This window comes from Microcoleus sp. Pol7_A1 (assembly GCF_036701085.1).
Classification (GTDB): domain Bacteria; phylum Cyanobacteriota; class Cyanobacteriia; order Cyanobacteriales; family Microcoleaceae; genus Microcoleus; species Microcoleus asticus.
Map to the genome: position 1 here is coordinate 57,672 of NZ_JAUBQD010000009.1, position 57,671 is coordinate 115,342.

The following is a 57,671-nucleotide window of genomic DNA, read 5'->3' on the forward strand; positions in this document are numbered from 1 at the left end:
ACGGGATTTATGAAGTAACTAAGGCTAGCGTTGAAGTCTATCACCTGATCGAAGATAGGTATCAATTAGTTGCTGCAAACGATCGCGGTCATTATCCCATTGAACCGTTAGGAGTGGAATTGGGAATTTGGCAAGGAAGGTATCAAAATGTTGAGTTATCTTGGCTGCCCTGGTGGGATAGTGAAGGGAATCTGTTGTTATCGGGAGCAGAAAGAGCCGATCGCGAACAAGAAAGAGCTCAACAAGCAGAAGACCAATTAGAGCAATTGCGCGCTCAGTTGCGCTCGGCTGGAATTGAACCGGAATTGTGAATTGTCTGCAAGTGCGATCGCCCCCATCTGAGCGCGATCGCACGTAAAAACTTAACAATGGCGATCGGGAACATCGATCGCTCCTATTGAAGCTAAAATCAAACAACAACTCAACATAAATCTATGGGACTCTTTGACAAGATTCGCGGCGAATTTGTCGATATCATCGAATGGTTGGACAATACCAGCGATACCATTGTCTATCGATTCGAGCGCCACCAAAACGAAATTAAACAAGGTGCTAAACTAACTGTACGACCCGGACAAATAGCAGTCTTTGTCAGCGAAGGCCAAGTTGCCGATGTCTTCGATCCGGGAATGTACGAACTGTACACACGCAACTTACCCGTTCTCAGCACCTTAAAAGGTTGGCCCTACGGTTTCAACTCTCCCTTTAAAGCAGAAGTCTACTTTTTTAACACCAAAATATTTACCAACCTGAGATGGGGAACCTCTAACCCTGTAATTATCCGCGATCCAGAACTCGGTCCAGTGCGAATGCGGGCTTTTGGCACATACAACATTAAAGTTTCTCATCCAGAACAACTCTTAAAACAACTAATCAGCACTGACGGACTATTTCAAGTAGATGAAATCAGCGATCAACTCCGCAATACAATAGTCAGTGCCTTTGCCAATTGGGTTGGCAATTCCCGCGTTCCCCTGCTAGACTTTGCAGCCAACTACACCCACATGGGCGAACAGGTACGAGTTGCCATAGAGCAAAGTATCCAGCAGTTTGGGTTAGAGTTAACTCAGCTATTAATTGAAAATATCTCGATGCCGCCTGAAGTTGAAGCAGCACTCGACAAACGAGCCTCAATCGGACTTCTGGGAAATATGCAGCAATATACCCAATATCAAGCTGCTAACGCCATAGAAGCATCAGCAAATAACCCTAGCGGCGGCAATCAAGCATTAGAATTGGGCATGGGAATGGCACTAGGTCAGCAAATGACAAATATGATGCAGTCACCAGCATCGCAAACACCGCCGCCACCTCCCCCGCCAACACAAACTCAGTGGTATATTGCCCAGAACGGTCAACAATCAGGCCCTTTTGAATTGCATCAACTTCTGCAAAATGGTTTGACACATCAGGTAATGGTGTGGCGTGCGGGTTTTGACGGCTGGAAGTTAGCATCGCAAGTGCCGGAATTAGCATCTTTGTTGGCGACAGTACCGCCGCCTCCCCCGCCAGCGGCAGCCTAAAATTTTGCATATTTAGTTAATTGGTAATTGGTAATTGGGATGCTTTCCCGATTACCAATTACCAATTACATCACCAATAAACTATTATGAATACTTCGGAACCTGCTGTTAAGCGTTTTCCCTGTCCTAGCTGCGGGGCTTATTTAGAGTTCAACCCCCAAACAGGAAAGCTCAAGTGTGCTTACTGCGGCTGGGAAGATGCAATTCCCCAAACTGCTGAAGAGGTAAAGGAGAACTCTTACGAACAATATCTCCAAGTCGACGAAACAACGCTGACAACTTTATCAACAACCGCCCTTGAAGTAAAATGCAATGATTGCGGAGCAAGTGTTACTTTTGAACCGCCGAAAGTAGCGGGCCAATGCCCATTTTGTGCTTCTCCAATTGTGACGCAACCTGAAAAAGCTAGCCCGAGTGTGCATCCAGAGGGAATTGTCCCTTTTGAAGTTACTGATAAACAGGCCAGAGAAAGCATTCAGAAGTGGCTAAGCAACCGCTGGTTTGCTCCTTCTGCTTTGAAATCCCTAGCCCAACAGGAGAAAATTCAAGGGGTTTATTTGCCGTTTTGGACTTACGACACTTATACGGTTAGTTACTATCAAGGTTCTCGCGGAGAACACTACTACGTAACTGAAACTTATACGGAAACAAACTCGCAGGGGGAAACAGAAACTAAAACTCGCGAAGTGCAACATACCAGGTGGTGGTCTGCTTCTGGCAGAGTCGATCGCTCTTTTGACGATATTCTGATTCCGGCCACAACTTCAGTCGATCGCCGCCGTCTGGATGCGTTAGAACCTTGGCATCTCAAAGAGTCGCTGCGCGCTTACAATTCATCTTATTTAGCTGGGTTTGAAGCGCAGCGATCGCAAGTTTCTCTCACTCAAGGATTTGAATCTGCTAAAAATGTCATGGCCGGTACTATTCACTTTGATGTTTGCAGGAATATTGGTGGCGACGAGCAGCGGGTTCACAGCATTTCCACTGATTACAATGCTATCACTTTTAAACATATTTTGTTACCTGTGTGGTTGTGTGCCTATCGCTATCAAAACCAGCGATATCAAGTAATGGTTAATGCACGCACCGCTGAAGTTCAAGGCGAACGTCCCTACAGTGTTTGGAAGATTACTGCTGCTGTTGTTAGCGGTGTCGTGCTTGCGGGTGTTATGTACCTATTGTTTACTGGTAATTGGAGATATATCCGTGTTCCCGGTCTGCCTCAACCGAAACCCCAACCAACTTCCCTACCCGTACCGCACCAAAGTTTACCGCCAGTTCCTATTCCCTCTACCGCACCTGTACCGAGCCAAAAATTACCACCAGCGCCTGTTCCCTCTTCACTGTAGTAATTCTGGATGAAGCCGTCACCGAAGGCTGCGGAGGCATCGTCGGTGTAGTAGTCGCGATGTCGCGATCGATGTCAGTAAAATTAACTCAATTATTATTTCGTCCGAATCAATAAATTTAAGGTAAATCTACCTTAAGGAGTACACAACAGTGTTTTTACGTATCTTTTTTAATACACCTAAATTAAAGAGAACTTGTTATATTTAATTTAGGCGTTGCTTTAACGATTGATTGTGAGTAAACTCGATTTAATTCTACTGAAATTTTAATAAAAACAAATACTGTTTTCATAAAAAATAGATAAAATACGAACTATCGAAATTAAACAAAATTTCAATAACGGCACTCTATAGCATATCAGACATACTGACAAATCGAAAGTTTGTAAATAGATTGTCTCAAAAAATCACAAAAAATATTGAATTAGTACAACAAACGAACTTTTAATAACAGAATTAGAGAATTAATTGTATGAATCAAAATCAAATTAAATGGTTGGCCGCTGCTCTAATGCTAATAGACCACATCGGATTGATGCTTGAAGCAGAACCCATGCGCATCATCGGCCGCCTCAGTTTTCCGTTGTTTAGTTGGGTGTTTGCTCAAAACTGGAAACGACCGGGGGACAAAAATCCTCTAATTACTCGACTGATATTATTTGGGGTACTTTCTCAAGTACCTCATATGTTACTTTTTGGCAATTTACAGTTAAACATCATGTTTAGCTTTGCCGCAGCAGCACTAACTTTGAGCTACATCCGACGCTTCGATCGCAAAATTGCAGTTTTAAGCACAGGTCTAGTAACTGCTCAAATTTTAGGAGTGAGTTACGGCTGGTATGCAGTGGCTTGCCCGCTATTGATGATTAGGTGGAAAGGAGGAGGCGATCGCCTTTGGTGGTTCGGCTGGACTATAGCAAATATCGGATATGCAATTAGTTGCAAAAGCTGGATTCAAATTTTCGCTATATTGACACCGCTAGTTCTGGCATTCTACGATACCTCTAAAGACCAAAAACCAACGGCTCTAGAAAAAAGATTTTTCTATTATTTTTACCCACTACACCTTGGGGGGCTAGCGGCACTGCGAACAATTGTCTAAATAAGACTGGGGATTCTAATTAGTTCATTGTTGATTTTTTATTTAAACGAAGTACAACCGTGTCTCTGAGCGATCGCGCTCTTCTGGAGGCGATCGCTTTCTAAACTGTATTGCCAACATTCAACTCACCAAGGCGCTTCAAAATACTCAGCACGCTGTACAAATCGTTTCCCGGATTGAAAAGGTAAAACTTTCGAGAAAAAGCATACTGTGGTTTTTCCCGCTTAACTAATTTGACAAATAGAAAATCTGCCCCATTCATTAACAATCCGTAAGTAGGTCGATCGCCCGTCACATTCGCTAACATATAAGCCAATAACTGCGGTATGCCTACTTCCAAAGAAAACGCCGCTTGCTTGGACTCGATAACTATTACCCACAACTCTTGAAATAAAGCCAAAACATCCAACTGTCCCCTGACAATCACTCCCTCATCTTCGTCAACAATTTCTACAGATTTTTCTGAAGTAACATGAAAAGGAGCAAGATAAAAATCAGCTAAATCCAAAAACGGAGACAGCACCACCATTTTGACTGAATTTTCGAGCAGCGGCGGATGTTTGAGCAAATTCCTGTAACTTGCTTTCACTCTGTCTAATCGTTGTTTTTCATAATCACTGATTTCTGGCAAATCATCTTGCCACTCGCGAAAAAATTGGTCATCCTCAACCCACTCAATTTTGAAGTGGGTTTCCAAATCATTCAGTGCGACATTTCTAGCTTGAATTGTTTGTACCATAAATTTAACTAATTTATTGAAATTTTCCTCATAATTGATGATAGCAAAAAGTCCTATATTTCCGTTAATACTGAGGTATTGCATCTTTGGGAACAGTCCTTTGACAATCAAGCAATTTGGTCCCGGGCCCCCGGCTCGCGGCTGGGGAGCCAGAAAAAAGCTCTGCGTCATCCTCACAAGCCCCCGGATTGCGGCTGTGGGAGCAATCTCAAATCTCAAATCTCAAATCTCAAATCCCCTCACATCCACCAGCCCCAGTTCCCAAAAAATGTAACGAGTTGTAAAGTATAATTAAACCGAAGCGAACACAGAGGCCAAGTAGTATCAAATGCGAGTTGCGATCGCCGGAGCAGGCTTAGCAGGACTTTCCTGCGCAAAATATCTTACCGACGCGGGCCACACCCCCATCCTCCTAGAAAGTCGGGACGTACTCGGCGGCAAAGTCGCCGCCTGGAAAGATGCAGACGGCGACTGGTACGAAACCGGCCTTCACATCTTCTTCGGTGCATACCCAAATATGCTCCAACTCTTCAAAGAACTCGACATCGAAGACAGGCTGCAATGGAAACAGCACAGCATGATTTTCAATCAGCCAAACAACCCCGGAACTTATTCGCGGTTTGACTTTCCCGATCTTCCGGCCCCCTTCAACGGCGTCGCAGCCATCCTGGGCAACAACGATATGCTCACCTGGCCCGAAAAAATCCGCTTCGGTATAGGTTTGATTCCGGCGATGCTTCAGGGTCAAAACTATGTCGAAGAAATGGACAAATACTCGTTTTCCGACTGGCTCAAAAAGCAAAACGTCCCCCCCAGAGTCGAAAAAGAAGTATTCATCGCCATGTCCAAGGCGCTCAACTTCATCGACCCCCACGAAATATCTGCAACCATACTGCTGACAGCCCTCAACCGCTTCCTGCAAGAGAAAAACGGCTCGAAAATGGCCTTTTTAGACGGTTCCCCCACAGAGAGGTTGTGTCAGCCGATGGTAGACTACATAACTGAGCGCGGTGGCGAAGTACGGCTGAATGCACCCATCAAAGAGTTTTTGCTCAACGATGACAACACGGTGCGCGGCTTCCATATTCGGGGCGTAAAAGGGGCAGAGTCAGAAATTCTGACGGCCGATATTTACGTTTCTGCGATGCCTGTTGACCCGCTGAAGCTGATGATGCCGAAACCTTGGGGCGAAATGGATTATTTCAAACAGCTCGAAGGCTTGGAGGGAGTACCCGTCATTAATGTACACTTGTGGTTCGATCGCAAGCTAACTGAAATCGACCATTTGCTGTTCTCGCGATCGCCCCTGCTGAGCGTCTACGCCGACATGAGCAACACCTGCCGCGAATATGCCAACCCAGACAAATCAATGCTGGAACTGGTTTTAGCACCGGCCAAAGACTGGATCGGCAAATCTGACGAAGATATCGTCGCAGCCACAATGGTCGAGTTAGAAAAACTCTTTCCCGATCAAATCCCAGAACCAGCCAAACTGCTCAAATATCACGTAGTCAAAACCCCACGTTCCGTTTACAAAGCCACTCCCGGACGCCAGCAGTGCCGTCCCACACAAACAACTCCCATTAGCAATTTCTATCTAACGGGGGATTATACAATGCAGCGTTATCTTGCGAGTATGGAAGGTGCCGTGCTTTCTGGTAAGCTGACAGCGCAGGCTATTTCGACGGCCAATAACAAATGAAAAATTAAGAATTTTTCATAAAAACGTAAAAGAATCTCCCGTTTTCTAAACGGGGGAATGTCAGTTCTAATCTTTAAATTTCTTATTCTCGGATGCTGCAACTGTCAAAACTCCAGTGCATGAGAACTCTGGCTTCTGTGGATGACTCTTACGAACTGTGCCGCCAAGTCACGGCGAGTTATGCCAAAAATTTTTATTTAGGCACTCAACTCATGCCCGAAGCTAAGCGTCGGGCGATTTGGGCGATTTACGTCTGGTGCCGCCGCACCGACGAACTCGTAGACGGGCCGGGTTCTGATGCAACGACCCCTGAAACCCTCAATCTGTGGGAAAAACGCCTAGAATCTGTGTTTGCCGGCCATCCTCACGACGACTACGACGTAGCTTTGGTGGATACGCTGTCTCGTTTCCCGATCGACATTCAGCCGTTTCGGGAGATGATTGCGGGCCAGCAAATGGATTTGTACCGCAGCCGCTACGAAACTTTTGAAGAGCTCAATCTTTACTGTTATCGAGTAGCGGGTACTGTAGGGCTGATGTCGATGTCTGTCATGGGTGTAGACGAATCGAAGTCCGCTGCTAACTGGAATTGGCACTGGGGGAATAGAATTCCCAAAGAAGAAGCCATTTCCCTCGGTATTGCCAAGCAGTTGACTAATATTCTGCGCGATGTCGGAGAAGACGCCCGCCGCGGCCGCATTTACATTCCCTTAGAAGACTTAGCTTTGTTTAACTACACCGAAGAAGATTTATTCAACGGTGTCATTGACAACCGCTGGCGGGAATTGATGCGGTTTCAAATTCAGCGAGCTCGCAAATTATACGCCAGCGCCGAACCCGGAATTAAAGTGCTGAGTCCCGATATCCGCTGGACAGTTTGGGCGGCTACTATGCTGTACAGCAGAATCTTAAATGCGATCGAACGCAATCAGTACGATGTTTTTCAGAAGCGGGCTTATGTTCGCAATTCTCAGAAACTGCTGTGTCTCCCCGCCGCTTGGCTGAAGTCAAAAGTGCTTTAGCCGCAGGCAATTTTGCTGGCGATTCAGCAACGGGTAAGGGGTATTTGTCAAGTTACAAATTATATGATGTCCAGCAAATTGCATATTAGGTTTGTGGGGACGCGCTAGTGCCGTGTCCCTACGTTTGGTGTGTTAATTTAAGTCAAATTATAAATCAAATTAGTGGAGTAGCGGGCGGAATTTGCAATTGGGCGATCGAACTTTCTAACAATTGCTTTTCCTGCTGGAGTTTTGCTTCTAAATTTTGAATTTGTTCTCGGCGGGCTTCAACTTCAATCAAGCGGCGAGACAATTCTTGACTCTGCAAAGTGAGAGATTGCCTCCAATCTTCTGCTTTTTGGGCTTCTTGCTGCAAAAAATCGGGAGTAAAGCCTGTTGTTAAATATTTCTCTACTAATTGTAGTACCCAGTTTGTAGCTGCTTGAATATGCAAAACCTGGCTATTTTCGTCAACATTTGCTAATACTAAAATTCCTTCATTTAAAACATTCGTTGCAGAGTTAATTGGATTTTGAGCAAAATCTTTCTGTAATGTCAAGAAACTTTCTTCACTAAGAATAGCCCAAGTATCATCAGAATTTTGGCAAGCCAGCAATTGCAGACTTATCTCGCCTAAATTTTCCTGATTTTGTACTTGCGCTAAATATAGCATAAGGGTAATTAGTGATTGGTAATTAGGAATTAGTAATTAGTAATTGGTTATTTCTTGTAGGATTTGCGCTCTTGTACGGGCGGGTTTTACAAAAAATCTAGGTCTGAAACTAACTATCTCGTAAACCCGCCCCCGCCACAGTCAACTGTCAACAGTCACCAGTCAACTATTAAAACACCTTTAGCCGATCGCGCAAAATCTCCGCTTGTTTTTCGGCTTCCGCCAAAGCATCCCTCGCCCCCTGAACCACATCAGGAGTAGCCTTATCCACAAACTTCTGATTAGTCAAGCGCGCCGCAGTATGCTTAATTTCAGCTTCCACCTTGCTCAACTTCTTCTCTAATTTAGCACGCAAAGCCGCCAAATCCACGACCCCAGCCAGAGGAATCAATACTTGCACAGTACCGACAACCCCAGCAATTGTCTGTCCCAAATCTGCATCCAAATTAGCAGTAACTGTCAGATTCTCGACTTTTGCCAAATCCTGAATGTAAACGCCTCCATCTGAGATGATTTGGCGTTCTTTCTCGCTTTCGCTTTGCAAAATCGCCGTCACCTTCACACTGGGTTTGATATCAGCATCTGCCCGCAAATTGCGAACTGTGCGAATTGTACCGAACAACAACTCAAACTCCTGTTCTAATTCAGCATCAATTAGCGATATATCAGCTTCAGGATAAGCTTGCAAAGCCAAACATTGATCATCACCTGTTTGAGTCAGAGTGTGCCAAATCTCCTCAGTAATGTGCGGCATAAAAGGATGCAGTAGTTTCAGAATCCCTTCCAACACAAAAGCAAAAGTTTGCTGTGCCACTTTCTTAGAACTTGGTTCAGCATCCTGTTGCAAGCGAGACTTGACTAACTCAATATACCAGTCACAGAAATCGCCCCAAATAAACTCATAAAGTCCCTTCGCCGCTTCCCCCAAACCGTAATTTTCCAAACAAGTGCGACTTTCTTGCACAACTTGATTGTAGCGAGAAAGAATCCAGCGATCGCACAATTCCAAACCACCTCCCACAGAAGGACTTCCCAACTGCTGCGGAGTGTGTCCCTCCAAATTCATCATCACAAACCTGGCGGCATTCCACAACTTATTCGTGAAGTTCCGCGAAGCTTCCACTGATTTCGATTCATCAGTTTTGCGATCGTACTCCATGCGAATATTTTGACCGGCCCCAACCACTTCCTTTACCAAAGTGTAGCGCAAAGCATCAGTACCGTACTTGCCAATCAACAGCAGCGGGTCGATACCGTTATTTTTACTCTTAGACATTTTCTGACCGTTTTCATCCAACACCAAACCGTGAATGTAAACAGTATCAAAAGGCATTTTTTCAGTAAAATGTCCTGCCATCATCGTCATTCTAGCAACCCAGAAAAAGATGATATCAAAACCTGTAACCAAAGTAGTTGTGGGATAGTAAAACTCCAAATCTTTAGTTTCGTCCGGCCATCCCAAAGTTGAGAAAGGCCACAACCCGGACGAAAACCAAGTATCCAATACGTCTGGATCTCTTGCTAGTTGCACGTCATTACCAAATTTAGCCGTTGCTTTTTCCTTAGCATCAGCTTCATTTTTCGCCACCACAAACGGCGTTGTATCAGTAATTTCTCCTTGGGTTTCGCTAACAGCATACCAAGCCGGTATTTGGTGTCCCCACCACAATTGTCGGGAGATACACCAATCCTTCAGCTTCACCAACCAATCCCGATAAACCTTTGTCCATCTGTCAGGAACAAAGACTGGTGAGTTACTTTGATCTAATGCTTGTAAAGCACGTTGAGAAAGAGGCTCTATCTTCACAAACCATTGTGTAGATATCAAAGGTTCGACCGGGACTTTGCCGCGTTCGCTGTAGGGAACAGTATGCTTATAATCTTCTATTTTAACCAAAACCCCGTCATTTTCTAACCGCTGCACCACATTTTTCCGGGCAACAAATCGGTCTTGTCCCTGGAACTCTCCGGCATTTTCATTTAAAGTGCCGTCCTTATTCATAATGTTAATAAACGGCAAGTTGTGACGCTTACCCATCTCGAAGTCATTCGGATCGTGGGCGGGTGTCACCTTGACACAACCTGTTCCGAAAGTCGGATCGACAAACTCATCAGCAATGATTGGGATTTCGCGATTCACGATCGGCAAAGTCACAGTTTTACCGATAAGATGTTTGTAGCGATCGTCCTGCGGATTAACCGCCACCGCAGTATCGCCCAACATCGTTTCGGGCCGAGTCGTCGCCACCTCCAAATAACCAGAACCGTCCGTCAAAGGATAGCGGAAATGCCACAAATGACCGTCAACTTCCTGCTGGTCTACCTCCAAATCCGACACAGCAGACTGACTGGCCGGACACCAATTCACCAGGTAATTGCCGCGATAAATCAGCCCCTCATCGTACAGCCGGACAAACGCTTCTAAAACCGCAGCGGATAAGCCTTCATCCATCGTAAAGCGTTCGCGCGACCAATCGACAGACACGCCCAAACTGCGCAATTGATTAGTAATAGTATTGCCCGATTCAGCTTTCCACTCCCAGGCCCGTTCCAAGAATTTTTCTCGGCCTAAATCGTGGCGAGTTTTGCCTTCTGCTTTGAGTTGCTTTTCGAGAATAGTTTGAACTGCGATGCTAGCATGATCCGTTCCCGGCAACCACAGCGTATTGCGTCCAGTCATGCGGTGATAGCGGACGAGGACATCAATCAGCGTCTCTTCAAAAGCGTGTCCCATGTGGAGGCTGCCGGTCACGTTGGGCGGCGGAATGACGACGCAGTAAGGTTCGCCGCCGGCTTCTGGGTCAGCTTTGAAGGTTTGATTGTCTTCCCAGTATTTTTGCCACTTGGTTTCGGTGGCTTTGGGGTCGTATTGCGGGGGTAGGTTTGCGGTCATGGTGGCTTGAGAGTTTGATCTTATTTAGATTGTGCCACAGGTGAGGGAAGAGAAAAGATTGGAACCGCAGAGGGCGCAGAGGGAAGAGAGTTGGGAGGGATTGAGGATCATCCTTAGTTAGTAGCTGCTGGTTGAACGTTGTCGCCTCCCTGAACGCCTTGTCCTGTACAAGGCAATGCAAGGTTTGCCATTCTGTACGTTAGCAGAACAGCCAACCTGTTGTAGCGTTAGCGGACACAAGGCTATAATGGTTAAGGGTTCAAGGTTTACGCAAAAGCAAAAAAGATTCGTTGGCGACAGCCCATTCTTGAAAGCTTATTCACCGAAAGGATATGGAAAGCGTACCTTTTACGGAAATGTCACTGTGTAGTGTGAAGTTAGCTCTGTAAAGTTTCCATAAAGACAATGTTAAATAGACAAATAGGTAAGCCTGTTGTACTTGCAACCGTGCTTGCATTAATCGTTGTAACAGCTATTGGTACTTACTGGCTGGAGCGGGGGGGAGTTAGGATTCCTTGGAACAGTCGCTTTGCTTGTGAAATTCAACCAGACACGACAGGGGATAATAAAATTTATGTAGTGACTTATCGCAATGATAATGGCAAAAAACCTTGGTTGAAGATAGTTAGAACTTTTGGTGACGGATGGACACAGAGTAAGCGTTGTGAATCAATTGTAGAACGTTTAGAAAAACTCCGAAAAGATGGGCTGATGCAGTTAAGTTACCGTACCGATCCAGCTACACCAAGGCAGTACATAATCTGTGCCAATACCAAGAAAAGTGGACGAGGTTGCGAACTACTCATCACTCTAATGCCTGATGATGATCCTGACCAGACATTGCGTGAGATAGCTGATGCCCTTCTATTGAAGAACATTAACTCTGGTGTCTATCAAGGTTCTGATCCTGACTCTCCATCTGCCAAAAGTTCTCCATCAGGGGAGTTAGTCATTGATTTGACCGATAAGTTAGCAATTGAAGACCGAATAGCTGGCAACTAAACTTTTCCACCAAATAAGTCCTTAAATTAAGTTGGATTAAACTAGGTAAAATGACAACACGAAAAGAAAAAATCAATCTAGCTGTAAATATTATAGGTGCCTTATCCGGTACAGGTGGTTTTCTGATTGCCCTAGCTGTCTACATGGGTTGGGTTCCCGTCTCTTTGGTTGTCAAAGAGAGCGATCGCTTCTATTGCGCTCTCCAACCTAGCTCTACTCAAGGCAAACCTAGCTCTACTCAAGAGAAAAGTGTTTGGACGGTGATGTATCGATACGATGAAGGGACAAAACCTTGGTTGAAAATAGTTTCTGTTCTTGGTGATGACTGGCCACCTGAAAAGCGATGTCGCGAAATTGCAAAGCGTTTGGATCAATACCGAGAAGAAGGATTAACTGAGTTGACTTATCAAAATGCTCCGAACACACCCAAACAATACGTTATCTGTGCCAAAACTAAAAAAAGTGGTTCGAGTTGTCCCGTACTGTTAACACTCAAGCCTGGTACTAATCCTTACTCAATACTTCGAGAAATGGGTGAGGCTCTTTTACCGAAAAACCTTATAACAGTTACACCCCAAAGTTCTGAAGGCGAAGTGTCATCGATTGAAAGAGGCTTGTCATCTGAACCCTTAGCCATAGATTTGGCTTCTCAACTAGCCGAAGAGGATCGATAGCTAGCAATTTCTCTAATAACCGCAGAGCAATTAATTATGAAATTGAGATCCATCATCCAAAAAAGCTTATTCGCGATAGCCGGATTAGGAACATTAGCAGCAGTAATAATTGCTGTCATGTTGGTTTTAAATCCAGACCGATTTTATGCTCTCAAAGGACTTGTTCTAATGCTATTAAAACAGAATCATGAAGCTCGTCAAGCTTGCGACAAAGCAATAGAAATTAAGCAAGACTCTGGTCCAGGATGGAGCTGTCAAGTGTGGTTGCCACTGGTATTGGGACAATATAACGACGTGGTTATCAATTCAGAACAGATAATTAAACTGTTTCCTGATGATCCAAACCTTTGGGAGTTTTGGAAGTGGCGAGGATTTGCTTTAATGGAGTTAAAACGGTATGATGAAGCACTGCTCTCCTTAAATCAATCACTTCAGCTCAAGTCTGATGATGCTGACACCCAGTTATTTAACTGTAGAACATTGTACAACTTGCAGCAATATGATGCAGCACTTCAATCTTGTAATCGCTCGCTAGAGGTTAAAGGTTTATATAGTACCTTAGAGTTAAAAAGTTTGATACTTCTTAAACTAAGGCGATATGAGGAAGCGCTCTCTTCATATAACCTCGTGATACAAATTAACCCCAATGACTCTGAGATCTGGAATAATCGAGGTATTGCTCTGGAGAATTTGCAGCGATATAAGCAAGCTATGCGTTCATTTGAACAAGCAATAAAAATTGATCCCAGTAACGAGGTAGCAACCTATAATCGCCAACGATTAAACAAACAATTAAACTAAACAAATTTTGTATGATGGGCTTGTTCCCCATAATAAAATAACATAGACCGAATCAAAGACATAGCTCTCAGACTGACCTGAAAGAATGATAAATCTTTGGATGTTATTCTTATTAAATTACACGGTCTTCTCTAAGCTCGAAAAGCATTTCTTATTCGAGATCTGCACATATATATGATAATAATAGTGTTGAACATAAAACCTATTAAATTTTGTAATTTCATCTCCGATGAAATTACACTTAAAAACGAAAGAGTTGGGTAAATAACTATTTGTCCCATCCAAGCCCATTGCTTCATTCTCCACTCACTAATGGCTAATCCCATAAAAATTAATCCCTGAATAACTAAAAAAAATCCCACTTGTTTGAAAACAGCTTCCGCATTAAGAGGAAAATTGCTTTGTTGAGCAAAGATTAAACCTAATTTATAAGTGACAATCCTAAAACTACCAACACATATAACTAAAACTCCACCAAATATACAAAAAACAGAGCTAGCAAAATTTAAAATAGCGAGCAAGCTAATACCTAATGGACGATTCATTGTTTTTAAAAAAAGCTAATCAAACACAAAGTCTACTTTTTTTTGCTTAACTAAGTATACAATAATACTTAGCCCTAAACCTAGCATAATATAATTATGTATTAGAGGTCGTGGTGTTAAATCGATGATTTGGAGACAAACATCAATAGCGCTCAAGGCTAAAGCACCTTTCCAGCTCCATTTTTTTCGTTTCCATATACGCAAACTTAACACAATAGAGGATAGACCTAAAACAATATAATACGCTCCTAATGCTCTAAATAAATAGTGGGCATCATAGGGGCCCATATATAAATTAACGCCTACTTCTTGCTGAGGTATCTTGAGTATAACAGTAAAACTTAGATGGATGATTGAAGCACCCCAACCAACATAAAAAAAGCCAATGACTAACCGTAAGGCTGCGATAATAACGATACTTAAAGGATGGTTCATTTTGTTCTATTTGAACTGACGGCGCTTAAAGAATGTACTATAATACTTGGCAACAGTATCTTTTACGCTTTCTGTGCCAGATGCCCCCAACAGATGTTCCATGACTTCCCCGTATTATACACTGTGTTTTTACTTCCGCCATAATACGATCCTTTAGGAAAAGAGTGATGCGTAGAATAACTTGGTTCTGGTTTATTATTCCTGAGCTTGCTGCTCTCTTACTCGTTGGCTGCACTCAGGGAGAGCCTGTTGAAAGGGTAGAACAAAAGATAAAGCAGAGTTCGGTTATTATCCAGAGTCAAAAGCTGGATCTGCGAGAGCAACACGGAACGGGCTTTTTTATTCAAGGTACTGAAAATGCTTGTACAGTTTTGACTGCTGCTCATGTAGTGGCTTCGAGCAAAGATTTAATTCCTAACTTAGACAATAAAACCTCGAAAACTCTAATCAAGATAAATCTTGAGATTCAAACTTATGACAACAAAGTTTGGTCTGCTTCCAACGTCCAACAGCTACCTAAATTAGACTTAGCAGTGGTCACTTTTTATATTGGAAAGGGTGGCTGTCCTTATAAAGCTCTTCAGTTTAAAAATTTCGACACTATTAAAGAAGGTGATGAAGTGTTTATTGCTGGATACCCTGTTAGTAAGGAAATTTCCTTAGAATTTGAATGGGTTCCGGGAAAAGTAGATTATATTGATGATAGGGGCTTTGAGCAGGGTTATAAAGTCGCTTACAATGCTAGGACTGTTGGTGGAATGAGTGGTGGGGCGGTAGTGACACCTGATGGTAAAGTAATTGCTGTTCACGGCCTTGGTGACGATAAAGTTCCTAGACTGGCTGCCCTTAGTCCAGGGGAACTATCCCAGAGACAACAATCACAGGTAGAAAAAGCTCAAAAGCGGTATAGAAGTAGCGTTATCACCAAATTTGGTTGGGGGATTCCAGTTAATGCTTATTTAGAAAATTTGCCAGACATTTCTTTGATACCCACTGAACCTACAGCAGCAGATTGGGTAAACTTAGCTTACGCTAAGTATCTTGCAGGAGACTACTTCACTTCCTTAAAAGCTTTTGACGAAGCGATTAAGATGGCGCCCAAAGAGCCAGGAATTTGGTATCATAAAGCAAAAATATTATTCGGAATGAAACGTTATAAGGAAGCAAGTTTTTGTTTGAGAAAATTTCTTGCTTTTGATAAAAGGCTTCGCGATAATTCCTATAGTGAAGCTCAAATTCTGCTCTTGTTATTTCTCCTAGAAAGCCCACAAAACACTGGAGTGTGGCAGTCGCACTGATATTTTGAGTGGCTGTACAGGGATCTTATCTACTTGTTACTAGCTAACTCCCCCTCACTCAAAGGTAAAAAATCAACAGCTAAAACCTCCTCAGCACCAAACGGTGACCCAATCGGAAAAACCTCTAACTCCAACCCCGTTTCAATCGCAGCCATTTGCCGAGCATTCTGATAACATTCCCCAAAAACCTCCTCATAGTTCATACCCCACAATAAATAATAGCGGTTAAATCCTCATTAATATCTATTTCACCTCCTTATAATCCACTCCATAACTCGTATCTCTCCCTGACAAATACGTCGTTTTCCCCGTTAAAGTCTCCAGAGTTTTTTTCGTTTCAGCCGAAGTAATCGTATTCAGCGGCACCCCGAACTTGCTAGCCAAACCAGCGGCCACGCCGACACCTTGTCCTTGATAAATATTCACCGTCGCAATTCGCCCGACGGATACAGCCATACCCACATAACCGGACGATCGCCCGACAATGGCTAAATTCTTGACTTTGCTAGCCAAAGCGTTTTCTATGCCGAAATTATACACTGGGAGCGGCGGAATTCTCGCAGATAAATTCTTGACTCCGCCCCGCATATCGAAATCGTAAGAAAAACTGCCGATCGACTTTTCGGGTGCAGTTCCCCCTTTGATAATCTCCTGCCCCGTCAGCGGATCTACCACATCGCGAACGTTCAAAGTTTGCCTGATATAAACCTCGTCTGGAATAAATACTCTCACATCTTTACCAGATTTCTTTTGTAGCCAGTATTGGAGAAATGACATTTCTCTAATCATCTCAGGAGTCGGTTTTCTGCCGTTAGCTTCCATCTTCATGATTTGGTCAACTTGGTATTTAAACAGAAACCCGTTCCAGGAGAGCACATTTTTGTTATAAACGCAGACATTGCCTTTATCAAAAAAGAATCCTTTATTTTGGCTAAAGGGCAGATTTCTGTCTATGTGATACGCTGCTCCTATAGCTACGCTTCTGATGTCGTAGCCGTCTGTATATGGCTGATAAATCGTACTCCAGAAATTCCTCATCCAGAATTTTGTACTAGCCGGATCTTTAGATTTCATAATGCTGTCTTTAATCTTTTTTACCAAAGGCCGATTGTATAGAATTTCATCTTCTATGCTGCGGAATTCGGACATCGTTATACCCGTAATTCTCGGAACTACAGAGACAGCTAAAGTTTCATTTTTGGATTTTATATTTTGAGATTCATATCCTGTATAATAAGATAACCCTGCTTTTCTGGCGAATTCGGCATCTTGAGTTACGTCAATAAAAGAGTTGGCTTTAATTATTAGATTGCTGCCTTTTACTTCGGCATATTCAATTTTTTTATCTACGACGTGGGGAGTAAGAGTTGAGTTGGAAATTACTCTGACTTTTGCTGCTGAAAGCATTTGCCGGAGAGCTTGATCTGCCCTTTTTGGGTCTAAGCAAGATTCGCGCGCATTCGCTTTATCTAAGAATTCCTTAAAACATTGGGCGTAGGGTTGGCGGTACCAATCGGGGATTTTATCTAAATCGATGTAAGCTAAACCGCCGCGAGTGAGTAAGCCGCCCAAAGGAGCACTTCTGTAGTTCGATCGCACGATCGCAACTTTGCCCTTTGCGCCTAAAGTTTTCTTAGCCCATATCGCCGCACATATCCCCGGTACTTCATCGCCATACACTACTACATCGAACTTTTGCTCCGGTGATTTTTTGCGAGGTACGGGAGGCGGACTGCTGGATTTTTGGTGCAGAGTTCCATTGTCTAAGGTGGCACTTGCTGGGTTTCTATTTGCGATATAATTTTCTGCTTCTCTGAAAGGGGGATAGTTAACTAAAAGTTTTACTGCGACAAAGAAGATTGCAATTGAAGCTAATTTCTTGAAAGTAGAGAGCATTCAGTTGACTCGTTTATAAATTTGCAATACCTGAAAGGGCAGTTCAGGGTTTACGGAGTTGAATATAGCACGTTTAGATAGTTTCGACACAGTTTTAACTTTTCCGGCAACTGTTGTTAGAGGTTTTGCCAGTGTTACTGGTTTGGCAGGGCAATTGATGAGGGTAAGGATGGGGGGTGCGATCGCATCTCAGATATCTGGTGTCGGGAAGGGCGATCGGCTACAATAATTTAAGAACAACAATTGAGTCACCTTAAACATACAGAAAAAATGGAAAAAGTTTTTGTACATCCTGAATGTCCTTTTTCAGAAAACACATTTAACCTATTGGCACAATTTAATGAAAATCCCAGCTCAAGTTTTTACATTGCACACAAAAAAGATTTCTTGAAAGATGTAGAAGAGCCATTAAAGTATATCTTCAGCCACGTGGAAGAGTTATTGCCTGATTATATCAAAAAAAATATTAATATCAGGTGGGATAGGTTTGGATATTTCACTGAAAAAGACCGTTCGCAACCAATTATTTACAATATAGCGTTGGATTGTAACGATTTCAATTCTCTAGATCGATCTCAGTTAATGCTAAGACTTGAAAACCACAAGTTAATTTTTGGATTTGAAGTCCACAATTACTATTTAGTTGATATGTTAAACAATTATAAATGTTTTTTGAGGGACAAACTAGGTGCTAGAGAAATCCTCGATCGTTACAAACTTCCAAATAAACATCATTGCTCTTTGATCTTAAAAATAATTCGTGGTAATTCCGAGGCAGCGGAATTTAGTAGTATAATAATGAAAACTCAAAAAACAATTTATGAATTATTAGAAAATATTTGCTTTTACTGGCAAACAACATCCCCCCCTAGAGTCCCTAAAGTTAGAAAAAAATTTACTAATATTCAGGTTGCTATCTCACTTGAAGCAGAAGGAATATTAGGATATTCTGCCAAACAGTTAATTCATCAAATAGCACAAACCTTTAAAAAGGTATTTCCATTATTGTTGATGTCTTGTTATGATGATTGTCATGATCCTTGGTATGATGAGCGTCCTTTGGATTATGAAAATGACACCTTACTCCTTTATATTCGGGAATATCTTTCAGTATATGAAAAGGAATTTAATCCAGTGCATCAACTAGAAGCAATTTCACAAACTACTGGTTTTAAAACAACCCAACTAGCCCAATGGATACACACCATTAACCGCAAAGGCCAAACCATCATCCAAGGCCCACCCGGAACCGGAAAAACCTTCCTTGCTCAAAAACTCGCCCAACACTTAATCGGTGGCGGTGACGGTTTTTCAGACATTATCCAATTTCATCCAGCTTATACTTATGAAGACTTTATTCAAGGCCTCCGCCCCCAAAGTCAAGATGGGCAATTAACTTACCCAATAGTTCCCGGTAGGTTCCTAGAATTCTGCGAAAAAGCCGAAGTCTGTGAAGACACTTGTGTTATCATTATTGATGAAATTAATCGCGCAAATTTATCTCAAGTCTTTGGCGAGTTAATGTATCTCCTAGATGACCGACAGGACACAAAACGCTTTATTACACTAGCCAGCGGTCAAAAGTTTAGAATCCCTACGAATGTCCGCATTATCGGCACAATGAACACCGCAGACCGTTCTATTGCCTTAGTCGATAACGCACTCCGCCGCCGCTTCGCATTCATTCCCGTTTATCCTAATTATGAAGTCCTGCGACAGTATCACCAGAGAGAGGAAACAGGTTTTCCAGTTGATAAATTAACTAACATTCTAGAAGATGTCAATCGCGCAATTAACAACAAACACTATGAATTAGGAATCTCCTTCTTTTTGACAAAAACCTTAGCTGAAGATATCCAAGATATTTGGGAAATGGAAATTGAGCCATACCTCGAAGAATACTTCTTTGATAACCTGGAAAAAATGGACGAGTTTCTTTGGGAGAATATCAAGAATAAATTGGGCTATTGACAATCTAACGCCGTCATTAACGCTGATACGGTGGCGTTACCGCATCCACCACAATTATGAAACCAGAATCCCGCCGAATTATCGAACTTAAAGAATATCTATTAGCAACTTTTGAACAAGACTCAATCCCAGAATCAGTAGGACAGAAAATATACCATAATTATGCTAAGGAAATCGAGATAGAATTTCCCAACTTTAAAACAAAATATCAATGGCACTTAAAATCTAAAGGCAGAGTTGGCAACATTCCAATCACTCCAGAATTTCACATTGCCATCCGGCCAAAGGTTCCCATAAACAACCTCTTCGGAATGATTGACTATGCCTACAACCTTAAGATAAAATTTCCCCAAGGATCGATTCAGTGCCAATCTTTACAAGAAAGTTACGAGAGATTAGCTAACATTCTTGCCCAAAAAATTCTAGAACGCTGCCGCAAAGGATTATATCGCGATTACTTATCCAAAACCGAAAGACTCGCCTACATTCGCGGCCGCGTCGATTTGCGGTCAGCCCTGCAAAAACCTTGGGATGTTAAACTAAAATGCCACTATAACGAACAAACAGGCGATATCGAAGACAATCAAATACTCGCTTGGACACTCTTCATCATTGGCCGCAGCGGTTTGTGCCGTGAATCTGTTTCATCCACTGTGCGAAAAGCCTTTCACGCACTCCAAGGATTTGTTACATTAACACCTTTTAAATCAGAAGCTTGTATTGATAGAAATTATCACCGTTTGAATCAAGATTATCAACTTTTACACGCCTTATGTCGATTCTTTTTAGATAACACAGGGCCTAGTCACGAAAGTGGCGATCGCGAAATGCTCCCTTTTCTCATAGACATGGCTAATTTATATGAACAATTTGTGGCTGAATGGCTCAAAGCAAATACACCAAAAGGCTTTTTTGTCAAACAACAACACCGAGTCACCCACGATCAAAACTATTTCGATCGGATTGACTTACTGCTGTGCGATAGTGAAACAAAAAAAGTCCAATACGTCATCGATACAAAATACAAAGCTCCCGATAAAGTAGGCAGTGATGACCGTCATCAAATAGTTGCTTACGCAAATGCCTTAAATTGCCAAAATGCAATTCTCGTCTACCCGCAAAACCTCAAACAGCCACTAGATATAAAAAATGACGATATTCGAGTTCGCAGTCTAACTTTTTCCCTAGATAGCGACCTCCATGAAGCCGGAAAAACCTTCTTAACCTCTCTATTTGCAAACACCCTCCCCTAACTCTACTCTGCGCCCTCTGCGCCCTCTGCGGTTCATTTTCCCACAAAAAAAGAGGCGCGATCGCGCCTCTCAAATCTTTCATGTCTGCGTTCTAAACACTCATAGCAACTTTCGCTTCTTTTGCGGTCAACTTCTCGTAAGTCGCCCGCATCTTCAATCCCACTAACACTTGGAACAAACCAGTTCCATTGTTAGAACCAGGATATTCGCGGTGCTGGAGCAACAGGTGAGTTAACTCGCCTTCATACTTCGCAGAAATCTTGCTCAAATGGCTTTCGATGTAAATAACTTCTTCGAGATTCTCGAATTGACCATCTACTTCCAAAATCGAGACTTCGTGACCGTAGAAAGCATCGGGCCCGTAGTACATCTTAATTCCGGGATAGGAACAAGTCAGCTTGCGACCGCAAGGAACCCAGTTAATTGTTGAACCTTCGTCAAACAAATACGCAGGCTCAAAATTGGCGATGCCTTCGCGCTGGATCATCTGCACGCGCAGAACTTTCCGCTCCTTGTCATCTTTGATCAAGTTGGTCGGCAACACTTGAATTACCACATCAGCATATTGCTTTTGCGGGTCGATGTAGGCGGTAAAATCCGGTTTGCGAGCATTGATCGCAAACAGCACGTCTTCGTAACGGTGGCCCCGTTCCGCCATGTCGCGCTGGATTTTCCAAGCAATTTTTACCTCGTCGCTGATGTCGAGGTAGACGCTGAAGTCGAGGAGCGATCGAACTCGCTCGTCGTAAAGGGGATGCAGCCCTTCAATCACAATCACGTGATTCGGCTCTACCCGCTCAGGAGGATCGAGCAGACCGGTTTCGTGGTTGTAAATCGGCTTGTCGATCGCGTGACCTTCTTTGAGCGCCTTCATTTGCTCGGCCATCAGGTCAAAATTGTTCGCTCTCGGGTCAAGGGCTGTAATCCCTGTTTCCTTGCGCTGCTTGCGATCGAGACAATGATAGTCGTCAAGGCAGATTACCGTAACGAAATCTTCCCCGAACAAATCTGTCAATCGGCGCAAAAAAGTAGATTTTCCGCATCCGGAGTCTCCGGCAACGCCAATTAAAACCACGCGATCCGGCTTACTGGTCATAGTTTCCCTCTAACAAAATCACTGTTTACTAACTAACTCAAGTCTAGATTCCACAAAATTTCAGTCCCCAGATAGCGACAAGCAGGCTTTGTGCGGCTTTGCTACCCCGAGACGATGGAGTTCTCACCAGCATACAGCAGTCAGTTGACTGCCTGCCCGGGAAGACCCAAGCAATCTTCAACGCAAGTAATTAATACTAACTTTAGTGGTTAATCTTACCAGAATGCATCGGCCCCCTACAAGCTCAACCTCATTAGCTGGTGAAATCCTCCTTTAGGCTGTACTGCATTTAAATTGTATATTTCAATCCCCTATTCCCCCTAGAGTCAAATCCTCGAACCCTCTACCTTCTACCCCTCCCCCTCGAATCCTGTCCCCGAATCCCCAAATCAGAACGACTTATCGGGGCAGATCCCCCGATCGGGTAAAATATTTGCAGTACGCAGACAACAATAGCTATAGGTCAACAGCCGAACGCAAGAGGGCTCGGTGAGCGCGGCGTTCGGCTAGTAGGGATTGGATACGCGAGCGATCGCAACTTCAACACTCCTGCCGGCGTGGCGAGGCCCAAAAATTGGCGCGGCCAATTAGTCCCGATGGCCTTAAGAAAAAAGTAAATTGAGTCTAACGTCACATTCTCTTTCTTTATAACTCTGTATCGTGAAGGAAAATCAACAAATGTACAGCCCAAGCATATCTGGTGTTGCGGCAAACTCAGAATCAGGCAGCCGCATCTTTGTCTACGAAGTGGAGGGTATGCGTCAGAGCGAAGCAACTGACCAAACAAGTAACCCGATTCGCCGTAGCGGCAGCGTATTTATCTCCGTGCCCTACGAGCGCATGAATCAGGAAATGCGCAGAATTGCTCGCATGGGTGGCAAAATCATCAGCATCCGCCCCTCAAACAGCGCTCCCGAAACTAATAATGGCAAAGTCGCACCAGAAGCAGGGCTACAGAGTCAGAAATCTGGAGAAAAAACTAAGCCCATGACTCAAGCCAAGGAAAAAGTTCAGGTTCCTGTTAACATCTACAAGCCGGCCAATCCCTATATTGGTAAGTGCATTTCTACAGAAGAAATGGTCAGAGAAGGCGGCGAGGGTACAGTCCGTCACGTCAAATTTGACATTTCTGGAGGCAAGTTACACTATCTCGAAGGTCAAAGTATCGGGATTATTCCCGATGGGACTGATAAAAACGGCAAACCTCACAAAATTCGCCTTTATTCGATCGCCTCCACCCGTCACGGAGACGATGTAGACGACAAAACAGTCTCTCTGTGCGTCCGCCGCCTAGAGTACAAAAGCCCAGAAACAGGCGAAAAAGTCTTTGGTGTTTGTTCGACTTTTCTCACCGGTTTGCAACCTGGAGATGATGTCAAAATTACCGGCCCTGTAGGCAAGGAAATGTTATTGCCTGACGACGAGGAAGCCACCGTGATTATGATGGCTACCGGTACGGGTATTGCTCCTTTCCGGGCTTATTTGTGGCGGATGTTTAAAGAAAACAATCCAGATTACAAGTTCAAAGGTTTAGCTTGGCTGTTCTTTGGAGTTGCTTACACTCCCAACATTCTCTATAAGGAAGAGTTGGAGCAATTGCAACAAGAATTCCCCGATAATTTCCGCTTGACTTATGCCATCAGCCGCGAACAAAAAAATGTTGACGGCGGCAAGATGTACATTCAAAACCGGATTCAAGAGAACGCAGACCAATTGTGGGAATTGGTTCAAAAACCAAATACTCACACTTATATCTGCGGTTTGAAGGGTATGGAAGGCGGAATTGATGAGGGAATGTCGGCTGCTTCTAGCAAGTACGGCGTTGACTGGGCTGGCTATCAGAAACAGTTGAAGAAAGAGCACCGTTGGCACGTTGAAACTTATTAATCTGTTACCTGATTTAATCTGATTTGTAGGGTGGGCTTGGCTCGCCCTACAATTGTTTTTAGGGCAATTGTATCCGACTTGTAAGGTACTGAATGCGTACCCTACAATACTATTTTGATTGCTACGGTACGGGAATAGCCTACAATGGTTGTGGCTTAATTGAGTTTCTACGGGTCAAAGTCGTGGCTTTCAAAATTGGTTTGTTAGGTTTGGGTACAGTTGGCGCGGGAACAGCAGAGATTTTGCTCTCCCCAGATGGCCGCCATCCGCTGTTGCAGGAATTGGAAATCTATCGGGTGGGAGTGCGCGATATTTCTCGAACTCGGTCTTTACAATTGCCAGAAAATGTGCTGACAACTGACCTAGAAGCGATCGCAACTGACCCGGAAATTGATATTGTAGTAGAATTGATTGGCGGATTGGAACCGGCGCGATCGCTCATTCTGCAAGCTATTGCCAGCGGCAAGCACGTCGTCACTGCCAACAAAGCAGTTATCGCCCGCTACGGAAATGAAATCTTCGAGGCCGCCAACAAAAAAGGCGTTTACGTAATGCTAGAAGCTGCTGTCGGCGGCGGCATTCCGGTCATTCAAAGCCTCAAACAATCTTTAGGTGCAAACCGCATTCAAACTGTCACCGGCATCGTCAACGGCACAACTAATTACATCCTGACGCGGATGCAAACAGAAGGCGCAGACTTTGCCGAAGTGCTCGCCGACGCCCAGCAATTAGGTTATGCTGAAGCTGACCCCACAGCAGATGTAGATGGATTAGATGCGGCCGATAAAATTGCTATTTTAGCCTCGCTAGCTTTTGGTGGACGCATCAAATTAGCAGATGTTCACTGCGAAGGTATCAGAAAAGTTAGTGCGGCTGATATTAACTACGCCGACAAGCTGGGATTTGTGATTAAATTGTTGGCTATTGCTCAAGAAACCTCCCGCTACAATGGCAAGCAAGCGGAGGGAGAAAGCGAACTGCTGTCAATTCGAGTGCATCCTAGTTTTGTGCCGAAAACTCATCCGCTGGCGAGTGTTAACGGGGTTTACAATGCAATTTTAGTGGAAGGAGAGCCGATCGGGCAATTGATGCTCTACGGGCGCGGCGCGGGTGCGGGACCCACAGCTAGCGCCGTAGTATCCGACATTATAAATGTGGCGGCCATCCTGAAAACCGAAACTGTTCCGATTCCTCATCCTTTGCTTAGTTGCAGTCACCAACACTACTGCAAAATTGCTTCGATGCAGGAACTTGTTACTCGCTTTTACGCCCGTTTTCTGACGCGCGATACTCCGGGGGTAATTGGCAAACTCGGCACTTGTTTCGGCAATCACAAAGTTAGTTTGGAATCAATTGTGCAAACGGGGATTCACGACGATTTAGCAGAAATTGTAGTCGTGACTCACGATGTTAGGGAAGGTAATTTTCAACAAGCACTAGATGAAATTCGCGCGATGGAAGCAGTCCATAGTATTGCTAGCACGTTGCGAGTTTTGTAAACGTGATTTGCTAAGGGCGGGCGGGTTTCGCATAGAATATTTGCTAATAATTGACGGCGTTGCTGATTCACGGTATGAATCACCTTTTATCGGAAGTTACAAAACTCACCCTCAAGCGGGCTTATAGCAATTGCGAAATCTTGAATTCATACCTGTATCCAGCAACGCCTAATTGACAATCTATAAAACCCGCCCTCTCGCCCAACGATAAATCCCGATGTACATTTGGCGGATTTGGTAGGGGCGGGTTTCACAGACAATATTTGCCAATCATTGACAATCTATAAAACCCGCCCTCGCCCAACGATAAATCCCGATGTACATTTTTCGCATTTGATATAACTAAAAGTTGATGTGGGCGATCAGTTGTGTGGGGGCGGGTTTATGTAGATTGTTTATAGTAATTAAATATTGTTGGTAAAACCCGCCCCTACCAGATAATGAAAGGAACTGAATTGGATTTTGTCGATCGCCAAACGGGAAGGCACTTGCTAGATTCCCTCTACGAAAAGTTTGCAAAACCCCAACTGCACGATACTTTTAAACCCAATAACCCTTCAATTTACATCCGGCACGAGCAAGGGCAAGTTATTGATGGAAATTATATCATAGAAAAAGTGTTTGAAGACTCTCGCACTGGTTTTTATGCTGAAAGTCGCGTTCCCATTTCTGGCAAAAATCCGCCTGTTATGGTGATTCGCGGATACGGTTCTTGGTATCCTTTCGAGCGCGTTTTGGAAGATACGCCCGATGTATTTATGGCAAAACTAGAACGCCAGTTAAAATCGGCGCAAACTGCGGGTGCTATTGATTGGATAAAGCAGCAATTTCACAGCGGAAATCCGCCGGATGTCATCGGAGAAAGTTTGGGCGGCAAAGTTGCTCAGCAAATAGCAGCAAAATACCCGGATTATATTAGATCGACTGTAATTTTTAATTCTTTGGGCGTTTCGGAAAAGTTAGCTAAAACTTCCACCGCTAACAATGTTTTTCACTATTTTACTTTAGGCGAAAGGTATGCTTTCTGGGCAAATGAAGGCGATTACATACCGGGAAGGATTTTTGTGATTTCCCCCAAAGGCAACAACTGTTGTTATAAAATCGAAGAGGCGATCGTCCGAATGGCGCGTTTTGAAGGCAAGTTTCTCAAAAGGCGCGCGATTGTGGCAATATTGGCTCAGTTGCTGTTGGTAAACAGACACAATGCGATCGTCCTGAACAAGCGGCGGCCGGTAGTCGTTCAGATCGATCGCACTCAATTGCAAGTTTTCCGAAAAAACCGCTTTGTGTAAACTCAGACAGAATTGCTTCAGGCTGCAGATGGCTGATTTTCCCGCGCTGCGACGGCGAGAACCAGACAAAGTGCCGATATCGCCTTTTCCCATTCTTGCTTTACGGCGATGGGTTGAACTTCATCAAAGGCGCTAACTAAACGAGGGATCGATCGCTCTAATGACGATCTAGGAATTGATTTGTGCAGATCGACTAAACGAGTTAAACTTTCTTGATTCTTCAAAAAACCGACTACCCATTTCGTAGCATGATCGGGACTGTCAGGGACGTTTTTAATTCCTAGTTCTGTTTGCAACCAATCGTAAAAAAGCGGAAGCTTTTGAGCTAAAACAGTTCCAGCAGTTGGCAAAGTTTCTTTTAGCAACCGACTATCCAGGCTTCCCAAGAGTTGCTTGAATTCCGGTGAATCGAGAAAGCTGGTTAATGGAAGTGAAAGCAGGGCTTCAGAAGCCTCAGGGGATACATTTAAAGTCCGCGAAAATGTTGGAAGCATTAAACAGTATGTGGTACGGATGACTTTTGTAGCGTAACAATCACGCGGATCGAGGAATATGAGGTAGCTCATATTAGCAATATTGTAACATCTAGATCGCCAAACAAGCATCTAAATCTAGCTGTACATATCTCCGTAGATCTGCGTAGATCTGCGTGTATCTGCGGTTAATAATTTCCCCTTAAATATTCTATACAAATTCTCCCTTAGCAACCATCACCACCTTACCACCAACCAAAACTGCTATTTCCCCTTCATTTTGGGCTGCTTGTAACAACAGCAAAGAAGGTCGATCGATTTCATAACCTTGCTCAACTCTGACATCAATCTTTGCTGCCCCATAATAAGCATATTCTACTAAATATCCAGCCAAACAGCCGTTAGCACTGCCTGTCGCCGGATCTTCAGGAATTCCTAATGAATGGGCAAAAACTCGGACGCTTAAATCATTAACGTCGCTGTAAGTTTCTGGGCAAAATATCAAAATTTCTTTTGCTTCCATTCTATCAATTAGATCAAAATATTTATCTAAGTTGACTTGAGCTTTTTTGAGCGACGCGAGAGTTTTTAATGGGACAATTATAAACGGCACTCCGGTCGAAACTTCTTGAATTGGGAAGTTTGGATCAATTTCATCTGGTTCTAAATTCAGGACATTTGCCAGACTTTCGGCTGATAAAACTTGACCAAAACTAGGCGGGTTTTGTCGCATCCACAAAATATCTGCCGATTCATTGTGATAATTAAAAGTAACTGGAATTTGACCGACGGCTAGATTGAGAATTACTCGATCGACCTTTTCGCGAATAATCTCTTGCTGCAACACAAACGCAGTCCCCAAAGTCGGATGACCGGCAAAGGGCAATTCCTTCTTGGGCGTGAATATCCGCACGTCATAGCCGCCATCTCGCGGATCGGGCGATCGAATAAACGTAGTTTCTGAATAATTGATTTCCCTCGCTATCAGCAGCATTTGGGCCTCAGATAGTTCGGCAACTTCAGCCCCGCAAAATACTGCTAGTTGATTGCCAGCATATTTTGACTCCGCAAACACGTCAACTATATAAAAATTCACATTTCCCTCGTTCAACAGTAGTTTGTGTAGCAGCGGTTTCAACCGCCGAGCATTAGAAAAGAAGTTTTTAACTTGCTACTTCAAACAGCGAATTGCTTCTAACATTCCCCTGGCTTTATTGAGAGTTTCTTCGTACTCCATATCGGGGTTAGAATCAGCGACCAAACCAGCGCCTGCTTGCACAGAAACCGAATGTTTATCGCCTCCTTGAGAACGAACAACCATAGTCCGAATTGCGATCGCACTATTTAACTGCCCCTCAAAATCATAATACCCGTAAACCCCAGAATACGGCCCCCGGCGACAACCTTCCAACTCGTGCACAATTTCCATCGCCCGAATCTTCGGAGCACCGCTAACCGTACCCGCAGGAAAACCAGCTTTCAACAAATCCCAAGCTGTCTTATCCTCAGCCAATTCTCCCACCACATTGCTCACAATGTGCATGACGTGAGAATAACGCTCGATTTCCATTAATTCGTCAACTTTTACAGTACCGTTTCGGCATACTCTGCCTAAATCGTTCCTGCCCAAATCAACTAACATGACGTGTTCCGCAATTTCCTTCGGATCTTGCAGCAATTCAGCAGCCAAAGCATCATCTTCTTGAGGAGTTTTACCCCGGCGGCGAGTGCCGGCGATCGGCCGCAAAGTTGCAATCTTCTTGCCGTCAGCAGTATTTTCCGCCTTCACCATAATCTCGGGACTCGAACCGATAATCTGCCAATCTCTGAAATTAAAATAAGCCATGTACGGAGAAGGATTAATCAGACGCAAAGAGCGGTAAAGTGCAAAAGCATCGCCGCTGTATTCAGCTTCCAAACGCTGGGAAATAACTACTTGAAAAATATCTCCCGCTTTGATATAATCCTTAGCCTTTAAAACATTGGCACAATACTTTTCACGGGTAATATTGCTCGTGTAAGCCAATTCTGTATTTCCTGTTGTCGAACGGGCATCTTGCCCGTTATTGGGAGGTGTCCATTCTATGAGAGTAGATTGCTGGGAAAGTGGCGATTGCAGCTTATCAACTAACCGAGAAACCCGATCGCACGCTTGCCCGTAAGCCTCCGCCAAATCAACGCCAACCTCGCGCAAATCCGCATAGGCGAGGGCCCAAATTTTTCGCTTCACCTGGTCGAAAATCAGCAAATTATCAACCTGCATCCACAACCCATCCGGCAAATCATTCTCGCTGGCTGGATGCACCGGAACTCGCGGTTCTATCCACTTAATTAACTCATAACCCCAAAAACCGAATAGCCCGCCAATTCCCGGCGGTAACTGCGGCAATTTGACGGGTTTGTAAGACTGCAAACATTCAGTTAAAGCCGCAAACGGATCGCCCGTAAATACTTTTTCGGAACCGTCGCGGTAAACTTGAGTTGTGCGATCGCCCTTAGCCTCCAAAATCCACAGCGGATCGCACCCTAAGAAACTATAACGCCCGAGTTTTTCCCCACCTTCCACCGACTCCAGCAGAAAACTGTAAGGTTGACCCGCACAAACCCGATACCACGCAGACACCGGCGTATCCAAATCAGCAACCCATTCTTGATACACGGGTACAAAATTTCCTTGTTTCGCCAGTTCCGAAAATTGTGAGAAATCGGGGAATATCATATATATCAGAAGGAAGAAGGAAGAGGGAAGAAGGAAGAAGGAAGAAGGAAGAAGGAAGAAGGAAGAAGGAAGAAGGAAGAAGGAAGAAGGAAGAGGGAAGAAGGAAGAGGGAAGAAGGAAGAAAGAAGAAGGAAAATGCAATCCGGGCAATAATTTCAGCGATTAAAAGCGCCCTAACCGTCTTGGTACTCAATAAGCAAAAGACGGAAACCAACATCCCTCCGGCGACTGATACTCGCCAACTGCCATCACCGCCATCGGCTTGAGGACACGCAGCCCCTCTTGCAAGCACCAGCGAAACAAACTTGCATACCTCAGCGGCAAGTGAAAAGAAAGCAATTCTTCTGAAATGTACGCAGCAGCCCCCAAGAGCAAAGCCTGCATATCCGCTTCAGTTTGGGCGACGCTGTGGCTCAAAGCAGACACCGCACAAGTATAGGCCACAATCTGACCTTGCCGGCAGGCAACGAAGGCAGAAAAGTCATTCAGGGCCTCTTCAATCTCCGAAGTTCGATCGCACCCGCACAGTTTTTCGCACAAAGCGGCACATTCACCAACATCCTCACTAGCCATCGGTCGCACCTCAAACCCATGCTGCGGCTGGCTGCGAAACTTGCCCTGCATTAACACGAAAGGTTCCTTCACCTCAAAACCCAAAGAAGCGTACAGCGACAGCGACGCCATATTAAAAGATTCTTGAACCAAACGGATGCCCACAGCGTCCTGTCCGCGTTCCAGCAAAGCTTTCATGATTTCCCGTCCCGTGCTGCGGCCTTGAAAAGTTCGATCGACACTGACGGGCCCGATACCGCGAATCGGGTTGCGTTCGTCCATAAATCCGCAGCCGACAACGGCACCGGAACTCTCGGCTACTATGTCAAAAAACAACGGACTTTCGATCAGAAAACCAATAATTTCAGTTGAAAACTCCAGCGTCGGAAAATCTGTAGGAGGGAATTGGTGGCGATCGGAAATATCTTTAAAAGCTTCATAATTAATGCGAGCGCAAACATCGATATCAGAAGGCTCCGCTCGCCTGATTGCGACATTCATTTTTAATTTAACGATTAACTTTTAATAAGATTAGAAGTTTGCAGTAGTATTTGGGCGCTGCGGGCTTAGCCTCCCGCGCCAGAATACTACTGCAAAAACAAGTTTACAAGCTGAGCCTTACAGGGAATATTACCTATGTTTTGCTCAGCCATGAACTCATCGTCTAAGGATCGAAAGTCTTCTTACCGCTGAACTTGAGCTTAGCCGGATTGGGATTGCTGCCAATATTGCGGTCAATCTTACCGTTGTAGGGACGACCTTCGTTCACCTTCTCAGGGAACACGCCATCCTTGGGATGCAGGTACTCAGTAGAACCGTCAGGAAAGACGCGGTAAATTTTGTAGTTCGTGATTTTGAATTTTGCCCGCAGTTGCTGCCCGCCCAAAGCGATGCACTGCTCCTTCCGGGGAAGATGCAGCAAGTTGTCGCCTTGACGCATAATTGCAGCGCCGCCACTCGGCATTTCAAACACCTGTTCCTTGGGGCTAGTCCAAGTGATCGCGTACTTCTCTTCAACTAGCGCCTTGGTCAGCAAGCCGCCGGTGCTGCCGCCGAAAAGAGGGGGTTGTCCAGTGAGTTCTTCTGCCATAAACATATCCAAAGGATTTTTACGGCATCGTATCATCATGACGCGACACGGCTGTCGAAATTGTAAGGAAAGTTAACAGTTTTTGGGCGATCGATCTTTTCAGATAATTAATAATTAGTAGTTGATAATTGATAATTGCTAATTTCCACCAAAGTTAGAAAACAGAATTAATCAGCACGAATCGCGAAAAAATAATCAAAAAAAAACAGCAATTATTCGGGTGCTTGTGGCGCACCCGAATAATCGCACATTCCCCCAATTACCCCCCAGACACGATCGAACAATTTACCGCGTCAACCTTAAGTCAAGAACCAATTAGGGTCATAGCCGCGCGGAATTTGACTCAAAGCAGTCCAAGTTTCTCGATCGACAATCCCGTCGGCCTGAATGCCAAAGCTTTGTTGAAATGCGCGAACAGCTTTCTCGGTCAAAGTAGAAAACTCGCCATCAACTTTACCGCCATAATGCTTGGAAGTTTTGAGAACTTCCTGAACAGTAGCGACTGCTTTTCCCGAACTGCCTAATCTGAGTACCGGCATATTAACTGGAGCTTCAGTATAAAGCGCCTGCCAAGTCAGCGGCCCGACAATGCCGTCCGGCGACAAGAAAACCCGAAACTGAAACAGTTTCACAGAAAATTCAACTGCTTTGTTAAAAATTCCTTTAGCAGGCTGCCGGTAAACTTGCAACTTCGTTAGCAGTTGTTCGAGTTCCAATACAGCTTTACCTTGAGAACCTAATTGCAGTTGTGGCTTGTTGGCCATAGCTTGAGTAGATTTCATCTGGCTTGTAGGTGACATAATCGATTTTCCTACCCTCTAGGTTTGAGTATTCTTATTGGAAAAAAGTTTTTCCGGGCGAAACATTTGATGCTAAACTTTTCACGAATCAACACTGGCGGTGGCAGTGCCTCAACAGATTCGATCGACTTTTACCATCTCAGGACTTGTGTACAGGAGACTTATACCATTTTAGATTTTAGATTTTAGATTCGGCATGACTGATTACTATCGGGGTTTGCAGCTTACCTACAGTTGGATTCTTTTTTTAAACTGATATTAATTTTCGGCAGCCTCCCTAGGAATTCTGTCGCCAAACCGGGTTTAAGAAGGCAAGCGCGTCCTGAATCTGCTTTAATACTTTCTATCATAAAGCTGAACACCGCGCAGCCACATCACCTTTAAGGCCTATCTCACAGGGTGAGGGTTGAGGGTGAGACTGGGTGTGGCAGCGGAGGCGGGTTCTGCCGTAAAAACTTTTCTGTGCTATCCTGTCTCGGTCGATCGATTAACTCGATCGAGACTTGCGCGCTCCAACGCTCAGAAACCCGATTTTTTCAGTTTGTTCCAAGGCTTTAAGCCAATATTTTATTTAAAAAACCCAGTTTTTCTCCAAGTGTTGTTAATCGGCGCCGCCAACATACTACAAAAGATTTGTTATAGGACTTACGGTAATTTACCAAATTTATAATGGCATTCTGGACAGACCAATCATATATAGCAATCTTTGCAGGAGTCGTATTTTTTTTACCCCACCCCAACCCTCCCCGAACCCGCTGGGAGTCCGCAAAAAATTCACAAATGATGCGAGGATTGCGATATTTATGAATTTGATTGCTAATACTAGCGATGCTTCGGAATAATCCCATCCGGGCAAAACCCAGCCAAAAATTGAAAACATTCCCAATACAATTACAATTTATATGGTGGTGTTTGCCAGCAATAACAGAAAATTATCGACACGATTGTGATTCGGATTGCTGACGGCGAACTGGGAATACCGGAATTAGTTCAATAAAAATTGTTTGCGCCATTTTTTACAACTAAAGCAGGCAAAGGTACGGGATTTAAAATGTTGATTATGGCTGCGATAGTAACTAAAAAACCTTGGAAATGTGGGAATATTGGTCATCGCTAGAAGGTGGAACAGAGTTGGCGATGGGTATTCCGATTTAGGGTACACCGAGGGGTAGTTTGCAGTAATCAGTCATCAGTGATTAGCGATCGGTTAACTGTTATCAATTGAGTCTAAACAGTGGGAATAGTAAAGTGAAATTCACTTCCCCGGTCTTTTCCTGCGGAATCTACCCAAATTTTACCGCCCCAGCCGGCAACAATCTGCTTGCAAATTGCCAATCCCAAACCGGTACCGCCGGCGCTGCGACGCAAAGCTCCTTCTTCTTGATAAAATCGATCGAACACTACTTTTAAACTGTTCGCCTCTATTCCCCTCCCCGTATCGGCTACGAGCACTTCCACCATCCGAGAACCGTTACATTGAGCTTTAACAGTCACGCTTCCCTGGGGTGTCGTAAATTTGCAAGCGTTGTCTAGCAGTTTGGAGAGAACCTCCACCAACCACTCTCCGTCAGCTTGCACTAAAGGCAATTCTGCCGACACTTCGGCGATAATTTCCGGCAACTGTCGATCGACCGTGCGCGATCGCACGCTGCTGAGGGCCAAATCAACGCATTCTTGCAGCGTCAGCGATTCTACATTCCATTGAACTCGCCCGCTTTCTAAGTGAGAAAGAGTTAAGAAATCCTGCACGAGTTTCCGCATTCGATCGGCATCGCCGAGGGCAGTTTCTAACATGATTTGCCGCAATTCAGCGGGCATATCTGGTTCGGAGTTCAAACTTTCCAAACAAACTTGAATTGTAGAAAGAGGGGTGCGGAGTTCGTGTCCGGTGATGGCAATTAGATTGCTGCGAGTGCGGTCTAATGCTTCTAATTGTTGGTTTAGTTCTTCTAAATGAGCGTAGGTTTCTGCTTGAATTAAGGCTGCTCCGAGTTGGGTGGCGATCGCCTCTACTAAAGCAATTTCGTCTTCTTCCCAAGGCAAAACCGCTCGGCACTGGTGCATTTCCACCATGCCCAAAACCCGCCCCTGATAAAGCACTGGCACCATTAACCAAGAGACAATTTGCCAATTTTTTACAGTTTTTTCCAGGTATTGTGTATTGACAATCAGCGGGTGTTGTGATGTGTCTTGGATGTAAACTCGCTCTTGCCGCGCCACCGCGTCGCTCCATATTTGATTTTCCTGCAACAGCCAAGTCTGATCCAGCAGGGAACTAGCGCCCGGAGCCAAAAACTCGCCATCGATTTTGACCGCCACATCTGTGGCCTTGCACCGATAAATCAAACATCGGCTTGCCGACAGGGCAGTGCCCAGTTCTTGGACTGCAACTTCGACGATTTCTTGCGGGTTGAGAGACTGCCGCATTGCCGCGGTAATTAAGTTTACGAGGCGTTCTTTGCGTTCCTGAGCGGCGATGGCGCTGTATGCTTTGAGCAATTTGTGCTGGCCTGCTTGCAAGTAGGTTACTAAGCGTTCGGTAAAAGCATCGCTCAATTTTGGATTGGGAATTTTTGAGTTTTTTGGCGCACTTATGTCGGGTTTTGCGGCTTTGGAGGCGGCGGATTTCCTCGTTTTTTTCGGTGTTTTGACTAGCTTGTAAGTAGTTCGCGCTCGATCGATCTTTTCTGCCAATTCGGGGCGATATTTGACAATTCTATCGAGCAACAATGCGGCAGCTTTGGAGCTTACCTCGCGGTCGAACGTCCAAATTCCTTCAAATCTGCGAGCTTGATCCATCACCAGCGGCCCGCGCTCGTCTTGGTTTTCGATCGGCACAATTTTTTCTTGACAAATCAGGCAAGTGGAGTAGTGTTCCCCCAGCACCACTAAGTGCCACTCTTTACTTAATCCGTCCTCCGGTGCAAACGCCACAGTTTCGTGACACTCCGAAGCATTTTTAAAGTCAGTTTCCGGTGCTGCCAGCACGTATACCTGAGAGGATCGCGAGGCCATTCGCCGGTAACGGTGAGCTTCCTGGCGGTAGAAGCGCTCTCGCTGAAAGCTTGCAATGACTAGCGGTGCGTCGGAACCCGCCAAAACCAAGTCTTCCATAGCGTGAGACAGGGCTGTCATGGAAGATTTGAAATAAATTTGTGCGCGCAGTTGGGGCAAAGCTTGCAGAAGTTCTGCCAGTAGCGAAATAGGGACGATCATCTAGCCTTAAACGTGCATTTTTGCCGATGACAAAACAGGATCGATAGGAGGTTTAGATCGATCGCTTTTCAGTATCTGATACATTTATGCGTCATAACACGACTGTTTAAGTCATATCATGCTGGCAATATCACTTAGACGAATCTAAGCAGAGGTATCGCTCCAAGACCTTGAGATCTTCCCAAAGTCACCTGCTTTTACGTCTAGGTTTTGACGCTAACTCATCTATTCAGGCTTGGATTCGGGCGTTAGCACTCTCACCATTCAGACTTGTTAGGCACCGCTTGCGGATATCTTGCATTATACTATTCTGGAGCTATTTGATATCAGTGCGATCGGTATAGGTTTTTGACGAGCGAGCTACTTGGTAATTAAACTTTATAAAAGCACAAGTAATTGGCTATTAGTTAAAAACTAACGACCAATTATTTTGAGGACCGATCCGAAGAAACCCGGTTTTTACCCACAATGTATGAATAAACCGGGCTTCTGACACCGAGCGTGTAAGTCCTATTTTTTTTTGAGGCATCGCGCCTGAGTATAAATGCTGCGGCTGTGGTTGTATCAGGCTAGTTCGCCCCCTTCGTCGTTGCCTCCCGGAGATGATTTGTAGAGAGCATCTAATTGTTCGCGGGCGTCTTGGACAGTCAGCGAACGCATCACTAACAGTGGCTCATTGACAATGTTGCCGTGTTCGTCTAAAAGTTCTGGATGCGGTACAGATTGAGATCGAGGAGAGGATGCGTAGGGATTATTTGCCCTGAATTGTTGAGGGCGCTGGGACTCCATACCTACGGTGACGAGACTGCGGATTAAGTTACCGACTGCCAGAAAGGCAAGAACGGTAAAAGCTAAAATATAAAGCAGGTGCAACATTATTTTCTCCTCCGGGCTAAACAGCCACACAGCAATTTACAAATGTGTTTCAGCAAGTAATAACTTATTAACGGGAAATCTGTTTGAGGTTGTCAAGTCAGCCAACACATTTCCACAAGTTTGGGATTTGAGTGCAAGTTTAACTTGAATTCGCTTCCTTATTTTCCTGGGGGAGCTGACTGCAATGAGCGAAAGCGCGCCGATACTTGCCAGCATTCGGCGAGCAGTCTGTGCCACGGCATCAGCGCTGCGGTTTCAATGCCAACTTGACCTGCTGTTGCTTGAAATAGAGCTTTAGCCGCGCCTACTTCTTGCTGAGCCTGTTTGACTCGCGCCAGCAAGTCAGATTGATCTTCGCCGCTGAGAAAGGGAATTTCCTCAGTTTCTAAGAGCTTTGCCGATCGGTCGAACCAGTAATTGAAATCCTCTAACAGCGGTTCCAGTAACGCTTTGAGCAATTCTGATTCGGGCAAGTTGGAATTAAGCATGGATCAAAAATGGGTTATTTATCTATTATAGTCTTAGACGGTCTTTACAAATTGTAACATATTTTTAACAAACATTCAAAAATTTAACAACAATTAGCAGGTGGGTGTGAATAAATTTAATTGTGTCAGCAGCGATTTTTGAGTCGAAATCGCAAAATTCTGCCAAATTAGTTCGCGAGCTCATGGGTGTTTAGAAACCGCGTTTTTTCAGGCGATACTTCGTTACAGCCCACCAAAATAGTAAAAACCTGGTTTCTGAGAGTCGGAGTGCGTCCCCGACTAAACGTGGCAACCATCAGGGCAGTTGCTGTAATTTCCCAGGGTGTGCCCCAGCCGGAAGTCGGCGCTTGCTGTCGCAATCTGAGTAATATAGAAGCAACTGCCACTAAATTAATTGCTAATTCAGCCGATGTCTAGCTCAGAATCCATGTCCGCTCCAGAAGAGTCCGTTAAAATTGAGTTGCCCCGCACGAGTGAGTCGGAGGCACTAAAAAAAATTCGCCACACCACCTCCCACGTTATGGCGATGGCGGTGCAGAAGTTATTTCCCAAGGCGCAAGTGACGATCGGCCCTTGGATTGAAAACGGTTTCTATTATGACTTTGACACTCCCGAACCTTTTACGGAACAGGATTTAAAAGCCATTAAAAAAGAGATGATCAAAATCATCAACCGTAAATTGCCTGTAATTCGCGAAGAAGTCAGCCGCGAGGAAGCGGAACGCAGAATTAAGGAGATTAACGAACCTTACAAATTAGAAATTTTAGAAGGTTTGATCGAACCAATTACTGTTTACCATTTGGGCGAGGAATGGTGGGATTTGTGCGCGGGGCCTCACTTGGATAATACCAGTGAGTTGAATCCAAAGGCGATCGAGCTAGAAAGCCTAGCAGGCGCTTACTGGCGCGGCGACGAAACCAAAGCTCAGTTGCAGCGCATTTACGGCACAGCTTGGGAAACTCCCGAACAGCTAGCAGCATACAAACACCGCAAAGAAGAAGCATTAAGGCGCGATCACCGCAAATTAGGTAAAGAATTAGGCTTATTTATTTTTGCCGATCCGGTGGGCCCCGGTTTGCCTTTGTGGACGCCGAAAGGCACTGTTTTGAGAAGCATTTTAGAAGATTACTTGAAACAAGAACAAATCAAGCGCGGCTATTTGCAAGTTGTGACTCCCCACATTGCCAGAGTCGATTTGTTCAAAATTTCTGGACACTGGCAGAAATACAAAGAAGATATGTTTCCGCTGATGGCAGAAGATGCAGAAGCGGCAGCAAACGAACAGGGTTTTGTAATGAAACCTATGAACTGCCCTTTTCACATTCAAATTTACAAAAGCGAATTGCGTTCCTATCGCGAATTACCGATGCGCTTAGCGGAATTCGGCACAGTTTACCGCTACGAACAATCGGGAGAATTGGGGGGTTTAACGCGGGTGCGCGGCTTTACGGTGGATGATTCCCACTTATTTGTCACGCCGGAACAGTTGGATCAGGAATTCTTGAATGTGGTGGATTTGATTCTGTCAGTATTCAAGAGTCTGCAACTGAAAAACTTTAAAGCGCGTTTGAGTTTCCGCGATCCGAACAATTTAGAGAAATACATCGGTTCTGATGAAGCTTGGGAAAAGGCTCAAGGTGCAATCCGCCGTGCGGTGGAAACTTTGGGAATGAATTATTTTGAGGGAATTGGGGAGGCGGCTTTTTACGGGCCGAAACTCGATTTCATTTTCCAAGATGTCTTGGATAGAGAATGGCAATTAGGAACTGTTCAGGTAGATTACAATTTGCCAGAACGTTTTGATTTGGAATATGTCGCTGAAGACGGCACTCGCAAGCGTCCGGTGATGATTCACCGCGCTCCTTTCGGTTCTTTGGAACGCTTGATCGGGATTTTGATCGAGCAGTATGCGGGCGATTTTCCGCTGTGGTTGGCGCCGATTCAGGTGCGGTTGTTGCCTGTCAGCGCCGAGTTTTTGCCGTTTGCGAAGGAAGTGGCGGCGAAGATGAAGGGGCTAAATATTCGCGCTGAAGCTGATGAGAATAGCGAGCGTTTGGGCAAGTTGATTCGCAATGCTGAGAAGGATAAAATTCCGGTGATGGGTGTTGTGGGTGCGAAGGAAGTTGAGGCGAATAGTTTGAATATTCGGACTCGGGCTTCTGGGGAGTTGGGGGCGATTTCGGTTGATGAAGTGATTGGGAGGTTGCAGGCGGCTATTAGCAGCTACGGCGATTTTTAGGGGATTTTAATCGCAGATGCACGCGGATTAACGCAGATGATAGTTTGATATTGTCTGCGTTTTTCTAATCGATCGGCTAAAATAGTATTGGTAAATGGGAAGTACGCTCATGCCTAATCCTTTTCCGGGGATGAATCCTTATTTAGAACATCCTGATTTTTGGCCAGAAGTCCATCACTTGCTGATTGGTATGATTCAGGAGTCATTGGTTCCTCAACTGGTGCCAAAATATCGGGTTGCGATTGAAAAGCGAATTTATGAAATCAAGGGGGAACAATCTCTTTTAGTAGGGATTCCCGATGTTTCTATCCAGCGCAATCCCACTCCAAGAAATTCAATTATATCTAATGTCGCTGTCGCCGCACCAACTACCGCACCTGTGAAAGTGACATTACCCATGTCAGAGGAGGTTAGAGAAGGGTATTTAGAGGTTATAGATATGACCACTAAGGAAGTTGTGACAGTAATTGAGGTGCTTTCACCTGCAAATAAACGTCCGGGACAAGGGCGGAAAATGTATGATGAAAAGCGAGACAAGGTATTCGGAAGCCGCACTCATTTCGTTGAAATTGACTTGTTGCGGGGTTGGGAACCTCTCCCTGTTTTAGAAAATAATATTGCAGCTAGTTATCGGATTTTAGTGAGTCGGGCAAATCAAAGACCTTTGGCAGATTTATACTTGTTTAATCTCTCAGATGCGATTCCGTCTTTTCCTTTGCCTTTGCGATCGCCCGATGTCGAGCCGATTGTGGATTTGCAGGCGTTGCTGAATACAGTATACGATCGCGCGGGATATGATTTTACGATCGATTATACGGCTGAGCTAGTACCTGCGCTGTCCGAAACAGATGCTACTTGGGCAGATGCTTTGTTGGAGGAAAGGGGATTGAAAGGGCGATCGCAAATAACAACTGATAGTTAAGCGTCTAACCGCTTTTTCAAAGCATCCAAAAAATGAACAGACCAATATTCAAGAAATCTGCTTTTTAGGGGTTTGATGAATTTATCCCAAGGATTGAGGTCAACAATATAATTACCGATTTTGATGCCAATCGGCTCTAAATGTTTGCCTTCTATTTCCTTGCTCAACAAAGGCAATTTTCTATTACTTAGCTGTTCTATGAGCCAAAGTACATCGCTATTTTTTTGTTGTTCGGGACTTTTGTTGATATCATTGGTAGAACCAGCAATTTCATCCCTACCGAAAGAAATTATTGCCGTCAAATTAAACAGAGAACTATTAGCAATAAAGCATTGAGTTTGTTCTCTGGTTGGTAGCACTCCTAAGCGGAATTTGTCTAACAATTGTGCTAGCGATCGCACTGGAATAGCGCTCTCTGTATTGCTGATATCAGGAGCAATTAATAAGGACGGCTGGCCTTTAATTGAAGGTCTGTCGATGCCCAGATTTTCGATTAACCTTTGAATCCGTTCGTAGTCAGGGCGATCGCAGAATTTATTCACAATATTTGGATACCGATCGTCGCTTAAAAATTCTAAAAGAGCAATGTACTTGCATCCCAGACTGTGACCAACCCAAAAATAACTCGATGGTTCTTGATAAATTTCGCTTTCATAGCCTAATCTTTGAGCAATCTCGGTCAGTTCTGTTCTCAGTATCTCCTGCTCTTTTAATAACCCAATAGCGATCGGCCAGTGACGAAAAGTAAATCTAAATGGCAAAGCAACTACGGTATAACCTTCTTCAAACAACTGCTGTAAAAAATATCGATAAAACAGAGTTGGCAAACTACCAAAAAAAGTTCCACCAATAAATTGAACAACACCTTTGGGCTGCGGGTGAACAGCCACCCAACTAAAAGAAACAGGCTGAAATCTAAATGAGTTCGACATTTGAATAAAGCTCAGTGAGTGTATAAGTGGGCGTAATTAAACGTAATCAAACGTAAGGTGGGTCTTGCCCACCTTACAGTTACTTACCCTTGAACAGTTCTAGCTGCGAGACATTCTGACAGGAATATCAAATTTGTCCATCACTGTATTTAGCTCTTGCAAATTGACCTCGTTGGTATCGATTTGGGCCAGCAGTTGCACTAGCATTTGAGCTTTTTCTGAATTGTCAGCGTCCAAACTAGGCAAGTCCAAAGTACCGTTGCGCAACTCTTCCAAAATCGGCGCAACAATTGGCAAATGGATGATGATTGGTTGGCCAGGTTCAGGAGGAATCTCGTTCAAGGCTTTTCCACTGGCGATCGCTAAAGTGTAATTAATTTGATCGAAGTCTAGTGGAGCTTTAGCTGCTAGTGGCGAGAACTCATTCGGCAAGAAAGTACCGCGAATTTCGGGATTCAATAATACCTTGACAGGTTTTTCGCTTTGCGGTACAGAGATCGGAAAGCTTCGGCGCGGCGGCAAAAATAAGGAGACATATCCGCGCACTTCTAACAAACCTGGGGTCAAACTTCCTGGCAGAATTGGCAACAATTCAACAGATGCAGTTTTGTGAGCGGGGATTGTGAAAAATCCTCGATATACCTTCGGTTTCCCCGGCTGCTGAGTCAGAGCTACAGAAGTGTTATTGCCTTCAACGTCAACAACTAAGAAAGCGTTGTTGAGCAAGATTTTATTAGGATCTGCCGGCACGGGTAAGCTAACGGTAAACTCAATCCGATATCGCAAGTCGATCGCTTCGAGATTGGAGATAGTGAGAAAGTATCCCTGAACGACTCGGCGAGCAACAGCTTCAAGGCCACCAATCGGAGGTGCGATCGGCTTTGTGAGGATTTCAAAGGTGGAAATTTCCATGTTGTTGTCAGAGTAATTTAACTTTGTGGTTTGGTCTTTAGCCGGAAAATTTTGTTTGTGTTTTTCCGTGGCTATATCTATGAATAACTGCTGGTCGCGATTGGTTAACAGTCGCTTTTTCTGGTGACACTCGTGTGAGTTAACTCAAGTGAGTGTCGCTTGAAAAAGCGACTTGACAATTAAAAAACTTTTGTTAAACCGCTTAGGAACGCGGATCGGGAATTTAATTTATCCTTGTGTATCTGGGGATGAAGATAAAATATCGAATCGATCGTCAGTCCGATCGCACATTAATCTGTTGGTATAATCCTCGTTAAACAGACCCGCCACCATCTGAAACCTAAAAAATCCTACACAAAACGTTACATATTTGTTACTATCGGGGCGAGCCTGTCCTCAGCAGCCCCTTTGTTAACCTTCTAAACTAACCGCTATGAGTCAACCTCCCTCAGCAATTCCCGCTTCCGAAGAGTCCGCCGAAACCCCGACAGCGCCGACAAACACTGCACCTCCACCGAGTTATGTCAAGCTGGCGATGCGGAACATGGTTCGCAAGCGGGCGACTTCTTTATTTCACTTTGCCTTGACAGCGGCGGGACTTTTAGGCGTACTCGTCGGTTTGGCTTTTCTCGATCGATATTTCAATTCTTAATCGGGGATTTAAACAATCAGCCTCTAATTTCCGCTGATGTTTTTCATCTTTCATAATCGGGAGTTAAACTGATTGTGTTCCCGGCCAGTTGCAATTTTCAACAGATTATTGTAATGTGCCTGCTGAAAGCAAAAAGTCTATTAGCTCGATCGCGGAATTGGAATTTGTAAAAAAATTGAATATATCCCTTGACAGGAGAGCAAAAAAATGTTAATAGAGGTGAACGTCGAAGACTGTTACGGGATCGCCCAGCAGTCAGCCGACGGTTCCAGCCTCCCTGAGATTGCAGCCAGCGGGGAGATTTCAGCCGAAACCTGGGAAAATTGGTTTAGCGTTTGGCTGGAAAACCAGGCGGCGGATGTGCCAGTTGCCCCGGGCTACGAAGTTAGTCTGCGTTTAACCGCCGATACGGAGATGCAATCCCTCAACCTCCAGTACCGCCAGCTCGATCGACCGACCGATGTACTAGCCTTCGCAGCTTTAGAGGTAGACTGTCCTCAACTAGAGGAAATGCAGTCATCTGAACCTTTATACTTGGGTGATATCGTCATCTCGATCGATACAGCTCAGCGACAGGCACAGCAGCAAGGACATCCCCTGAAAACCGAACTAGCTTGGCTCGCAGCCCACGGTTTTCTACATCTTTTGGGCTGGGATCACCCGGATGAAGAAAGTCTGACTCAAATGCTCGATCGACAAGAAACATTGCTGCGGGCGATCGGTCTTGCGATCCAAACAGGATAACTGAAGTTGATGGTTACTTAACAAATCATGTCAAGCCCAACATAACTTTCTGAAATTAAACCAGAACTTTAGTAAAAACTTAGAAAAGTTACCTAGACTTGATGAAGTTAATTTGAAAAGTTTAGCTTTCATTCATCTCTGTAAATTAAAGTTGGTTCTTTATGACACTAGATAGACCCTCAATTTCATCACAAATCGCACAGTTTCTGCCCATGCCTCAAGACTCTTCTAGCCAGACAGTCCACGAGTCTAAAAAAGCCTTGAAATACAACCGAGAGCTGTCCTGGAAAATCGCGTCTAGCTTAGCTACGAGTTTTAGATACGCTTGGGGGGGTCTGAGTTATGCTTTTGAAACTCAGCGCAATTTTCGGATTCACACAATTATAGGAACATTGGCGATCGGACTCGGGCTATTTTTGCAACTGAAACCTGTAGAAATATCTGTGATCGGCGTCACCATTGGCATAGTTTTAGCAATGGAACTTTTGAATACGGCGATCGAATCGGTGGTAGACTTGACAGTCGGGCAATCTTACCACGAACTAGCCAAAATTGCCAAAGACTGCGGTGCCGGAGCGGTTCTGGTATCGGCAATGGCTGCGATCATAGTCGGTGCTGCACTTCTGCTGCCTCCTTTGTGGGCAGTCGTTCAAATTGCGATCGCCCGTCAGTAACTTATTAGACCCAGAAAATTTTAGGTTTTAGATGACCAATTTGAGATTTTTAGTTTTATTCGTCATTGCAGCTATTTTTATCTTCGGCATCTATCTAAAATCTTCAAACCCTTGCTTTCAGGGAGCGAGTCAATCTAAAATCTAAAATCTAAAACCTAAAATCTAACTTAACCCGTGATTATAGTCATCGATAACTACGACAGTTTTACATACAATTTGGTACAGTATCTAGGAGAACTGGGTGCTGAGTTGCCTGTAGCAAGCGAAGTGCAAGTCTACCGCAACGACCAAATCTCCTTAGCAGAAATTCGCCGATTGCAGCCGGCAGCAGTGGTAATTTCTCCAGGCCCGGGGCGGCCGGAAGATGCGGGAATTTCTCTGGAATTAATCAAAGAATTGGGCCCGACTCTACCAATTTTAGGAGTGTGCCTCGGACATCAAAGTATCGGTCAAGTATTCGGCGGCAAAATTGTTTCTGCGCCCGTGTTGATGCACGGCAAAACTTCTCAGGTAGAACACGCAGGCACCGGAGTTTTTCAGGGCGTGGAATCGCCGATGATTGCAACTCGCTATCACAGTTTGGTAATTGAAAAGCAGAGTTGTCCAGAAGTTTTGGAAATTACCGCTTGGGTTGAAGACGGAACTATTATGGGCGTGCGGCACCGGGAATATCCGCACATTGAAGGTGTACAGTTTCACCCGGAAAGTATTTTGACGACTTCGGGAAAGCAATTATTGCGGAATTTCTTAGAAAGACTTTAGTTGAATTTCTCTGAATTTGTAGGGTTAGCTATTATAGCACCTTACGGTGAGAGTAGGGTACACATTTTTGCACCTGAACCGCCCCAAAAAGGATACAAGCCCCCCACTCCTGTCGTGGTGAACTCCAAATTTTAGACTTCTGTTCGAGATTCCAGATTCAATGCTGCAAGTAAATCTAAAATCTAAAATCTAAAATCTAAAATCGACTGACGGTGTTTTGTGGTATAACAACAAACGACCAACACCCGACAACCCCAACCACAAGATGAAACGGCGACAATTAATACGTTACGCACAGACGGGTTTGCTAGCAGCTTTAGCAACTGGTTTACCATCTGGATGGGAAAGCTATCAAGCTCAAACTGCTGATTCTTTGTCGGTTCAGTGGTTGGGGCACACTTGCTTCTTGTTCGCTGGAGGCGGTGCGAGGGTGCTGGTGAATCCTTTTCGCCCCCTGGGCTGTACCGCAGGCTATCGCTCTCCTAAAGTGCCAACAGATTTGATTCTGATTAGCAGCCGGTTGCTCGATGAAGGGGCGATCGACGGATTTGCGGGCAATCCCGGCCTTTTGTACGAACCGGGCGCTTACAGGTCTAACGGGCTGCGGATTCAAGGGATTCGGACGGAAAAAGACCGTGAGGGAGGACGGCGATTTGGGGTCAATGTGGCTTGGCTGTGGCAGCAAGCGGGCGTTAAGATTTTACACTTGGGCGGAGTTGCTGGTCCGATCGGCATTGAAGAACAAATCTTGATCGGGCGGCCCGATGTAGTGCTGATTCCCGTGGGCGGCGGGCCGAAAGCTTACACTCCGGCGGAAGCGAAGCAAACTTTGCAACTTCTCAAACCAAAGATGGTGATTCCGACACATTTCAAAACCCAAGCCGCCGATGCTGCTGCGTGCGATTTAGTGCCGCTAGATGAATTCTTGGCGCTGATGGATGGTACGCCGGTGCGCCGATTGAATAATGACACTATTTCGATCAAATCTGCTGACTTACCCCAAACTGGTTCGGTGATTGAGGTTTTGAGTTACAGATTTAGCGGTTGATGCCCGATTTCTCAGCTTGCGTTATAGTAAGGAAGTTTTGGTCGATCGGGGATGCAAGAGAAATTTTTCTCTATCTTAGCCTCTGGCAACCTTGCCTTTTGTCGAGATTTGGCTAACATAACAATTCATGTTCACTGTTTTATCTCCTAAGGAAATGCAAGCGCAATGAAAAATCAAAATTTACCTAGCTGGATGAAACAACTGACAGGTTTCGCAGGAATAATCGGCGCTAGCGCGTTGATTGGTTTCCCGGCTTGGGCTCACATCACCTCCAGCACCAATGTTGCTAATGCAACTCAAACTCCACAAGTTGCAGGAAACGTAAAAACCACTGCTTCACCGGCACCAACTGGCGTTTCACAGACACCAACTGGCACTTCACCGGCACCAACTGGCACTTCACCGGCACCAACTGGCGTTTCACCGGCGGCACCAACTGGCGCTACTAAAGATATTGTTGCTATTGCATCTGGCGACGCTCAATTCAAGACACTGACGAAGGCTTTGGGATCTGCAGGTTTGGTTACAACTTTACAAGGTAAAGGTCCTTTCACTGTTTTTGCTCCGACTGACGCGGCTTTTGCTGCTTTGCCAAAAGCAACTGTGGATGATTTGCTCAAACCGGCAAACAAAGCCAAACTTACTAAGATTTTAACTTACCACGTTGTTCCTGGTGCGGTTTTATCTACTAGCCTGAAATCCGGCGATGTTAAAAGTGTCGAAGGCAGTTCGCTCAATGTGGCTGTTAGCGCAGGCAAAGTTACTGTCGGCGGCGCTAATGTTGTGAAAGCTGATATCAAAGCTAGCAACGGCGTTATTCACGTAATTGACAAGGTATTGATGCCCCCTGCTCCAACAAGGTAGGACTAGCGTTTTTTGCATCAATTGATGTCAGATTCGGTTAAATGAAAGCGAAATAAGGACACAACAATGTTGTGTCCTTATTTGTATGGCAGGCAATTCAGAATTAATATGCATAAAGCTTTAGCTAGCTGCGGGTACTTACAAAAATGGCTGCCAACCCTTACCTCGATAGCCAAAATCGAAGATTTCGGGATGGAGGATTTCGGCTAAAATTTCTAACGAATCAACCAATCTCGGCCCTGGTCGATTAAAGTAAGAGTTGCCGTCGGTTATGTAAACTTGCCCCGTTTTTACTGCTTGCAAATTAGGCCATTCTGCGTATTTAGTTATCTGCATTGCTTCGCTGCGAGTGCGGCTTAAATCAAAGCCGCAAGGCATGAAAATAATTACATCGGGATTAGCTTCTACTAGCGATTCCCATTTTAACCAAGGGGAATGTTCGCCGACAATTCCAAATAGCGAATTGCCTCCCGCCATTGTCACTAATTCAGGAATCCAGTTACCCGCAGCCATCAAAGGTTCAATCCACTCGATGCAAGCTACTTTGGGAAGTTTCTCTTTTGTGGTAATAATAGAGGATGCTTGTGTTTTCGAGGTAATAGCATCGATGCGGGATTGCAAAAGGTCGATCGCACTTTTGCCATCTACGCCCAAAGCATCAGCAACTCGCTGAATATCCGTCCAGATTTCTGCTAGCAGATTCGGCTGCAAAGAAATAATTTCCGGCTTGCTATTTACCAGCGTGCTTACCGCTTGTTCAACCTCTGTTAGAGAACAAGCGCAGACTTCACATTGAGCTTGAGTAATAATGTGAGTCGGCTGCAATTTTTCCAAAGTATCTATTTCTACTTTATACACGCTGAGGGCATTTTGCAACAATTCTGTCACGCGGTTGTGAATTTCGCTGCTAGTTCCTTCGGGATTGAATTTAGGCTGAGTGCAAACAGGTAAATTTTGGATTTCTGGGGGATAGTCGCATTCGTGGGAACGGCCCACAATTGCATCGGTTAATCCTAAAAGTGCTACAATTTCGGTGGCACTGGGAATTAGGGAAACAATTCTTGGTTGGTTCATTGGTTTTCTGTTTTTTACTGATTCGGAAGCACAGGCGGGACGCCCGTGCCACAATAAAAGGGATTGTTAAATTTTTAGTTTTTTTAAGTATTGCAAATCTTGCCATGCTTGAATGAGATTACCTTGCATCAGAGCCGCTACACCGTTTAAAACTCTAATTTCCGGTAGGTTGGATTTGAGAGCGAGAGCAGGTTTTAAGGCTGTTTGAGCGGCTTTGGGATGCCAGCCGTACAGGTGTACGAAAGCGAGATAGGCGTAAGCGTAAGGGTTTTTTGAGTCTAGTTGAGTGACTTTTTCTAAGGCGACGATCGAACTTTTGACATTCTGCTGCAATACCCGAGAAAAGGCCAAAGCATAAGCCAATTCTAGATTATTTGGTTCCTGCTGCAACCGATATTCTAACGCTTGTTCCGCTTGCACGGTATAATCTTGAATTGGATCGTACTGATTGATGCGCCCAATCTGCTCGAAGACTGGTTCTAAACCTGGCAATCCTTTGGGTAAATTAACCGCCATCGCTCGCAATTGAGTCACCAAATCTAACTCAGGCTTATCAGTATTATCCTCGTTTCCCGGATCTGCCTGAGAACGCATATCCAGAGGCTCTGCCTCGATCTTAACACTCACTGCCGGCACATTAATCGGATAAGTTTCACCGGTTTTCCGATTTAGATAAGTAGCTTGCAGATTGTAAGTTCCCGATGCAATATTAGCAGGAGGAAGCATCGCTGTGCGATCGAAAACTCGAAACCCCACAGCAAATTTATCCGCTTCCAGCATCCCCGGATGCAAAGTCGCCTGGGCGATCGCGCGATCGTGTAAAATCCTGAAAGTCTGTCCCGGTGGAATATCGCCAGACTGCTGATTTTGCCACGTTACCAACACTAAACCAGACTGCAACTGCTGCCAAGGCCCAGACCAAGTATAAGTAACCGGCAGCGCGACTCCGGGAACTGCTTTTGCAGCGACAGTAACTCGATCTAATTGTACTTGCGATCGCCCTTCATTCAACGGCTGTATTTCGACAGGCTGCACTCGCTTGCGATAAAGATTTAAATTAGTATAATCGGGCAAAATCCAAGTTTTTTCTAACTGAAACTTATCACCTTTTTCAATTGCCACCACCGCTGCCTTTTGGGCGTTTTTAATCCGTTCGCGAATCGAACCTTGCAGACCACTTTTAGTTACGAACCAAGAGAGCGATCGCACATCTTGCGGCACTTCTTTTAAATTCGTTCCCACCTGCCGCCCGTAAACCTGAAAATTCGCTAAAGCACCGTAATAATTCAAATTATGCTGGTTAATTTCCGGCGTCGAAGGTAACACGCCTAAAGTAGATTGCAAATAAGGTTCCCGATCAATAATTTCTGCAATTACCTCTCGGTGCGGCCACTCTTTCCCCAAGTAAGGATAGTTAGAATTGCCGGGACTGATAATTTGGACTAAGCTATGTCCCAAAGCCCCTCCCAGCGGCCACATATGGAACAACATTGCCAGAATTGCCAAGCCAATTGTACCCCAGCGAATTTGTCGTCCCCACCGAGAAGGCCACAGCGTTAAACAGTAGGCTAAGAAAATAGATAAAACTGGCAAATAAGGTATACCATATCGGTCGTCTTTGTTGATATTTAAAGAATTAATTAAATAAGCTCCTACCCAGAAAACAGCCAGCCAGCGACAGGAGTTGAGATAAAAGATTGAGGAACTATCTTGCCGACGACGCCAATAAAGTATCAATCCTACTAAGGGAATAAGTAACAGAGGCCAAGAAATGTGTTCTGGTAAGCGTTGACCGTAGTAAATCCAAGCGTCGATCGTATTGAGGGCCGGATCTCCTTCGGCGATCGCAGAATCCACCGTTGCCCGTTTTCCCCCGGTCAAAATTAACAGCCAATTGGTTTTCGCCCACGGGCCAAACACCGCCGCCGACAGCAACAAAGCACCAGTTAATTGACCTAATCTCCCCCAAGCTTTTTGGCGCACAGCACCAACAGCCAACCACACAATCGGGGTAAATAGAAATAATACGGTAGTGTGTTTAACTAATATTGATAAACCGAGAGAAATTCCAAAGGCGATCGCCCAAAAGAAAGATGACGGGGAGAGGGGGAGAGTGGGGGAGGGGGAGAATTTATACTTTTTCTTTGTTCGTTCCTCCAACAGAGTTCTATCAGTTACATCCGTTAAATCCGTTGCCGAACTTCCTTCTTCCTTCTTCCTTCTTCCTTCAGAAGCCTTCCACATTGTCAGACAATAGAAAGCAAAAGTAATCGCCGCAGTGAGGGGATAGTCGAGCAAAAATTGCAAGCGGAACCGATAAAGTCCCGGTAACAAAACGCAAATTGCAGCGGCCCACAAACCGACTTGCCGGTTAAACAATTGGACGCCCAGACTGTAGACTGAAGCGAGGAGAATTGCACTAAATAATAGATGAACGAGGGTTGCCCGATCGCCCCCAGTACCGAAAACCTGAAGAAACGGAACCGTTAAGATGTATGCCAAGGGCGGAATTTTCGTCGAAAGCAGCCAGAAGTTTGTCCACCACTCCCCGGAAAGCCACTGAGGATGCTGCAACGCCTGCAAGTATTTCAGGGTGCTAGTCAGGTAGTCTGCTTGATCCCACGCCGGGACAGATCGATCGAGGGCAAACCAGAGGCGATCGCTAATTGCCCCCAGCAGCCAAATTATGCCTAAGACAAGCAGACTCTTGCCCTCGCTGTCCCGATGTTGCTGTGCCATTGCGATTCTTGGATTTTAGGTTGCAGCTTTTAGCTTACAGGCGGGCGGTTCCGGGCGAGCGAAAATTAATTTGAAAAAGTGCTTGCTAAATTCTGTATGTGTCTGCTAAGATAGTAAAGCGCGAAAAAACAAGCCGGGATAGCTCAGTTGGTAGAGCAGTGGACTGAAAATCCACGTGTCACGAGTTCAAGTCTCGTTCCTGGCATCGCAAAGCCCTCACAAAGTTGAGGGCTTTTTTTTGTTTAGGCAGTTGCTCCTCGGAGAATCCAGATCTTTCTGCCTTTTCTAATTAACACTCATAGTGTGTAGATTTAAAGCCTTTTTTCAAGTTAACACTCATAGTGTGTAGATGTGAAACACTTATAAGCTTTATATTTTTGGCGTGACAAAAAATATAAAGCTTAAAATATTTGGCGAACAAGTTCGCAAATTGAGAAAAGCTAGGGGGCTCAGCCAAGAGGAGTTAGCTGAACTAGCAGAACTGCATCGAAATTACATTGGCGGCATTGAACGTGGCGAGAGAAATGTTGCACTTCTGAATATTGTGCGTCTAGCTAAAGCTTTGGGAGTATCGCTAAGCGAATTGTTGGAGGGGATAGAGTAAATGACTTCACCTTATGCGGGGCTTGCCACAGCAGATTGGGCAGCAAAAACCAGGGAACTGATAGAGATACATCCACTTAACCCGGATGAAATATATGAAGTAGTAATTCAAGTCTGGCGAGAAATATTTGAATCTAATCTAACTAGCAAAAACTATAAAATAGGTGTCGATTTATTTCCCCGCCCCCAAATTATGGGATACTTTTTGCACGAACTCATCCCATTAGAATTGGCTAGGCGATACCCAGAAATTTGGCGCCGCGAAGAAAATGCTACTGAAAAAGATCTGGTCTGTCTTCTAGATGATTGCTTCTCGATCGAGATTAAAACCTCTTCAAGTAATCGTAATACATATGGAAATCGCAGTTATACTCAACTAAGCACTACTGGTATAGAAGGAAAAAAGAATAAATCTGGCTATTACCTTGTTGTTAATTTCCAGAAATTCAACAGAAACATTCAAGGCTCACAAGTCCCGCAGATTAATTTAGTCAGATTTGGATGGTTAGACCGAGAAGATTGGCAAGGTCAAGCCGCTGCAACAGGGCAACAAGCGAAATTAAGTCCTGCTGTTGAACGTTATAAATTGCTGCAATTACCAACTTTAGAATAAAGATAACTGTGCTTCTCTAACTTCCTTGTCCATCAAAAAATTATCGATTCTATTAGCCACAATCTCACAGTAATCAGCCCTAATTTCAAATCCAATAACTTGACGCTGCAAACCCAGAGCCACAATTGCTGTAGTCCCGGAACCCATAAACGGATCTAAAACAATGTCGTTTAAATTCGATGCAGACTTGATGATGCGATCGACAACAGCAACAGGAAATTGAGCGGGGTGAGGCGTGCGTTCTTTTGAAGCTCGGTTTTTCCCAGTCGTAACTTTTGGGAACTGCCACACATCCGTCGGATTTTTGCCTTTTAAGTTTACTTTAATCTTGCCGTTCTTTTTCTGATTCGGATATTTCACATTTGGGTCGCGCACTTCATCCAAATTAAATGTATACTTGTCTTGATTTTTTACATACCATAGAAACTTTTCATTGCGGGGTGAAAAGAACTTGCTGCCCGCAACTCCTGCGCCGTAGTTCCAGACAACTTCTTGAATCAGATAAAAAGGTACTTTGTCCCAAAGCAGGTAGGAAATCGGAATTGCTTTTGCCCGATCGCGAATTGACAAATAACCTAAATTCAGCCAAAATGCTCCTCGATCGAGCGTTACCCGGTAAACCTCCGCTATCCACTGCTCGCACCAGTTTAAATACTCATCTAACACCAAGGATTTTTCGTACTCTTTGCCGATGTTATAAGGCGGGCTGGTAACGGTTAAATCTACAAATTTATCGGGCAGCAACTTCAATACTTCCAAACAGTCCATGTTATAAATTAAGCAATTAGGAGCTTGGAAGTACGGTTTACCTAAAAGCCTCGCGATATCAGTCAAGCTCATGCAATATTAGGGAAAGATTTTATTGACAAAGTACAATATTTATAGTAAGTGAGTTCAGAAATCTTGTCAAATTCATCTCGATCGGGGAATGCCCCTGCCGGAAACAAAAGGTTACAATCACAAATAGATTCTATTTCCATAACATTACTGTTTATAGCTTGAACTTCTCAGTGCCCAATAACCACACCTCAACACAATCATTTCAATTTGACTCGATCGACAGCGCCCTCGCAGACCTCAAAGCAGGTCGCCCCCTGGTAGTAGTCGATGACGAAAATCGCGAAAACGAAGGCGACGTGATATGTGCCGCCCAATTCGCCACCCCCGACAACATCAATTTTATGGCCGTGAACGCGCGAGGTTTGATTTGTCTGGCTTTGAGTGGTGAAAGGCTCGATCGGCTGGAACTGCCCCTCATGGTCAGCAAAAACACCGACAGCAACCAAACTGCCTTCACCGTCAGCATCGATGCAGTCAACGGCGTCAGTACCGGTATCTCCGCCGAAGACAGGGCCCGCACCATCCAAGTAGCCATCCACCCGGACACCAAACCTCAAGACTTGCGCCGTCCCGGTCACATTTTTCCCCTGCGGGCGATCGACGGTGGCGTCCTCAAACGCGCCGGTCACACCGAGGCCTCGGTTGACCTCGCCAGACTCGCGGGCCTGTATCCTGCCGGCGTGATCTGCGAAATTCAAAACCCCGACGGTTCGATGGCGAGGTTGCCCGAATTAATCGAGTACGCCAAAATCCACAACCTCAAAATCATCAGTATTGCCGACTTAATTAGCTACCGGCTCAAGCACGATCGATTCGTCCGCCGCGAAACCGTCGCCAAATTGCCCACTCAATTCGGCGAGTTTATGATTTACGCCTACCGCGACACCCAAGACAATTCAGAACACGTTGCTATTGTCAAGGGCGACCCGGCAGAATTTAAAGACAAACCCGTGATGGTGCGGGTGCATTCCGAATGCCTGACCGGCGATGCTTTGGGTTCCTTGCGCTGCGACTGCCGGATGCAACTGCAAGCGGCACTGAAAATGATCGAAAATGTGGGTTCTGGCGTCATCGTTTACTTGCGCCAAGAAGGTCGGGGCATTGGATTGGTAAATAAACTAAAAGCTTACTCGCTGCAAGATTTGGGACTCGATACCGTAGAAGCCAACGAACGGTTGGGATTTCCCGCCGATTTACGCAACTACGGCGTCGGAGCGCAAATGCTGAACGATTTGGGAGTTAAAAAAATTCGGTTGATTACCAACAACCCGCGCAAAATTGCCGGTTTGAAAGGTTACGGGATTGAAGTAGCCGATCGCGTCCCTTTACTAATTGAAGCCACAGATTACAACTCGATCTATCTGGCAACAAAAGCTGAAAAACTCGGTCATATGCTGCTACAAACTTATTTAGTAACAGTGGCCATTCAGTGGAACGCAACGAAAGAAGAAGGTAGAAGTCAGAAAGCAGAAGGAAAAGAGGAAGATTCTGCCATTCACAATCGGTACGAACACCTCGAAAAGCTGCGGCATTTGGCGGCTAGCCAGCACTTGTTGCTGCAAGAAGAAGCGCGGCCGGTGGGAATAGCCCTTTTCGGAGAAGGCTCCCTCATCGTTCACCTCGGCTTCGATCAAGCCGGACTCGCAGCCCCCGATTGGTACAAAGATCCAAACCATCCTTACGTCAAGGCGATCGGTCAAATTCTCGGCGAAATAGCCACCTGGTCGGATTTGCAAAAATTAGAATTCCTGGTTTCCTCCGGTGCAGATCCGCTCAAAACCCTGCAAGTCCAGCTCGATCGCGAGACATTCCTTTTGTCGGAATTAGTCGGAATTTGCGATCGGCTCGAACCTCAAAAAATTTATAGTTTTGCTCCTATTCCCTGAAGGCAGAAGGTATAAGGCAACCCCCCTACCCCAGCAGGGGGGAAGGCAGAAGCCTAGAAAAACTGTGAATTGCAGAACAATACTTGTTGATACCAGCATCTTCCTTTCCTCAGAAAGAAGCAGCAAAGAAAAACAGTGGATAACAATATTGATTCCAGTCTAACAAGTCCATGCAGCGAACAATTGAGAGAGCATCGTAGATGCACATTTATATTATTAAGCAGTATTAATAGTCATTAAATTCTTCAATAGTAATTTGAGTTAATGTTAATTTTATTAGACATTGATGGTGTACTTATTCCTGACAGAAGACATGAAACATCTCGATAGCAAGCAGATATAATGAAATTTAATTCAGCTTGCCTTAATCACTTTGAAAATGTCCTTCGTTCCTATCCTAATGCGCGAGCAGTAATTTCATATTCCTGGCGTGAAATATTTCCCTTCGCGGTAATCCCTCGTTGTTTTCACCAGATATCGCTATCCGTATTATCGGATTCACCCCTTTTCTCAACCCCAAAAATATTCACCAACACAAATATCTACGACACCAGGAAGTTCTTGAGTATCTTCGACAAAATCAAGCAGAAAACTCACCTTGGGTAGCCATTGACGATATTCCAGAACACTATCCGCCAGATGCACCAGTTGTGGCTATTGATGATTACAATGGTTTTGACCAGAACTCAGCAAAGGTACTTTCAGAATATCTAACTTGATTTCAAAGGTTAGGAAAAAAGTATCGGAATAGAGAGGGTGAATTGACATGGAAATGAACGTTGGTGACTTTCTGCACCGACTCGACCTCAGGGGACAAGCCCTCAAAGGCACCAACCTCGGCGGTGCAGAACTCCGGGGAGCCAACCTCAGAGGCACCGACCTCCGAGAAACCAACCTCAGCGACGCTATTCTCAGGTATGCAGACCTGATAGAAGCCGACCTTACCGGCGCCAATCTCAGCGGGGCGGATTTAGCTGAATCATTTCTCAATTTAGCTAACCTCACTAGAGCCAATTTGACCGATGCTGTCCTCCGAGAAGCTACTCTCGTAGGAGCCGAACTCACGGGCGCCAACCTCAAACAAGCAAGTTTGATCAAGGCTAATTTAGTTGGAGCAAATCTCCAGGAAGCCAACTTAACCAGAGCAAACCTCAGCGGAGCCGATTTGCGCGGTTGTCAGTTGAGAGGCGCCATTTTAGACAAGGCCGTATACAACAACCGGACTATCTTTCCCGAGGATATTGACCCGGGTGCATTGGGAGCATTTTTGCTAGCTCCCAATGCTTCGCTCCCCGGCTTAAATCTGGCTATGGTAGATTTGACCGAAGCCGATTTAAAAGGAGCCGATTTGCGGCGGACAAACTTATACAAAGCTATTTTATTTGGCGCAAAACTCGATCGGGCAAACTTAGCAGGAGCCAACCTCAGCGCAGCGGACTTGAGGGAAGCCAGTTTGAGCGGCACGATTTTGGAGAAAGCTGTTTATAGCAACAACACTTTGTTTTCAGAAGGCATTGACCCCGCTCTGGGCGGAGCTTATTTAATTGCTCCCAATGTATCGCTGCAAGGGATAAACTTAACCGGAGCCGACTTAAACGGATCGGATTTAAGCGGAGCTAATTTGAGCGGTTCTAACTTAAGTTCGGTTAATCTCAAAAATGTAGACCTCAGCAGAGCTAGCTTAAAAAAAGCTTACCTCAAAGGTGCAAACTTGGAGGGAACAGATTTGAGAGGAGCCGATTTAAGCGGCGCAATTTTACACCAAGTAAACTTGAGTTCTGCTGACCTCCGGGGTGTAGACTTAACAAGGGCTGACCTCAGCGGCGCTAATTTAAGCGATGCCGATTTGAGGGAGACAGATTTCACCGGAGCTACTTTGCTGTTCGCTAACTTGAGCGGGGCAGACTTGAGAGGTGTAGACTTGACAAAAGCTGACCTCAGCGGCGCTAAGTTAACCGAAGCTGACCTCCGAAAAGCAGATTTGATGAGAGTAAATTTGGAGGGAGCTGATTTAACTGAGGCCGACTTGAGCGATGCTCATTTATTCCGAGTTAATCTCAGAGGTGCTAACCTGAAAGGTACAAACCTCAAAGGCGCAAGTTTAAAAGGGGTATTTTTGACCGATGCTTATTTGAGCGAAACCGATTTGGCCGATATAGATCTGAGTCCGAGTTTTTTTGAATTGCCACTAGAATCGGAATGGTAATTAGTTGACTGTTAACAATCTAAAATCTAAAATAAAAAATCGCCCATCGAAAATTGCTCGATTATTAAAAATCTAAAATCTAAAATCTAAAATCTAAAATGGATCGACCGTTAGGCTCTGTTATTCAAGGTTCCCTGAGCAAGGGATTAGAAGTGCGACTGCACGCCGACGTTTCGGTGGAAGATATGAGGGTGGGGAAATTTCTAGTAGTGCGGGGGGTGCGATCGCACTTTTTCTGTATGCTCACCGACGTGTCTCTCGGAACTTCCAGCGCTCGCATTTTATCGAATCCTCCCAATCCCAACGACGATTTTCTTCTAGCAGTGCTAGCCGGTAGCAGCACCTACGGTACGATCGAACTGTCGCCGATGTTGATGTTGACTGCTGAACGAGAAAAACAGCAGGCAATTTTCGATCCGAAAAACGGCGGAGTCCGCGAGAACAAGTTGGCTTTAGGAAATTTGGCTTCTTTTGAGTCACAAACCGGTGCGGATATTGAGTTGCTGCCTGTTAAAACTATTCCCAGCCACTTTTCCCAGGTGTTTGATGCCAAAGAAACCGATTTTAGGGCAGTTTTTGGCTGGGAAGATGACCCGTACCGCCGCAATTTTGCGATCGGCAAACCGATTGACATGGACGTTGCTGTATGCTTGGATTTAGACCGATTTGTGGAACGCAGCAACGGAGTTTTTGGCAAGTCGGGAACGGGAAAATCTTTTCTGACTCGCTTGCTTTTATCGGGAATTATTCGCAAGCAAGCTGCTGTTAATTTAATTTTTGATATGCACTCGGAGTACGGGTGGGAAGCTGTTTCGGAAGGGAAACAGTTCAGCACTGTTAAAGGTTTGCGGCAGTTGTTTCCCGATAAAATTCAGATTTATACCCTCGATCCAGAATCCACCAAACGCCGGGGAGTCCGTGACGCTCAAGAGTTGTTTTTGAGTTTCGATCAAATTGAAGTGGAAGACATCGCGCTGGTGCAGCGCGAGTTAAATTTATCGGAAGCTAGTATCGAAAATGCGATTATTTTGCGAAATGAGTTGGGTAGTGGTTGGATAAACAAGTTGCTGGAAATGACCAACGAAGATATCCAAATGTTTTGCGAAGAAAAGCGGG

The 57,671-nt window shown here is 44.8% G+C and carries 54 protein-coding genes and 1 tRNA gene (2 of these 55 cut by a window edge); 33 read left to right on the forward strand and 22 right to left on the reverse strand.

From position 1 onward, the window contains the following. The 4 genes from QUA20_RS07980 to QUA20_RS07995 all read left to right on the forward strand — a co-directional run. On the forward strand, nucleotides 1-311 hold the 3' end of the coding sequence (locus QUA20_RS07980; protein ID WP_333187376.1) for a Uma2 family endonuclease. 460 nt of this gene lie to the left of the window's left edge; 311 of the gene's 771 nt are visible here — the last part of the coding sequence; the start codon falls outside the window, past its left edge; it ends in the stop codon at nucleotides 309-311. 123 nt (nucleotides 312-434) lie between these two features. Further along, complete coding sequence (locus tag QUA20_RS07985) at nucleotides 435-1,523, forward strand: SPFH domain-containing protein (RefSeq protein WP_333187379.1); 1,089 nt, start codon at nucleotides 435-437, stop codon at nucleotides 1,521-1,523. A gap of 86 nt (nucleotides 1,524-1,609) precedes the next feature. Then, complete coding sequence (locus QUA20_RS07990) at nucleotides 1,610-2,872, forward strand: hypothetical protein (protein ID WP_333187381.1); 1,263 nt, start codon at nucleotides 1,610-1,612, stop codon at nucleotides 2,870-2,872. A 472-nt stretch (nucleotides 2,873-3,344) separates the two neighbouring features. After that, nucleotides 3,345-3,974: a TraX family protein gene (locus QUA20_RS07995; protein WP_333187383.1), complete on the forward strand. Its 630-nt coding sequence runs from the start codon at nucleotides 3,345-3,347 to the stop codon at nucleotides 3,972-3,974. Between the two features lie 100 nt (nucleotides 3,975-4,074). On the opposite strand, the gene QUA20_RS08000 is transcribed toward QUA20_RS07995, so the two are convergent. Further along, on the reverse strand, nucleotides 4,075-4,797 hold the full coding sequence (locus QUA20_RS08000) for a restriction endonuclease subunit R (RefSeq protein WP_333187385.1): 723 nt from the start codon (nucleotides 4,795-4,797) through the stop codon (nucleotides 4,075-4,077). A gap of 244 nt (nucleotides 4,798-5,041) precedes the next feature. Between QUA20_RS08000 and pds the strand changes: the two genes are divergently transcribed. Together pds and crtB are read left to right on the forward strand one after the other, a co-directional pair. Further along, complete coding sequence (gene pds / locus QUA20_RS08005; protein WP_333187388.1) at nucleotides 5,042-6,415, forward strand: 15-cis-phytoene desaturase; 1,374 nt, start codon at nucleotides 5,042-5,044, stop codon at nucleotides 6,413-6,415. Between the two features lie 92 nt (nucleotides 6,416-6,507). Beyond that, a complete protein-coding gene (gene crtB / locus QUA20_RS08010; RefSeq protein ID WP_333187391.1) occupies nucleotides 6,508-7,437 on the forward strand; it encodes a 15-cis-phytoene synthase CrtB in 930 nt (309 codons plus the stop codon). 154 nt (nucleotides 7,438-7,591) lie between these two features. On the opposite strand, the gene QUA20_RS08015 is transcribed toward crtB, so the two are convergent. After that, a complete protein-coding gene (locus tag QUA20_RS08015; RefSeq protein ID WP_333187393.1) occupies nucleotides 7,592-8,089 on the reverse strand; it encodes a hypothetical protein in 498 nt (165 codons plus the stop codon). Between the two features lie 169 nt (nucleotides 8,090-8,258). Then, complete coding sequence (locus tag QUA20_RS08020; RefSeq protein WP_333187395.1) at nucleotides 8,259-10,982, reverse strand: valine--tRNA ligase; 2,724 nt, start codon at nucleotides 10,980-10,982, stop codon at nucleotides 8,259-8,261. 405 nt (nucleotides 10,983-11,387) lie between these two features. Here QUA20_RS08020 and QUA20_RS08025 point away from each other — a divergent pair, with 405 nt between their 5' ends. Genes QUA20_RS08025 through QUA20_RS08035 form a run of 3 tightly spaced genes read left to right on the forward strand, consistent with a single transcriptional unit; the run spans nucleotide 11,388 to nucleotide 13,459 of the window. Further along, nucleotides 11,388-11,984: a COP23 domain-containing protein gene (locus tag QUA20_RS08025; RefSeq protein ID WP_333187397.1), complete on the forward strand. Its 597-nt coding sequence runs from the start codon at nucleotides 11,388-11,390 to the stop codon at nucleotides 11,982-11,984. 50 nt (nucleotides 11,985-12,034) lie between these two features. Continuing rightward, nucleotides 12,035-12,658, forward strand: a complete 624-nt coding sequence (locus QUA20_RS08030; protein ID WP_333187399.1) for a COP23 domain-containing protein — start codon at nucleotides 12,035-12,037, stop codon at nucleotides 12,656-12,658. Nucleotides 12,659-12,694: 36 nt separating this feature from the next. Continuing rightward, nucleotides 12,695-13,459: a tetratricopeptide repeat protein gene (locus tag QUA20_RS08035; RefSeq protein WP_333187402.1), complete on the forward strand. Its 765-nt coding sequence runs from the start codon at nucleotides 12,695-12,697 to the stop codon at nucleotides 13,457-13,459. A gap of 131 nt (nucleotides 13,460-13,590) precedes the next feature. On the opposite strand, the gene QUA20_RS08040 is transcribed toward QUA20_RS08035, so the two are convergent. Further along, nucleotides 13,591-14,004, reverse strand: coding sequence for a hypothetical protein (locus QUA20_RS08040; protein WP_333187405.1), 414 nt, complete (start codon nucleotides 14,002-14,004; stop codon nucleotides 13,591-13,593). Between the two features lie 15 nt (nucleotides 14,005-14,019). After that, the gene (locus QUA20_RS08045) at nucleotides 14,020-14,439 is read right to left on the reverse strand and encodes a hypothetical protein (protein ID WP_333187408.1); all 420 of its coding nucleotides are present in this window, start codon (nucleotides 14,437-14,439) and stop codon (nucleotides 14,020-14,022) included. 167 nt (nucleotides 14,440-14,606) lie between these two features. On the opposite strand from QUA20_RS08045, the gene QUA20_RS08050 reads away from it, so the two are divergent. After that, nucleotides 14,607-15,737: a tetratricopeptide repeat-containing serine protease family protein gene (locus tag QUA20_RS08050; RefSeq protein ID WP_333187410.1), complete on the forward strand. Its 1,131-nt coding sequence runs from the start codon at nucleotides 14,607-14,609 to the stop codon at nucleotides 15,735-15,737. 29 nt (nucleotides 15,738-15,766) lie between these two features. On the opposite strand, the gene QUA20_RS08055 is transcribed toward QUA20_RS08050, so the two are convergent. Continuing rightward, the gene (locus tag QUA20_RS08055; protein WP_333187412.1) at nucleotides 15,767-15,940 is read right to left on the reverse strand and encodes a DUF29 family protein; all 174 of its coding nucleotides are present in this window, start codon (nucleotides 15,938-15,940) and stop codon (nucleotides 15,767-15,769) included. A gap of 40 nt (nucleotides 15,941-15,980) precedes the next feature. After that, nucleotides 15,981-17,633 (reverse strand): FAD-dependent oxidoreductase, encoded by a 1,653-nt coding sequence (locus QUA20_RS08060; protein ID WP_333187414.1) that lies wholly within the window; start codon nucleotides 17,631-17,633, stop codon nucleotides 15,981-15,983. A 58-nt stretch (nucleotides 17,634-17,691) separates the two neighbouring features. Here QUA20_RS08060 and QUA20_RS08065 point away from each other — a divergent pair, with 58 nt between their 5' ends. The 3 genes from QUA20_RS08065 to QUA20_RS08075 are packed head-to-tail and all read left to right on the forward strand — an operon-like array spanning nucleotide 17,692 to nucleotide 20,857. Continuing rightward, entirely contained in the window at nucleotides 17,692-17,862 is a 171-nt protein-coding gene (locus tag QUA20_RS08065) for a hypothetical protein (RefSeq protein WP_333187416.1), read from the forward strand. A 41-nt stretch (nucleotides 17,863-17,903) separates the two neighbouring features. After that, nucleotides 17,904-19,604 carry an AAA family ATPase gene (locus tag QUA20_RS08070; protein ID WP_333187419.1) on the forward strand — a complete coding sequence of 567 codons (1,701 nt, stop codon included), beginning with the start codon at nucleotides 17,904-17,906 and terminating at the stop codon, nucleotides 19,602-19,604. Nucleotides 19,605-19,660: 56 nt separating this feature from the next. After that, on the forward strand, nucleotides 19,661-20,857 hold the full coding sequence (locus tag QUA20_RS08075; RefSeq protein ID WP_333187421.1) for a 5-methylcytosine restriction system specificity protein McrC: 1,197 nt from the start codon (nucleotides 19,661-19,663) through the stop codon (nucleotides 20,855-20,857). A gap of 91 nt (nucleotides 20,858-20,948) precedes the next feature. On the opposite strand, the gene QUA20_RS08080 is transcribed toward QUA20_RS08075, so the two are convergent. Further along, nucleotides 20,949-21,953 carry a phosphoribulokinase gene (locus QUA20_RS08080; protein ID WP_333187424.1) on the reverse strand — a complete coding sequence of 335 codons (1,005 nt, stop codon included), beginning with the start codon at nucleotides 21,951-21,953 and terminating at the stop codon, nucleotides 20,949-20,951. A gap of 678 nt (nucleotides 21,954-22,631) precedes the next feature. Here QUA20_RS08080 and petH point away from each other — a divergent pair. From petH to QUA20_RS08095, 3 genes are all read left to right on the forward strand, one after another. Then, nucleotides 22,632-23,840, forward strand: a complete 1,209-nt coding sequence (gene petH, locus QUA20_RS08085) for a ferredoxin--NADP reductase (RefSeq protein WP_333187426.1) — start codon at nucleotides 22,632-22,634, stop codon at nucleotides 23,838-23,840. Between the two features lie 182 nt (nucleotides 23,841-24,022). Next, complete coding sequence (locus QUA20_RS08090; RefSeq protein ID WP_333187567.1) at nucleotides 24,023-25,339, forward strand: homoserine dehydrogenase; 1,317 nt, start codon at nucleotides 24,023-24,025, stop codon at nucleotides 25,337-25,339. Nucleotides 25,340-25,779: 440 nt separating this feature from the next. Next, complete coding sequence (locus QUA20_RS08095; protein WP_333187428.1) at nucleotides 25,780-26,631, forward strand: hypothetical protein; 852 nt, start codon at nucleotides 25,780-25,782, stop codon at nucleotides 26,629-26,631. A gap of 17 nt (nucleotides 26,632-26,648) precedes the next feature. Here the strand turns inward: QUA20_RS08095 and QUA20_RS08100 are convergent, their stop codons facing one another. The 3 genes from QUA20_RS08100 to trpE form a co-directional block, all read right to left on the reverse strand. Further along, complete coding sequence (locus tag QUA20_RS08100) at nucleotides 26,649-27,197, reverse strand: hypothetical protein (protein WP_333187431.1); 549 nt, start codon at nucleotides 27,195-27,197, stop codon at nucleotides 26,649-26,651. A gap of 118 nt (nucleotides 27,198-27,315) precedes the next feature. Beyond that, nucleotides 27,316-28,200, reverse strand: coding sequence for a PhzF family phenazine biosynthesis protein (locus tag QUA20_RS08105; protein ID WP_333187434.1), 885 nt, complete (start codon nucleotides 28,198-28,200; stop codon nucleotides 27,316-27,318). Nucleotides 28,201-28,275: 75 nt separating this feature from the next. Beyond that, complete coding sequence (trpE, locus tag QUA20_RS08110) at nucleotides 28,276-29,823, reverse strand: anthranilate synthase component I (protein ID WP_333187437.1); 1,548 nt, start codon at nucleotides 29,821-29,823, stop codon at nucleotides 28,276-28,278. Here trpE and QUA20_RS08115 point away from each other — a divergent pair. Further along, entirely contained in the window at nucleotides 29,802-30,089 is a 288-nt protein-coding gene (locus QUA20_RS08115) for a hypothetical protein (RefSeq protein WP_333187439.1), read from the forward strand. The two genes, trpE and QUA20_RS08115, sit on opposite strands and share 22 nt — an antisense overlap. On the opposite strand, the gene QUA20_RS08120 is transcribed toward QUA20_RS08115, so the two are convergent. The 6 genes from QUA20_RS08120 to QUA20_RS08145 all read right to left on the reverse strand — a co-directional run bounded on the left by QUA20_RS08120 (nucleotide 30,013) and on the right by QUA20_RS08145 (nucleotide 36,845). Continuing rightward, nucleotides 30,013-30,876 (reverse strand): GNAT family N-acetyltransferase, encoded by an 864-nt coding sequence (locus QUA20_RS08120; protein ID WP_333187442.1) that lies wholly within the window; start codon nucleotides 30,874-30,876, stop codon nucleotides 30,013-30,015. The two genes, QUA20_RS08115 and QUA20_RS08120, sit on opposite strands and share 77 nt — an antisense overlap. Nucleotides 30,877-31,039: 163 nt before the next feature. Then, nucleotides 31,040-31,465 (reverse strand): photosystem I reaction center subunit II PsaD, encoded by a 426-nt coding sequence (locus tag QUA20_RS08125; RefSeq protein ID WP_333187443.1) that lies wholly within the window; start codon nucleotides 31,463-31,465, stop codon nucleotides 31,040-31,042. Nucleotides 31,466-31,764: 299 nt separating this feature from the next. After that, nucleotides 31,765-32,265, reverse strand: coding sequence for a peptidoglycan-binding protein (locus QUA20_RS08130; protein ID WP_333187446.1), 501 nt, complete (start codon nucleotides 32,263-32,265; stop codon nucleotides 31,765-31,767). Between the two features lie 1,227 nt (nucleotides 32,266-33,492). Then, a complete protein-coding gene (locus QUA20_RS08135; protein ID WP_333187449.1) occupies nucleotides 33,493-35,481 on the reverse strand; it encodes a DICT sensory domain-containing protein in 1,989 nt (662 codons plus the stop codon). A 564-nt stretch (nucleotides 35,482-36,045) separates the two neighbouring features. After that, nucleotides 36,046-36,357: a DUF2973 domain-containing protein gene (locus tag QUA20_RS08140; RefSeq protein ID WP_172190716.1), complete on the reverse strand. Its 312-nt coding sequence runs from the start codon at nucleotides 36,355-36,357 to the stop codon at nucleotides 36,046-36,048. Nucleotides 36,358-36,515: 158 nt separating this feature from the next. Continuing rightward, a complete protein-coding gene (locus QUA20_RS08145) occupies nucleotides 36,516-36,845 on the reverse strand; it encodes a DUF2605 domain-containing protein (protein ID WP_333187452.1) in 330 nt (109 codons plus the stop codon). Between the two features lie 285 nt (nucleotides 36,846-37,130). Here QUA20_RS08145 and QUA20_RS08150 point away from each other — a divergent pair, with 285 nt between their 5' ends. From QUA20_RS08150 to QUA20_RS08160, 3 genes are all read left to right on the forward strand, one after another. After that, nucleotides 37,131-37,262, forward strand: a complete 132-nt coding sequence (locus QUA20_RS08150; RefSeq protein WP_333187455.1) for a hypothetical protein — start codon at nucleotides 37,131-37,133, stop codon at nucleotides 37,260-37,262. Further along, nucleotides 37,255-39,084 carry a threonine--tRNA ligase gene (gene thrS, locus QUA20_RS08155; RefSeq protein WP_333187458.1) on the forward strand — a complete coding sequence of 610 codons (1,830 nt, stop codon included), beginning with the start codon at nucleotides 37,255-37,257 and terminating at the stop codon, nucleotides 39,082-39,084. Before QUA20_RS08150 ends, thrS begins: the two co-directional genes overlap by 8 nt. Nucleotides 39,085-39,193: 109 nt before the next feature. Continuing rightward, the gene (locus QUA20_RS08160) at nucleotides 39,194-40,006 is read left to right on the forward strand and encodes a DUF4058 family protein (protein WP_333187461.1); all 813 of its coding nucleotides are present in this window, start codon (nucleotides 39,194-39,196) and stop codon (nucleotides 40,004-40,006) included. On the opposite strand, the gene QUA20_RS08165 is transcribed toward QUA20_RS08160, so the two are convergent. After that, nucleotides 40,003-40,938, reverse strand: a complete 936-nt coding sequence (locus QUA20_RS08165; protein ID WP_333187463.1) for a DUF1350 family protein — start codon at nucleotides 40,936-40,938, stop codon at nucleotides 40,003-40,005. The genes QUA20_RS08160 and QUA20_RS08165 overlap by 4 nt on opposite strands. A 99-nt stretch (nucleotides 40,939-41,037) precedes the next feature. Then, nucleotides 41,038-41,850 carry a hypothetical protein gene (locus QUA20_RS08170; protein ID WP_333187466.1) on the reverse strand — a complete coding sequence of 271 codons (813 nt, stop codon included), beginning with the start codon at nucleotides 41,848-41,850 and terminating at the stop codon, nucleotides 41,038-41,040. Nucleotides 41,851-42,283: 433 nt separating this feature from the next. Here QUA20_RS08170 and QUA20_RS08175 point away from each other — a divergent pair, with 433 nt between their 5' ends. From QUA20_RS08175 to QUA20_RS08200, 6 genes are all read left to right on the forward strand, one after another. Then, a complete protein-coding gene (locus QUA20_RS08175) occupies nucleotides 42,284-42,502 on the forward strand; it encodes a DUF3285 domain-containing protein (protein ID WP_172190724.1) in 219 nt (72 codons plus the stop codon). 207 nt (nucleotides 42,503-42,709) lie between these two features. Further along, on the forward strand, nucleotides 42,710-43,246 hold the full coding sequence (ybeY, locus tag QUA20_RS08180) for an rRNA maturation RNase YbeY (protein WP_333187468.1): 537 nt from the start codon (nucleotides 42,710-42,712) through the stop codon (nucleotides 43,244-43,246). 161 nt (nucleotides 43,247-43,407) lie between these two features. Further along, nucleotides 43,408-43,920, forward strand: a complete 513-nt coding sequence (locus tag QUA20_RS08185) for a diacylglycerol kinase family protein (RefSeq protein ID WP_172190726.1) — start codon at nucleotides 43,408-43,410, stop codon at nucleotides 43,918-43,920. Between the two features lie 174 nt (nucleotides 43,921-44,094). Then, complete coding sequence (locus QUA20_RS08190) at nucleotides 44,095-44,682, forward strand: aminodeoxychorismate/anthranilate synthase component II (protein ID WP_333187473.1); 588 nt, start codon at nucleotides 44,095-44,097, stop codon at nucleotides 44,680-44,682. Between the two features lie 265 nt (nucleotides 44,683-44,947). Beyond that, nucleotides 44,948-45,730: an MBL fold metallo-hydrolase gene (locus QUA20_RS08195; RefSeq protein ID WP_172190728.1), complete on the forward strand. Its 783-nt coding sequence runs from the start codon at nucleotides 44,948-44,950 to the stop codon at nucleotides 45,728-45,730. Nucleotides 45,731-45,895: 165 nt separating this feature from the next. Then, nucleotides 45,896-46,594, forward strand: coding sequence for a fasciclin domain-containing protein (locus QUA20_RS08200; protein ID WP_333187476.1), 699 nt, complete (start codon nucleotides 45,896-45,898; stop codon nucleotides 46,592-46,594). 138 nt (nucleotides 46,595-46,732) lie between these two features. Here QUA20_RS08200 and QUA20_RS08205 read toward each other — a convergent pair whose 3' ends face one another. Both QUA20_RS08205 and QUA20_RS08210 read right to left on the reverse strand, forming a co-directional pair. Next, entirely contained in the window at nucleotides 46,733-47,668 is a 936-nt protein-coding gene (locus tag QUA20_RS08205; protein ID WP_333187478.1) for a cobalamin-binding protein, read from the reverse strand. 66 nt (nucleotides 47,669-47,734) lie between these two features. Further along, complete coding sequence (locus QUA20_RS08210; RefSeq protein ID WP_333187481.1) at nucleotides 47,735-50,407, reverse strand: phospholipid carrier-dependent glycosyltransferase; 2,673 nt, start codon at nucleotides 50,405-50,407, stop codon at nucleotides 47,735-47,737. 132 nt (nucleotides 50,408-50,539) lie between these two features. Here QUA20_RS08210 and QUA20_RS08215 point away from each other — a divergent pair. The 3 genes from QUA20_RS08215 to QUA20_RS08225 all read left to right on the forward strand — a co-directional run bounded on the left by QUA20_RS08215 (nucleotide 50,540) and on the right by QUA20_RS08225 (nucleotide 51,623). Next, nucleotides 50,540-50,612 (forward strand) — tRNA-Phe (locus QUA20_RS08215). 177 nt (nucleotides 50,613-50,789) lie between these two features. Beyond that, a complete protein-coding gene (locus tag QUA20_RS08220) occupies nucleotides 50,790-51,011 on the forward strand; it encodes a helix-turn-helix transcriptional regulator (RefSeq protein ID WP_333187484.1) in 222 nt (73 codons plus the stop codon). After that, complete coding sequence (locus QUA20_RS08225) at nucleotides 51,012-51,623, forward strand: ScaI family restriction endonuclease (protein ID WP_333187487.1); 612 nt, start codon at nucleotides 51,012-51,014, stop codon at nucleotides 51,621-51,623. Here QUA20_RS08225 and QUA20_RS08230 read toward each other — a convergent pair. Beyond that, a complete protein-coding gene (locus QUA20_RS08230; RefSeq protein ID WP_333187490.1) occupies nucleotides 51,615-52,463 on the reverse strand; it encodes a site-specific DNA-methyltransferase in 849 nt (282 codons plus the stop codon). The two genes, QUA20_RS08225 and QUA20_RS08230, sit on opposite strands and share 9 nt — an antisense overlap. A 170-nt stretch (nucleotides 52,464-52,633) precedes the next feature. Between QUA20_RS08230 and ribBA the strand changes: the two genes are divergently transcribed. The 4 genes from ribBA to QUA20_RS08250 all read left to right on the forward strand — a co-directional run. Next, complete coding sequence (gene ribBA, locus QUA20_RS08235; protein WP_333187493.1) at nucleotides 52,634-54,349, forward strand: bifunctional 3,4-dihydroxy-2-butanone-4-phosphate synthase/GTP cyclohydrolase II; 1,716 nt, start codon at nucleotides 52,634-52,636, stop codon at nucleotides 54,347-54,349. 461 nt (nucleotides 54,350-54,810) lie between these two features. Beyond that, complete coding sequence (locus QUA20_RS08240) at nucleotides 54,811-55,068, forward strand: HAD domain-containing protein (protein WP_333187497.1); 258 nt, start codon at nucleotides 54,811-54,813, stop codon at nucleotides 55,066-55,068. A 47-nt stretch (nucleotides 55,069-55,115) separates the two neighbouring features. Beyond that, nucleotides 55,116-56,555, forward strand: coding sequence for a pentapeptide repeat-containing protein (locus QUA20_RS08245; protein WP_333187499.1), 1,440 nt, complete (start codon nucleotides 55,116-55,118; stop codon nucleotides 56,553-56,555). A 98-nt stretch (nucleotides 56,556-56,653) separates the two neighbouring features. After that, on the forward strand, nucleotides 56,654-57,671 hold the 5' portion of the coding sequence (locus QUA20_RS08250) for a helicase HerA domain-containing protein (RefSeq protein WP_172190655.1). It continues 713 nt past the right edge of the window; the window shows 1,018 of its 1,731 coding nt (coding positions 1-1,018); it begins with the start codon at nucleotides 56,654-56,656; the stop codon falls past the right edge of the window.

Coding starts and splice junctions, on each gene's coding strand:
- QUA20_RS07985 (WP_333187379.1), top strand. CDS start 435: ATGGGACTCTTTGACAAGATTCGCGGCGAATTTGTCGATATCATCGAA.
- QUA20_RS07990 (WP_333187381.1), top strand. CDS start 1,610: ATGAATACTTCGGAACCTGCTGTTAAGCGTTTTCCCTGTCCTAGCTGC.
- QUA20_RS07995 (WP_333187383.1), top strand. CDS start 3,345: ATGAATCAAAATCAAATTAAATGGTTGGCCGCTGCTCTAATGCTAATA.
- QUA20_RS08000 (WP_333187385.1), bottom strand. CDS start 4,797: ATGCAATACCTCAGTATTAACGGAAATATAGGACTTTTTGCTATCATC.
- pds (WP_333187388.1), top strand. CDS start 5,042: ATGCGAGTTGCGATCGCCGGAGCAGGCTTAGCAGGACTTTCCTGCGCA.
- crtB (WP_333187391.1), top strand. CDS start 6,508: ATGCTGCAACTGTCAAAACTCCAGTGCATGAGAACTCTGGCTTCTGTG.
- QUA20_RS08015 (WP_333187393.1), bottom strand. CDS start 8,089: ATGCTATATTTAGCGCAAGTACAAAATCAGGAAAATTTAGGCGAGATA.
- QUA20_RS08020 (WP_333187395.1), bottom strand. CDS start 10,982: ATGACCGCAAACCTACCCCCGCAATACGACCCCAAAGCCACCGAAACC.
- QUA20_RS08025 (WP_333187397.1), top strand. CDS start 11,388: ATGTTAAATAGACAAATAGGTAAGCCTGTTGTACTTGCAACCGTGCTT.
- QUA20_RS08030 (WP_333187399.1), top strand. CDS start 12,035: ATGACAACACGAAAAGAAAAAATCAATCTAGCTGTAAATATTATAGGT.
- QUA20_RS08035 (WP_333187402.1), top strand. CDS start 12,695: ATGAAATTGAGATCCATCATCCAAAAAAGCTTATTCGCGATAGCCGGA.
- QUA20_RS08040 (WP_333187405.1), bottom strand. CDS start 14,004: ATGAATCGTCCATTAGGTATTAGCTTGCTCGCTATTTTAAATTTTGCT.
- QUA20_RS08045 (WP_333187408.1), bottom strand. CDS start 14,439: ATGAACCATCCTTTAAGTATCGTTATTATCGCAGCCTTACGGTTAGTC.
- QUA20_RS08050 (WP_333187410.1), top strand. CDS start 14,607: ATGCGTAGAATAACTTGGTTCTGGTTTATTATTCCTGAGCTTGCTGCT.
- QUA20_RS08055 (WP_333187412.1), bottom strand. CDS start 15,940: ATGAACTATGAGGAGGTTTTTGGGGAATGTTATCAGAATGCTCGGCAA.
- QUA20_RS08060 (WP_333187414.1), bottom strand. CDS start 17,633: ATGCTCTCTACTTTCAAGAAATTAGCTTCAATTGCAATCTTCTTTGTC.
- QUA20_RS08070 (WP_333187419.1), top strand. CDS start 17,904: ATGGAAAAAGTTTTTGTACATCCTGAATGTCCTTTTTCAGAAAACACA.
- QUA20_RS08075 (WP_333187421.1), top strand. CDS start 19,661: ATGAAACCAGAATCCCGCCGAATTATCGAACTTAAAGAATATCTATTA.
- QUA20_RS08080 (WP_333187424.1), bottom strand. CDS start 21,953: ATGACCAGTAAGCCGGATCGCGTGGTTTTAATTGGCGTTGCCGGAGAC.
- petH (WP_333187426.1), top strand. CDS start 22,632: ATGTACAGCCCAAGCATATCTGGTGTTGCGGCAAACTCAGAATCAGGC.
- QUA20_RS08095 (WP_333187428.1), top strand. CDS start 25,780: ATGAAAGGAACTGAATTGGATTTTGTCGATCGCCAAACGGGAAGGCAC.
- QUA20_RS08100 (WP_333187431.1), bottom strand. CDS start 27,197: ATGAGCTACCTCATATTCCTCGATCCGCGTGATTGTTACGCTACAAAA.
- trpE (WP_333187437.1), bottom strand. CDS start 29,823: ATGATATTCCCCGATTTCTCACAATTTTCGGAACTGGCGAAACAAGGA.
- QUA20_RS08120 (WP_333187442.1), bottom strand. CDS start 30,876: ATGAATGTCGCAATCAGGCGAGCGGAGCCTTCTGATATCGATGTTTGC.
- QUA20_RS08125 (WP_333187443.1), bottom strand. CDS start 31,465: ATGGCAGAAGAACTCACTGGACAACCCCCTCTTTTCGGCGGCAGCACC.
- QUA20_RS08130 (WP_333187446.1), bottom strand. CDS start 32,265: ATGTCACCTACAAGCCAGATGAAATCTACTCAAGCTATGGCCAACAAG.
- QUA20_RS08135 (WP_333187449.1), bottom strand. CDS start 35,481: ATGATCGTCCCTATTTCGCTACTGGCAGAACTTCTGCAAGCTTTGCCC.
- QUA20_RS08140 (WP_172190716.1), bottom strand. CDS start 36,357: ATGTTGCACCTGCTTTATATTTTAGCTTTTACCGTTCTTGCCTTTCTG.
- QUA20_RS08145 (WP_333187452.1), bottom strand. CDS start 36,845: ATGCTTAATTCCAACTTGCCCGAATCAGAATTGCTCAAAGCGTTACTG.
- thrS (WP_333187458.1), top strand. CDS start 37,255: ATGTCTAGCTCAGAATCCATGTCCGCTCCAGAAGAGTCCGTTAAAATT.
- QUA20_RS08160 (WP_333187461.1), top strand. CDS start 39,194: ATGCCTAATCCTTTTCCGGGGATGAATCCTTATTTAGAACATCCTGAT.
- QUA20_RS08165 (WP_333187463.1), bottom strand. CDS start 40,938: ATGTCGAACTCATTTAGATTTCAGCCTGTTTCTTTTAGTTGGGTGGCT.
- QUA20_RS08170 (WP_333187466.1), bottom strand. CDS start 41,850: ATGGAAATTTCCACCTTTGAAATCCTCACAAAGCCGATCGCACCTCCG.
- QUA20_RS08175 (WP_172190724.1), top strand. CDS start 42,284: ATGAGTCAACCTCCCTCAGCAATTCCCGCTTCCGAAGAGTCCGCCGAA.
- ybeY (WP_333187468.1), top strand. CDS start 42,710: ATGTTAATAGAGGTGAACGTCGAAGACTGTTACGGGATCGCCCAGCAG.
- QUA20_RS08185 (WP_172190726.1), top strand. CDS start 43,408: ATGACACTAGATAGACCCTCAATTTCATCACAAATCGCACAGTTTCTG.
- QUA20_RS08195 (WP_172190728.1), top strand. CDS start 44,948: ATGAAACGGCGACAATTAATACGTTACGCACAGACGGGTTTGCTAGCA.
- QUA20_RS08200 (WP_333187476.1), top strand. CDS start 45,896: ATGAAAAATCAAAATTTACCTAGCTGGATGAAACAACTGACAGGTTTC.
- QUA20_RS08205 (WP_333187478.1), bottom strand. CDS start 47,668: ATGAACCAACCAAGAATTGTTTCCCTAATTCCCAGTGCCACCGAAATT.
- QUA20_RS08210 (WP_333187481.1), bottom strand. CDS start 50,407: ATGGCACAGCAACATCGGGACAGCGAGGGCAAGAGTCTGCTTGTCTTA.
- QUA20_RS08225 (WP_333187487.1), top strand. CDS start 51,012: ATGACTTCACCTTATGCGGGGCTTGCCACAGCAGATTGGGCAGCAAAA.
- QUA20_RS08230 (WP_333187490.1), bottom strand. CDS start 52,463: ATGAGCTTGACTGATATCGCGAGGCTTTTAGGTAAACCGTACTTCCAA.
- QUA20_RS08245 (WP_333187499.1), top strand. CDS start 55,116: ATGGAAATGAACGTTGGTGACTTTCTGCACCGACTCGACCTCAGGGGA.